We start from the raw sequence: 56,088 nt of genomic DNA, 5'->3' as shown, positions 1-56,088 counted from the left end.
GCAGGAGAACCTGCTCTATTTCATCGAGAAGAATGCCCCGTTGCTGGAGCCCTGGCAGCGCGAGCTGGTACGTATCGTGCGCAAGCTGGCGCAGTACTTCTACCCGCAGCGCCAGACGCAGGTGATGAACGAGGGCTGGGCGTGTTTCTGGCACTACACCATCATGAATCAGCTCTACGATGAGGGGTTGATCGGCGAGGGCGTGATCCTCGAGTTCCTGCAGTCGCATACCTCGGTGGTGCAGCAGCCCGGCTTCGATCACCCGCATTACAACGGCATCAATCCCTATGCGCTGGGCTTCGCGATGTTCACCGATATCAAGCGTATCTGTGAGCACCCCGACGATGAGGATCGTGAGTGGTTCCCGGATATCGCCGGCAGCGACTGGCTGGAAACGGTGCACTTCGCGATGCGCAACTTCAAGGATGAGTCCTTCATCCAGCAATTCCTGTCGCCCAAGGTGATCCGGGATCTCAAGCTGTTCTCGCTGGTCGATGATGACAGCGATGAGCATCTCGTCATTGACGCCATTCACGACAGTCGTGGTTACAAGCGCATTCGTGAGGCGCTGTGCGTGCAGTACGCGCTGAGCCACCGTGAGCCGAATATCCAGGTGTGGGCCGCCAACATTCGCGGGGATCGCTCGCTGACCCTGCGCCATGTGCAGGATGATCGGCGCCCGCTGGCGCGCAGCGTCTACCCCGTGATGCGCTATCTGCATCAGCTGTGGGGCTTTCCTGTCCATCTGGAGTCGATGGAGAACGATGAGGTGGCAAGGCGCTACCAGTGGCCACTGCCGGAGGACGCCAATCCCGGCTGACAGGGCTTCAGGTGATGCTCATGGCGGGTCGAGTAGGTGTCGAGGGATGCCAGCCCTGATCGGCGCGCAATCGGCATAAGGCAGGCATGAAAAAACCGCCGTGAGGACACCCTCGCGGCGGTTTTCTTGTTTCAGTGGGCTCTAGTGCTCACAGCCAGAGGGTTCCGGTTGAGCATCTCAGGCCGGGCGCTTGGTCCAGGACTGACACCAGCCCTTCGGCTCGACGCTATGGCTTGGGAAAAGCTGGCAGCCTTCGTTCTCGGGCTTGTAGAACATGCAGTTGGCGCAGTCCGAGCCCGGCTTGAAGGCAGGGTGGTCCTCGGCTTCACTGGCGACTTCCACGTAGTTGAGCGCCTTGGCTTGTGGGTTGGAGGTATCCAGTCGCGGCAGGTCGGCGGCAAGGGCGCGGGGGGAGAGCATGGTGGCGCCCAGCGGCAGGGCAGCAAGCCCCAGCAGGCTGTTGCGCATGAAGTTACGGCGGCTCTGATTGGCCATGGTCGGATTCCTTCTCATCAATGGAGCACAACCGTCGGGATGTGCTGCGGTCACGGCTCGCCTGTCAGGAGGCGCTTGCATGTCAATCGTTGCAGTGTCGCGGGTGCCACCGGTGCCTTGAGGGGCACTCTGTGTGGCATTGCTGGCTGCTTGCTGACATTCATGGATGCAGGTGGCATGCCAGATGCTGAACGTGTGGTCAGGTTCTGCGCCATCAGTGTTCGGGCAGACTTGTCAGGAGGTCTCTGCTTGCCGATGGTGCATCAAGCGGGTGCTACCTGCTTATTGTGGCTTGAGTTGGGGCAACCGTCAGCCTCGCTGGCATAACTCTGGCATGATGGAAGCCACGCAGTAGCGTGAATGACATCGCTGTGGCCCGCGAGCCATGGCGAAATGATGAATGCATGCCTTGCCGAGGTAACTGCAACGACAAGAAGGAAATGGCGGGATGCTGGATGTGATGGATGATATTCGCTCGGCCGGCCGCAAGCTGTGGCGAGGCTTCGGGGTCAGCGTGGTGTTTGCTTTGGTGGGAGGTGGGCTCTGGTGGTGGCAGGAGCGCGACTACCAGCAGTTCTACGTCTGGCAGGGCGTGCCGCAGGCGCGTGCACTGGATTGGAAGACGCTGGCGCGCGGCTTGCGCAGCGACGCCTATCTGGTGGGCTGGTCTGATCTGCGTGCCAACCCGTTATGGGTGACATGGCGACTCGAGAATACCCAGGGGTCGCGGCTGGGGGAGCGTCCTGACGAGTTCGAGCGCGACTGGCGCTCACTGTGGCCCGTCACGCCGGATAGCTATCGCAACAGTGGCTATGACCGCGGGCACCTGGCGCCCAACTACGCCATCGGCAAGATCTACGGCGTCAAGGCGCAGCATCAGACCTTCCGCATGACGAATATCTCGCCACAGACACCGGCACTCAATCGCAAGCTCTGGCAACGGCTGGAAGCCGCCATCATGGACAGCATCCTGCCGCGTGAAGGCGCGCTGTGGATCACGGCAGGACCGGTCTTCAGCGGCAGTATCGAGCGGTTGCCTAATCTGATCGAGATTCCCGATGCCTTCTACAAGATCATCATCTCGCCCGGTTCGGGCCGGCAGGCACCGCGTGCGTTGGCATTTCTCCTTCCGCAGCAGGTGAGGGGAGATGAGCCGCTGGATCGCTTTCTGGTCAGCATCGACCGCATCGAGTCTCTGACAGGGCTGGACTTCTTCCATGAGCTTCCCGATGACGTCGAGCAGCGCCTCGAGGCGCAAGTCGTGCGCGATGGCTGGCAGGTGTACAGTTTCAGTCGTACGCCATCACGTTATTGAGCGCACAGGGAGAGGCAGGTGACATAGGAGCCTATCAGCGCCAAGCCAAGGTCCGACAGAACCAGGTCTGACGAGAAGAGGGCGGCTGAAAAGAGTTATCCACAACGCCAGGCATGGCAACGGGTGTGGACAAGTTGCGCATGAGGAGGGCGGTATTATCGTCGGGGCATGCGAAAGACAACGCAGGGCGCTGTGGGGCTGGGCAAAACAAGAGGGTGAGTCAGTCAGGATATTGCGAGGGGGAGTATCGCGATGTGAGCAGCAGGCGCTGCGAGGATGCATCGGATATCAACTTGATGGTGCCCAGAAGAGGACTTGAACCTCCACGTCCATAAGGACACTAGCACCTGAAGCTAGCGCGTCTACCAATTCCGCCATCTGGGCATCAAGTTGTGTGCTGAAGCCTCAAGAGCTGAGTCTTGCAGCTGAACGAGCATGAGATCCTTGGTAGTGGATGCCATGTTCCCTGTTCGAGTGCGCATCGTGGTGCCCAGAAGAGGACTTGAACCTCCACATCCTTACGGATACTAGCACCTGAAGCTAGCGCGTCTACCAATTCCGCCATCTGGGCGAAGCGCGATACAGGGGTCGTTCGTTGTGAGTCTGACGTCCGTGGTGCCCAGGAGAGGACTTGAACCTCCACGTCCATAAGGACACTAGCACCTGAAGCTAGCGCGTCTACCAATTCCGCCACCTGGGCAGACATCAGAACTCGTTTCGGTCCGCAGACCCGGATCAGCAGTCAAGTTATTGAAACTTAAATGCTTTACCCGTTTTCTGGTATCCATCTTAACGTGTGTCACGCCAACATGAAACCTGAAATTGGTGCCCAGAAGAGGACTTGAACCTCCACGTCCATACGGACACTAGCACCTGAAGCTAGCGCGTCTACCAATTCCGCCATCTGGGCAAGTGGTGCCGAATAATACGGATGTACTGAGGGAATGCAAGCTTTTTCTTTCATGCCTGCTGATCTAGCCGCAGAAAGCCTCTCTCGCTTCATGAGGATAGACAGAGGGCAGAGAGAGGACAGACAGATGAAGCTCATCGATTGGCGAGCTTTCAGACTTGAGAGTCAGGCCTCGGGGCGCCATTGACAGCACTGAATGGCCCCTCCGCCGTGATGAGTGGCGGGGAATGGTTGGGTCGGCCCAAGGGTAGAGGCTATAATGCGCGGATGAGAGACAACCTGTCATTCCGTGCCGCGATCGCTGCCCGTCTCGAATTCATCGTCAAGGAATCCTGATTAATGACCCAATGGACGCTCAGCGACGACCCGCACGCGGAACGCGAAGCCCATAAGTACGACAAGCCCATCCCCAGCCGAGAGTTCTTGCTCGACAAGCTGGAAGAGTATGGCAAGCCCATTACCCACGAGAACATGAGCCGCATGCTCGGTTTCGAGGACGAGGAGCAGCAGGAAGCTGTGCGTCGTCGTCTCAATGCCATGGAGCGTGACGGTCAGGTGCTGCGCAATCGTCGCGGCGCCTATGCCCTGATCGACAAGCTGGACCTGATCCGTGGCCGCATCGTCGGTCACCGTGACGGCTTCGGCTTCTTGGCGCGCGAAGATGGCGTCAAGCCGGACCTCGCCGTGCCGCCGCGCCAGATGCGTCGCGTCTTCCATGGCGATCAGGTGCTGGCGCGCGTCAGCGGCCGTGACCGTCGTGGCCGTGACGAGATCACCATCGTCGAGGTATTGGCGCGCAACACCCAGACCCTGGTCGGCATCTATCGTCAGTCCGAGCCGGACTTCGGTGTGCTGATTCCCGAGAACTCGCGCATCGCGCAGGAAGTCATCATCCCCAACCGCGTGGCCAATGGAGCCAAGGACGGCCAGGTGGTGTCCGTGCGCATCACTCAGCAGCCCGCTACACGCGTTCAGCCGGTGGGTGAAGTGGTCGAGGTGCTCGGTGAGCGCATGGACCCGGGCATGGAAATCGATATCGCGATCCGCTCCCACGATATCCCCAGTGAATTCCCGCCGGAAGTCGAAGACCAGATCTCGACCATCTCCGCCGAGGTGCTGGAAGAAGACAAGAAGGGTCGCATCGACCTGCGCGAGACACCGCTGGTCACCATCGATGGCGAAGACGCAAAGGACTTCGATGACGCCGTCTGTGCCTGGCAGGACGACAGCGGCAACTGGAAGCTGCTGGTCGCCATCGCCGATGTCTCCCACTATGTGCGTGGCGGCAGTCCGCTGGATCAGGAAGCCTACGTGCGCGGCAACTCGGTGTATTTCCCGGGGCAGGTCGTGCCGATGCTGCCGGAACTGCTCTCCAACGGTCTGTGCTCGCTCAACCCGCATGTCGATCGTCTGACACTGGTCTGTGAGCTGACCATCTCCGCCGGCAGTGGCGAGATGCTCGACTACCGCTTCTTCGAAGCCGTGATTCGCTCGCATGCACGCCTGACCTACGAGAAGGTCGGCACCATGCTGACCGACCCGGAAAGTGAGGAAGGTCAGGCACTGTGCCAGCAGTACAATGAGCTGCTGCCGTCGCTGCACAACCTGCATGCGCTGTACGGTGTGCTGCGCAAGGCGCGTGACAAGCGTGGTGCCATCGACTTCGAGACCACCGAGACGCAGATCCTGTTCAACGATGAGCGCAAGATCGAGCAGATCGTGCCGCGTACCCGCAACGATGCGCACAAGCTGATCGAGGAGTGCATGCTGGCGGCCAACGTCGCCACGGCACGCTTCCTGGATGAGCACGATCTCCCGGCCCTCTATCGTGTCCACAAGCAGCCGGCACCGGAGCGTCTGAACAACCTGCGTGCCTTCCTGGGCGAGCTGGGTCTGACGCTGGAAGGTGGTGACGAGCCGGCACCCAAGGACTTCCAGGCACTGCGTGCCTCGATCGCCGAGCGTCCGGACCTCGACATCATCCAGACCGTGATGCTGCGCAGCATGACCCAGGCGGTCTACTCGCCGCAGAACGAAGGTCACTTCGGTCTGGCCTACGATGCCTATGCGCACTTCACCTCGCCGATCCGTCGTTATCCGGATCTGCTGGTGCACCGTGCGATTCGCTCCGTCATCCGTGGCCCGCGCAAGACCGACACCGTGCTGCGCGCTGAAGACGCCGTGACCGAGCGCCCGACCAAGTGGTGCCCGTACACCTTCGAGCAGATGCTCGAGCTGGGTGAGCACTGCTCGATGACCGAGCGCCGCGCCGATGAGGCGACGCGTGACGTCAACGACTGGCTCAAGTGCGAGTTCATGAAGGACAAGGTCGGCGAAGTGCTGGAAGGCACCGTCGCGGCGGTCACCCAGTTCGGCCTGTTCGTGCGTCTGGATGCCTACTACGTCGAGGGCCTGCTGCACATCTCCTCGCTGCCGTCCGACTACTATCACTACGAGGCCGAGAAGCACCGCCTCAAGGGTGAGCGTGCCGGCGTCAGCTATGGTCTCGGCGATGGCGTCACCGTCCAGGTGGCCCGTGTCGACATGGATGAGCGCAAGATCGACTTCATGCTCAGCGACCCGACGCCGCGTCCCAAGCGCAAGCCGCGCAAGTCGCGCAGCAGCGAGCGAGAGGGTGACAAGTCATCTGCGGCCAAGAGCAGCTCACCTACCGGCAAGGAGTCCTCTTCCAAGGGACGCCCCGGCAAGCGTGAACGCGAGCGTCTCAAGTCCCTGACTGAAGAAGTCAGCCAGGAGGGCAATGGCAGCGCGGCGGCGGCCGAAAAACCGTCAGGTGAGCGTCCGCCGCGCAAACCGCGCGGTGAGCGCAATGACCGCTCAGGCCGTGGAGAGCGCAAGCCGTCTGCTGGCAATGAGCGTGAGTCTGCGCCTGAAGCGCCGGCGGCAGCGCGTCCGGCCGTGCCGAGTGGCCCGGAAGCAGCCGACAGTCCGTTCGCGCCGGTGGCACCGATGGGTGCCGCAGGCAAGGACGATCCGTCGCGCAAGCGGGGTTCGCGCTCGCGCGGGCGTCGCGGTAACGGCCGTAGCTGATCTCGGCTCGGCTCCTCGCGCGTCATTGCAATTGCATCAGCCCCGGCTCCGGTCGGGGCTGATGCGTTGGGCAGTCGTCAGACTGCACGATTTCAAGGCTGTCGCGTCGGCGGCAGCTCAGTTTCCGTCAATGTGACAGGGCCCGTCGGGTCATCAGTCAGGAAGGCACAATGAGTCAGGACAAGGGGCGCAAGCCCGGCCGCGGCAAGCCCGCCGGCGAGCGTGCTAGCCACGCCAGAAGTGAGCATTCCCGAGGCGAGCGCAGCGGCGCTCAGCGTCATGAGCGTGGCGGGGCGCGCAAGGGTGGTGTTCGCGCCGCCGCGCCGAAGATTCCCGGTGGGCTGGAAGCCGTCTATGGCGTGCACGCCGTGGAAGCCTTGCTGGCACGAGATCGTGCACCCAGCGAGCTATGGGTGCAGGCGGGCGAGGCCGAGCTGCGCCTGAGCGAGATCATCGAGCAGGCGCGTGCCGCCGGCTCGCGCGTCACCCTCAAGGGGCGCGAGGAGCTGGATGCACTGGCCGTCGGCGGTGGTGCCCATCAGGGGCTGGTCGCGCTGTGCGCGCCACTGGCCACCGAGAACGAGACCGGCCTCAAGCTGCGTCTTGATGGTTGGTCCCACGAAGAAGCTCCGCTGTTTCTGGTGCTGGACTCCGTCACGGATCCGCACAACCTCGGTGCCTGCCTGCGCAGCGCCGATGCCGCGGGCGCCCATGGCGTCATCGTGCCCAAGGACAAGTCGGCTTCCCTGAACGCGACCGTACGCAAGGTGGCCTGTGGGGCTGCGGAAGTGGTGCCGGTCTATCAGGTCACCAATCTGGCCCGCACGCTGGACGCCATGAAGGAAGCCGGTGTCTGGGTGCTGGGTACGGCGGGGGAAGCCGAATCCATGGCCTTCGAAGCCGACTTCACCGGCCCGGTCGCCATCGTGATGGGGGCCGAGGGCAAGGGTATGCGCCGTCTGACCCGCGAGCACTGCGACAGCCTGATCAAGCTGCCGATGGCGGGCAGCGTCTCCAGCCTCAATGTCTCGGTTGCCGCGGGCATCTGCCTGTTCGAGGCCGTGCGTCAGCGCCGCGGCTGAGGCAATTGTCGGCAGGGGATAGTCAGACAGGCAGGGCAGAGGCAAGAGAGAGGCAAGAGAAAGACGGCCGGCGGAACGGGGCTGGCTGTCTTTTACGGGCCGCTTGCCAAGCCCTTGACTCCTCTCTACAATACTGCGGTTCTGTGAAGTGCAGTCTGCAGTGAATGCGCGGCATGGGGGCACCTGTCCTCGCCCGCGCGCGTCTTTCGTGGCCTTCGGGTCTGAATGGCACAACCGTAGTAATCACTCCACTCCTTGCTTCCCGGCCCGAGACGCGCCGTGGGGGCTGTCAAACCGAAAGGAGCCAAGCCATGCGTCACTACGAGATCGTGTTCATGGTCCACCCGGACCAGAGCGAACAGGTTCCGGCCATGATCGAGCGTTACACCTCCATCGTGACCGAAGCCGGCGGTACTGTGCATCGTCTGGAAGATTGGGGTCGCCGTCACCTGGCCTACCCGATCAACAAGATCCACAAGGCCCACTACGTGCTGATGAACGTCGAAACTACCGGTGAGGTGGTTGAAGAACTCGAAACCATCTTCCGTTTCAACGACGCCGTCATCCGTAACCTGGTTGTGCGTTCAAAGGAAGCGGCCATCGAGCCGTCTCCGATGATGAAGCCGGCTGAAGAGAAGCGTCCGCGTCGCGAAGACAAGCGTGACGAATCCGAAGCTCAAGACGCTAACTGATACCGCACCCCCAGGAGGTCATTGCAATGGCACGTTTTTTCCGTCGTCGCAAGTTCTGCCGCTTCACCGCTGAAGGCGTGAAGCAGATCGACTACAAGGACATCGAAGTCCTGAAGTCTTACATCACCGAGACCGGCAAGATCGTCCCGAGCCGTATCACTGGCACCAAGGCACGCTACCAGCGTCAGCTGGCGACTGCCATCAAGCGTGCTCGCTACCTGGCTCTGCTGCCGTACAGCGACAGCCACCAGTAAGGCGACACCATGATGCTGGCACTGGCACGCTGGGCCATGCGCGGCCCCCTGCAATGCATCGCGATTGCATTGCTGACGGGAATCGTGCCCTGGTTCTTCTGGTTCAGTGCCGCCATCAGTGCGCTGGTCACGCTTCGGCGTGGCCTTGCGCCTGCCGCACCCGTAGTCATCGCCGCCGCCGTTCCGGCCGGTTGGTGGTGGGTACAAGGCGATCCGGTGCCTCTGGCAACCGTATTGCTGGTCACCCTGATGGCAACCCTGTTGCGCGCTCGCGTGCGATGGGGTGAGGCGCTGATAGGCGCCAGCCTGACGGCGGCACTGATGGTGCAGTCAGGGATATTCCTGCCACCAGGCGGAGCCGGTCCACTGCTTGAGAGCATTCGCGAGAATGCCCCTGAGCTCGACGCACGCTTGAACGACTTTGCCGCTCAAGGTGTACCGACTGAACAGCTCGCAGGGCTGGTCATCGGTGGTATTACCGGGTTGGTAGTCCTGCTGGCCGCCACGGGCTGTCTGGCCCTGGCGCGTAGTTGGCAGTCCGGGCTCTACAATCCGGGTGGGTTTCGCCGCGAATTCCATGCCTTTCGGCTGAGTTTGCCCGAAATCCTGATACTGGCAGCCTGCGGGATCATTGGCGTACTGCTCAATGTGCCTGCAGTGCTCCTGCTGATCTGGATACCGCTGCTGGTGGCGGGCATTGCCCTGGTACATGGTTACATCGGGTTAAAGGGGATGAGCGGGTTATGGCTCGTCGGCGTCTATTTCATGATGCTGACCACCTGGCCCACGATTCTGATTTTGCTGCTGTTGGCGCTTGTGGACGTCTTTGCGGATTTTCGCGCACGTCTCGCCGGCAGTCATCGATAAGAGGTTTACGAGATGCAAGTCATTCTGCTCGACAAGATTGGCAAGCTGGGTAACCTGGGTGACCAGGTTTCCGTCAAGGCTGGCTTCGGTCGCAACTACCTGCTGCCGTACGGCCTGGCAGTTCCGGCCACTGCTGAAAACCAGGCAGCTTTCGAAGCTCAGCGCGCTGAGCTGGAAGCACAGGTAGCAGAGCGCAAGGCCGAAGCTGAAGCGCGTGCCGCTCAGCTGAACGAAATCGAACTGTCCCTGGTCGCCAAGGCTGGCGATGAAGGCAAGCTGTTCGGTTCCATCGGTCCGCGTGATCTGGCCGAAGCTATCGCCCAGTCTGGCATCGACGTCGCCAAGAGCGAAGTCCGCATGCCGGAAGGCCCGCTGCGCAACACTGGCGAATACGACATCGTGCTGCAGCTGCACGCTGAAGTGACTGCCACTGTCCGTGTGGTCGTGGTCGGCGAGTAATCGCTGATTTGCAGTGGCTGGCCGGTGATCCGGTGTAGCGACTGCTGCGGTACCCAAGCCGCCTTTGCATCCTTGATGCGAAGGCGGTTTTTTCATGGGCACGATTTGTCATCGGCATGGCATTTGCCTTGTCGTCGGCGAGGCGATGACGCACAAAATCCGGTAGAATGCCTGCCCTCGTCAGGAAGAGGCTTCGGCGTGGGCGCGGCGGTTGGCAGGCTTGCGTCAATGCGTGAAACTAGAAGCCCCCGCGGGCATGTCAGTCATCAGCAGGAGTCAGTCAGGCATGAGCGAGATTCAGGATCAGGATCGCGAGACGGCAGCGCTCAAGGTGCCGCCCAATTCGCTGGAAGCCGAGCAATCGGTGCTTGGCGGCTTGATGCTGGACAACAGCGCCTGGGATACGGTTTCCGAGCGTCTGGTGGCCGACGACTTCTATCGCTATGAGCATCGTCTCATCTACAACGCCATGTCTCAGCTGGTCGGCGGCAGCCGCCCGTTGGATGTGGTGACGCTGTCCGAGCTGCTGGAAAGTCGTGATCAACTCGAGTCGGTCGGCGGGCTGGCGACCCTCGCCGAGCTCGCGCGCAATACGCCTTCGGCCAGCAACATCAAGGCCTATGCCGACATCGTTCGCGAGCGCGCCACGCTGCGCAAGCTCATCCAGGCGGCCAACCAGATCGCCGAGAGCTCCTTCAGTCCGCAGGGCCGTGATGCCGATGAGCTGGTCAACGAGGCCGAGCGCCTGGTGTTCCAGATCAGCGAGTCGCGGCCCAAGAGCGGCGGCCCCAAGGGCATGAGCCAGCTGCTGACCGGCGCGGTGGACCGCATCGATGAGCTGTTCAACCTCAAGGGCCAGATGACGGGCCTGTCGACGGGTTTCCGTGATCTCGATGACATGACCTCCGGTCTGCAGCCGTCGGATCTGGTGATCATTGCCGGGCGTCCCTCGATGGGCAAGACCACCTTCGCCATGAATCTGGTCGAACATGCCGTGGTCTCCGGCGACAAGCCGGTCGCCGTGTTTTCGATGGAGATGCCCGCCGAATCGCTGATGTTGCGCATGATCTCCTCGTTGGGCCGCATCGATCAGACCAAGGTGCGTACCGGTCAGCTGGAAGACGAGGATTGGCCGCGTCTGACCTCGGCGGTCAACCTGCTCAAGGACAAGCAGCTGTTCGTCGATGACACCGCAGCGCTATCGCCCAACGAGATGCGCTCGCGCTGTCGACGCATGGCGCGTGAGCACGGCGGTATCGGTCTGATCATGATCGATTACCTTCAGCTGATGCAGGTACCGGGGCTTTCCGAGAACCGTACCGCCGAGATCTCCGAGATCTCGCGCTCGCTGAAGGGCCTGGCCAAGGAATTCGACTGCCCGGTGGTGGCGCTCTCACAGCTGAACCGCTCGCTTGAGCAGCGCCCCAACAAGCGCCCGGTGATGTCGGATCTGCGTGAATCCGGCGCCATCGAGCAGGATGCCGATGTCATCGCCTTCGTCTACCGTGATGAGGTTTACAACAAGGACAATCCCGACAACAAGGGGCTGGCCGAGCTGATCATCGGCAAGCAGCGTAACGGCCCCATCGGTACCGTTCACATGGCCTTCATCGGCAAGTACACCCGTTTCGAGGACCTGGCACCCGACAGTTATGGCCAGGCCTTCGCTGAATAACGTGATGCGTACGCGCGTCAATCATGTACCCGGGCGGCGGCATCGCCGTTGCCTCGCAAGACCCGCACTGACGGGGAGGAGATAGCATGGCAGGTGGATTTGGGCGCGGACGCGCACGTACCCCCAAGCTGCAGGGCCGCGGTACGCTGGAGAGCCTGGAGCGTGAAGGGCCCTTCAAGGAATGGCTGGGCATGCCGGATCTCTACCGCTTCACGCTGGTCGTGGAGGGTGAGAGCTACAGCTACCAGACCGAAGACAGCGAAGTGCCGGTAGTGGCTGGCGACATGGTCGTCTTCCGTTACAAGGAGACCAAGGCGGGCAAGTGGATCGACCGCAACTCCCTCGGCAAGGCCATCGACCCCAACTCGCTGTAAGCGTCACCCTGGCACTTTAGAATCACGCCATGCCGGCTGCCAGGCCGGCATGGCGTGATCCTGTTTTGATCGAGATAGTCGGTACATCGAGATAGTCGACACATCGAGTGAGTCTATCTGGCGTCTGGCTTCCCCTCTGGCGGATGAGGCGTCTCATGCGCCGCGCGGCACCTTTGTCACCCCTCTGTCATATCAGCATGTTCAGATTCTGACATGCTCCCATCCCCGCCCCTGCAAGCCGCTCATGGCCAGCCAGCCGTCGAATCCTGTCATGCACTGGAGACGTTGCTGCGTCTGCGCCAGGTGAGCATGCATTTCCAGCCCATCGTGTCGTCCAATGGCCGAGAGGTCTTCGCCTATGAGGCGTTGGCGCGCGGAAGTGCGGCAGGGCCACTGGCCTCACCGCTGGCAATGTTTTCGGTGGCGCGCGAACACGGCCGACTGGTGGAACTCGACAGCCTGTGTCGCGAACGTGCGCTCGAGCAGTGGTCGACGCTGGGTTTGACGGAGCGGCTGTTCATCAACGTGTCTCCCGATGTGCTGCTGGATGGCGCTCACTCGTCCGGCCTGACGAGACGCCTGCTGCGGCGCTTCGGCCTGCGTCCGCATCAGGTGGTGATCGAGTTGACCGAGCAGACGCCGGGGCTGGATTCGGCGCTGATGCGGGAAGCCGTCAGCCATTACCAATCGATGGGCTTCGCCATTGCGCTCGATGATCTCGGGGAGGGCTATGCCAGCCTCAAGCTGTGGTCGTCGGTGCAGCCGGATTTCGTCAAGATCGACCGTCACTTCATCAGTGGCATCCATGCCGACCCGCTCAAGCGGCGCTTCGTGCGCTCGATCATCGATATCGCCCACGGCAGTGGCAGTCAGGTGATCGCCGAGGGCGTCGAGCATGAGGCGGAAATGGAGTGCGTGCGACAGCTGGGGGCCGACTACCTGCAAGGCTGGTTGTTCGCGCCGGCCGAGGCCGACCCACGCGGCCAGCGCGCCGCGCTCGACCGGCATCTGCGCCGACTGAGTCGCAGGCTGCATCACCGCCCGCCGCCTGGCCGCAGCATCGGCAGTCTGGCGCGCGCCGTGGCGCCTGTGCAGCAGGATGTCACCGTCAATGAGGTCGCCCAGCGTCTACATGCCGAGCAGGAGGTGATGTCACTGGCCGTGGTGGACGAGCAGCAACGTCCAGTGGGTCTGATCATTCGCCATCGCCTGCTGGGGCTGCTGAGCCAGCGCTTCGGGCCGGAACTGCATGCGCGTCGCTTGATCCACGAGGTCATGCAGACCAGCCCACTGCGCGTCGAGGCGGATGAGATGCTGGAGCGCGTCTCGGCCAAGGTGACCGGCCGCGAAGGCAGCGATCGCGATGAGGACTTCATCATCACGCGAGGCGGGCGTTATCAGGGGTTGGGGCGCACCCTGGATCTGCTGCGCATCATCACGGAGCTGCAGGTGGCCAGCGCCGAGGAGGCCAACCCACTGACGCGCCTGCCGGGCAACGGGCCGATCGAGCGTCAGTTGCTCGAGTGCGTGGCTGGCGAGGCTGCGGGAATAGGTGAGGGGGCGGGTGTGGACAGCGGTGCGCGCAGTGCCGAGTGGGCGGCGATCTATCTGGATCTCGACAACTTCAAGCCCTTCAATGACCGCTTCGGCCACGCGCAGGGTGACCGCATGTTGCTGGCACTGGCGACGGTATTGCGCGATGCGCTGCAGGAGGGGGACTTTCTCGGCCATGTCGGCGGCGATGATTTCGTGATGACGCTGTGCATGACCGAATCTCACCGGGCACTGCGCCTGACAGCGCTCGAGCAACGCCTGGCCGGCCTGCAGTCGGCATTTCAGCATGCGGTCGCCAGCCTGTATCCGGCCGATGTGCTGGCAGCGGGGGGCTTTCAGGGGCACGACCGCTTCGGTACCACGCGCTTCTTCCCGCTGACGCGACTGTCACTGGTGGCGCTGCATGGTCTTGCCGGGTGCGAGACGACCCGGGTCTCCGCGCGCTGGAGCGAGCTCAAGAGCGAGGCCAAGGCGCGGGACTCCGGGCGGGTCATCGAGGCGTGTGCATCGCCGGTGCATTGATCTCTGCCTGCGAGTCACTCAATCGTCATCCGCCTGCCCCATGACTGTCATCGCTGGCCATCAGTCTGGCGTGAAGTCTTGAAGTTTTCCCTGAAGCGTCTGTCGGGCTGCTGTGGCATCTGATTCGCTCAGCACCTGTTTTCACGGGCTATCCTTGTACCACGTCGTCGTCTTGCGGCCTTGCCATGCGCAGCCCCCTGGATGCGCAGGAGTCCTTACATGTCCAGAACCACCAGCATCTTTACGCCGTCCGCCATCTTTACCAGTAATCTACAGTCACTGATGGCCGAATATCCGGCGTTGGAGGCGCGCGTGATCAGTCATGCCGCCAGTCGTTTCTATCAGGTTCAGCTGGTGCTGGAAGCCGCCGGCGAGGAAGGGGAGGAGCGCAGTGAGCTGCTGATGAAGCGCGGCAAGCCGATGCTGTTCCGCTCGCTGGAGGATGTCTACAGCGAGCTCAAGCGGGGCGGGATGTCACGGGCGTGGCTGGTCTCGCAGGTTGCCAATGACGAGATGATCGGACGCCCGCCGCAGTACCATCAACCCTTGAGCTCGCGTATCCCGCTGAGCTTCTGAGCCCGCGCCTCCTGGCTCAGGTGTGCTTTTGAGGCACCCAGCGGCCAATGCGCTCGCGATGGCGGGCGAAGAAGCGGTAACTCAAGTCCATCAGCGGGCGCAGGCCCGGCAGCAGCGACAGACGCACCAGGCGCCGATAGCCGAGTACCGCATAGAGTGCTCGGCTGGCATCCATGCCGACATACCACTCCCCGCGTGCGTCCTGCACATGCAGGCGGCCCATCATCGTCTCGAAGCTCAAGCCCAGCGCCTGAGGCGAGAAATCTGGTGCACGGATATCCACCGTTCTGACCCGCTCCCGCCCGGGATGCCTGGCCAGCCAGGCGACCTCGCGCTGGCACAGGGGACACTTGCCATCGTGATAGAGCGTGACCGGTGCGCTGGCTTGCCAGATGCGACTCATGGGGATTCCTTGTCGGTCGTGAGACTGGAGGGCGCTGCGTAGTAACCGGCGCGATGGGCATCACTGCCATAGTCCACTGCGCTGTCGAGGCGAGCCAGAAAGGCGTCGGCCTGTTGCAGCAGGGCTTCGCGCTTGTCGTCCTTCATGCGTCGCCAGCTGCCGTAGACCAGTGACATGCGCGGATTGCGTGACAATGCCTCGCGATGGCGCTCGATGAAGTGCCAGTAGAGGCTGTTGAACGGGCAGGCATGCGTGCCGGTGACCTTCTTCGGCGAGTACTGGCACCTGTCGCAGTGATTGGACATGCGGTCGATGTACTTGCCCGAGGCACAGTAAGGCTTGGAGCCCATCAGGCCACCATCGGCATGCAGCACCATGCCCAGCGTATTGGGCAGCTCGACCCACTCACAGGCGTCCACATAGACTGCCAGATACCAGTCGCATAGCGCCTCGGGCTTCACGCCGCACAGCAGCGCGAAGTTGCCCGTGACCATCAGGCGGCGAATATGGTGGGCGTAGGCATGCTCGCGGGTGCTGGCGATGGCCTGATCCAGACAGCGCATGCCGCTATCCCCCGTCCAGAAGAATTCCGGCAGGTTGCGGCTGGCTTCCAGCCGGTTCTCGCGCTTGTAGCCGGGCATGCGTGTCCAGTAGATGCCGCGCACATATTCACGCCAGCCGAGTATCTGACGAATGAATCCTTCCGCCGAGTTGATCGGTACATCGCCGCGCCGCCAGGCAGCGTCCACGGCGTTGCAGACCTCCTGCGGGCTCAAGAGTCCGATATTGAGCGCGGCGGACAGACGTGAATGGAACAGGAAGGGGTCGCTGTCCTCGATGGCATCCTGATAGCGGCCGAAGTCTGCCAGGCAGTGATCGAGAAAATGCGTGAGGTCAGAGCGGGCCTGGGCGCGGGTGACGGCCCAATTGAAGTTCTCGAGGCTGCCGAAGTGGCGATCCTTGTCACTGGCCTGTTCCCCGAAGCGCGCCGCGACCAGCGCCAGCACCTCGCGAGTGGTCGCATCTTCGTGATGGGCATGCACCGGTGGTGGCGGGGCATGGAAGTCGTCTGGAATCGGTTCGCGGTTGTCGTGGTCGTGATTGAACTCGCCGCCGGCGGGTTCGTTGCCTTCCATCAGCAGGTCGGTGTCACGGCGTTGTTCGCGATAGAAGTATTCCATGCGCAGTTGCTTGCGGCCCTCGGCCCAGTCGGCGAATGCTGCCGGCGTGGTGAAGAAGCGCGTGTCCTCGAGGACTTCCCAGCGCACGCTGCCGGCTTCGCGTCGCGCCATGAAGTCGTCCAGCAGACGCCACTCACCGGGGCGGGTCACCAGCACGCCATCACACTGATACAGGGCGGCCAGACGCTCTGCCTCGCTGGTTAGACGCTGGAGGTTATCCGGGTCCTCCAGTCGGCTTTCATGTACCTGCCAGCCACATTCCCTTAGTTCCTGGGCGTGATGGCGCATCGCGGCCAGCATCATCGCGATCTTGTGCGGGTGGTGCGGTACGTAGCGGCCTTCCTCCTCGACCTCGCAGAAGGCGATCACGCTGTCGTCTGGCGCCTGCTTGAGGCTTGCCAGCTCATGGCTGAGCTGGTCGCCGAGAATCAGCACCAGTGGCCGCGCAAAGTCATGACGCGTCGCCAGACGCAGAATAGCGGGGTTGGGATCGGGCACGAGGCCTCCGGAGGGGTTGTGACAATAATTGTCTTAAAACTATACAAATCGTGATGATAGTATAACTTCATCCCTCACGCACAGGGCGAGCTGGTAATATGGCTGCGCTGTCGGTGAAGTTTGCTGCGTTGTCGGTGAAAGTGGATACGCTGCCGCTTTACCTCTCTTCTTGCCCTTAGTCAGGAGTCCATCATCCATGAGTACCCCGCGTTTTGGCGTCATGCTGGTCAATCTCGGCACCCCCGATGCCCCGACCCCCAAGGCGGTGCGCCGTTACCTCGCGGAGTTTCTCGGTGATGTGCGCGTGATCGACCTGCCGCGTCTGCTCTGGCTGCCGATTCTGCATGGCCTGGTGTTGACGACGCGTCCCAAGAAGGTGGCCGAGGCCTACGCCTCGGTGTGGACGGAAGACGGCTCACCATTGATGGCGATCGGCAAGCGTCAGCGCGCCGCGCTGGAAGCACGCCTGGCCGAGTCACTGGGCGAGGATATTCCCGTCGAGCTGGCGATGACCTACGGCAAGCCGACCATGGAAGAGGTGGGGCGCAAGCTCGCCAGCCGCGGTGCCGACCGCATGCTGATCCTGCCGCTCTATCCGCAGTTCTCGCGCACGACCACCGCCGCGGTCTTCGATCGCCTGGCGCGTGCGCTCAAGCCGTGCCCGCATCTGCCGGAGCTGCGTTTCGTGCGCGACTATCACGATCATCCGGATTACATCGCGGCGCTGGCCACCAGCGTGCGTGAGCACTGGGAGAAGGAAGGCCGGCGGGGCAAGCGCCTGCTGATGAGCTATCACGGCATTCCCAAGCGCTATGCCACCGCAGGTGACCCCTACCCGACGCAATGCGAGCGAACCAGCCAGTTGCTGGCCGAGGCGCTGGGGCTTGGTGACGATGAATGGGCGATGACCTATCAGTCACGTTTCGGCAAGGCCGAGTGGCTCAAACCGTACACCGATGAAACGCTCAAGGCGTGGGGCGGTGAAGGGCTGGAAAGCGTCGATGTCATCTCGCCGGCCTTCGCGGCTGACTGTCTCGAGACGCTGGAAGAGCTGGAGGAAGAGAACCGCGGCTACTTCACCGAATCCGGTGGTGGCGACTTCCGCTACATTCCGGCGCTCAATGATCGCAGTGATCATATCGATCTGCTCGAGGCGCTGTGTCGCCAGCATACTCAGGGCTGGTAACCAGCAGGCCCGTCAGACTTCCATAGCCTGAGAAATGAAAACGCCCCACCAGTCATCACTGGTGGGGCGTTTTCATGTTGCTTGTCTGTTGTTCGTGAATCTGCTCCTGCGAATCAGCGCTCGTGGCTCAGAGCCAGGAGGGTGATAGCCTGTCTGGCGAGACCCGAGACCCGAGACCCGAGACCCGATCACGGCAGGCGGGATTCGCTGGCCTCGGCGTTGACCTCGTCCGGCTCCTCGGCGACTTCAAGTCGCTCCGGCACGTTGCGTGTGCGCTTGTCCGCCACCAGCTTCTGGTGCAGCGCCGCCTTGGACAGCAGATGAGCAGTCACGGGGGCGGTGATGAACAGGAAGATGGACACCAGCATTTCCTGGAAGCTGAAGTGGCCGGTGGTGGCGCGGAAATAGATCATCGACGCCATCAGCACGCAGCCGACCCCCAGCGTGGTGGTCTTGCTGGGGCCGTGCAGGCGCATGTAGAAGTCCTTCAGGTGCGTCAGTCCCAGAGAGCCGATGAAGGCAAACAGGCCGCCGGCAACCAGGAAGAAGGCGATCACGCCTTCGAGGACAGGATAGAACCAGGTGGGCATGGGGAATCTCCGCTCAGGTCATTCGATGATGTCGCCGCGCAGCAGGTACTTGCAGACTGCCACGGTGCTGACGAAACCGAGCATGGCGATCAACAGCGCCGCCTCGAAGTAGGACTTGCTGTTGAGCTGGATGCCGAACAGCACGATCAGGGCGATGGAGTTCACGTACATGGTGTCCACCGCCAGAATGCGGTCCGGCAGGTCCGGCCCGATGGCGAGCCGGAAGACGTTGAGCATCAGCGAGGCGGCGAACAGCGCGATGCTGATCCACAGGGCGATGTCTAGCATTCGAAGATCTCCTTGAGCGGACGCTCGTAGCGCTGGCGGATCTCGTCGATCAACTCCTGCTCATCCTCGACATCCAGTGCGTGGATGATCAGGTGGCGACCATCCAGCGTCAGATAGGCCGAGACCGTCCCCGGCGTCAGCGTGATGGTGCTCGACAGCAGGGTGATCGGGAATTTCTCCTCAAGCTCCAGCGGATAGCGTACGAAGGCCGGACGAAACTTGGCGCGCGGATTGAGGATCAGGTAGGACACCTGCAGGTTGGCGATGATGATGTCCATGATCACGCGCAGGAAATAGCTGATCAGCCGCCAGGGCTTCTGGAGGTCGGGCTGCGGCTCCCAGAAGCGGTAGGTCAGGATGGGAATCGCGATGGCCAGCACTGCTCCGAGCAGAATCTGTCCGGGCGCGACGCTGTTCTGCAGCATCAGCCAGACGATCAGCAGCAGCACCGACAGCATCGGCGTGGGCAAGAGACGGGAACGAGGCTTGATCATGAGACATCTCCCTTCAGCGGCGGTGCGGTTTCAGGGGCCGCGTCCTTGCCGAGCAAGGATTCAAGATAGGGGGCCGGGTTGGACAGCTGCTCGGCGGTGGCCTTGGTCCAGTTCGACAGAGGCCCCGCGAGGATGACCAGCATCAGTGCGGCCGAGATCAGCCCGCCAGTGGCGATGCCGCGGGCCGCGCCGACCCGCTCGCCGCTGGGTTCGGCCTTGCTGGTGCGCCAGAACACGCTGGAGCCGGCGCGTGAGCAGGCGACCAGTGAGCACAGACCGGCCAGCAGCAGCAGCGGCCACAGCCAGATCTGTTGCTCCGGCGTCGCCGAGGCGAGAATCAGCGCCTTGCCGATGGCGCCCGAGAACGGCGGCAGCCCCGCGGCAGCGGCGGTACCGATCAGGAAGAGGCCGCCCAGCAGTCCTGCCTGCAGCAGCGGGCGCGAGCGCACGATGCGTGCCCCGGCCTTGCCGCGCTGAGCGGCGACCACGTCGACCAGCAGGAAGAGCCCGCCGGTGACCAGCGTCGAGTGGATCAGGTAGAACAGCAGGGCGCTGTCTGCCTCGATCGTGTTCATGCCCAGCGCCGTCAGCAGCGTGCCCACCGACACCATCACCAGATAGGCCACCAGGGTGCGCAGATCACGCGCCGAGAGCACGCCCAGCATCGCCACCACCAGGGTGGCGAGACCCGCCCACCACAGCCAGTCACGACCGAGGTCCGCCAGTGGGCCAGCATTGTCGGTGAAGATCAGCGAGTAGACGCGCAGGATGGAGTAGATGCCGACCTTGGTCATGATCGCGAACAGCGCCGCCACAGGTGCCGAAGCCGCGGCATAGGCGCGTGGCAGCCAGAAATACAGCGGCAGCATTGCCGCCTTGAGGCCGAACACCACCAGCAACAGCAGGCCACCGGCTTCCATCAGACCGGCCCGGCCCGGGTCCAGCGTGGTGACGATGACTGCCATGTCGGCCATGTTCAGGGTGCCGGTCACGCCGTACAGGATACCCAGCGCGATCAGGAAGAACGCCGAACCCATCAGGTTCAGCACCACATAGTGCAGCGCTGACAGCGTGCGTGCCTTGCTGCCGCCATGCAGCAGCAGGGCGTAGGAGGCGATCAACAGCACCTCGAAGAACACGAACAGGTTGAACAGGTCGCCGGTCAGGAAGGCGCCGTTGATGCCCATCAGCTGCAACAGGAACAGACCATGGAAATTGGAGCCGGTCTCATCGATGCCCGCCGTGGCGTACAGACAGGCCAGCAGTCCCAGCAGCGAGCTGAGCAGCACCATGGTCGCCGACAGGCGGTCCAGCACCAGCACGATCCCGAACGGCGGCTGCCAGTCGCCCAGCGCGTAGTAGCGGATGGTGCCATCACCGGCCTGCACCACCAGCGCGATGGCGATGGCCACCATCAATGCCTGGACCACCAGGCTGACCGTGCGGCGCAGGGTCGGTGAAGTGGCACGACTCAGCAGCAGGCCCGCCCCCACCAGAAGCGGCAGGACAATCGGAAGGACAATCAGGTGTTGCAGCATCACTTGGTGTCCTCTTTCTCTTTCGAATCATCCAGGCGATTGCCGTTGACGTGGTCACTGCCCAGGTCGCCGCGCGCGCGCATCGCCAGAATGACCACGAAGGCCGTCATGGCGAAGCCGATCACGATGGCGGTCAGCACCAGCGCCTGGGGCAGGGGGTCTGCCGTGGGTGAACCTGAGCCGACCACGGCCGGTGTGCCGTGCATGGCCAGGCCGCCCATGGAGAACAGGAACAGGTTGACGGCGTAGGACAGCAGCGTCAGACCGACCACGACGGGGAAGGTGCGGCCGCGCAGGGTGAGGTAGACACCGCAGGCGGCCAGCAGGCCGGTGGTAGTGGCGTAGAGGGCTTCCATCACATCTTCTCCTTGGTCGGGCGATGCGGAGTCGTCAGCTTGCCCAGATTGGCGAGAATCATCAGGGTCGCGCCGACCACGGTCAGGTAGACGCCGAGGTCGAACAGCAGCGCGGTAGCCAGCTCGATTTCCCCGATGACGGGCAGGGTGAAGTGGCCGAAGGAGGATGTCAGGAACGGATAGCCGAACACCCAGCTGCCGGCGCCGGTCAGGCCGGCGATCAACACCCCGGCCGCCGCGACGGGCTGATAGGGGAAGCGCAGCCAGCGCTGCGTCCAGTCCACGCCACGCGCGATGTAGAGCAGGATGATGGCGACTGCCGTCACCAGACCGGCGATGAAGCCGCCGCCCGGCGCATTGTGGCCACGCAGGAAGATGTAGACCGAGACCAGCAGTGCCAGCGGCAGCAGCGTCTGGGAGACGGTGGCCAGGATCATCGGATGGCGATCCGGCGACCAGCCACGGCCATCCAGGTCACTGGACGGCATGAACAGGCGCAGGCGGTTGAGCAGCTTGAAGATCGCCAGGCCCGCGATGCCCAGTACGGTGATCTCACCCAGCGTATCGAAGCCACGGAAGTCGACCAGAATCACGTTGACCACGTTATGGCCACCGCCACCGGAGACTGCATTGGCCATGAAGAAGTCGGAGATCGACTCCACCGGGCGGGTCAGGATGGCGAAGTTGAGGCTTGCCACCACCACCCCGAAGGCACTGGCCAGCAGCACGTCGCGCATGATGCGGCGTGCACTGGATTCCTTTGGCGTGCGCTGGGGCAGGAAGAACAGCGCCAGCATCAGCAGGATCATCGTCACCACCTCGACCGCCAGCTGGGTCAGTGCCAGGTCCGGCGCGGCGAAGCGGGCGAAGGCCAGCGAGGTCATCAGACCGACCACCGAGAGCATCAGCAACGAGATCAGACGCTTGCGGTGGGTGATCGCGGTGCCGAGACCGGCCAGGCCGGTGATCACGGCGCCAGTCAGCAGCATGCCGTCGAAGGGCTGTTGCTCAAGCTCCCCGCCCAGTCGCGGCACGGCCAGCAGGCCGATGCCGACGAACAGCAGCGCGGTCAGCAACAGCCACAGCATGTAGCGCTGCAGCGAGCCATTCTCGAAGCTGTCCATACTGCGCTCGGAAAGACTGACGAGGCGTTGCACGTTGGCCTCGAACACCAGCAGGGCGTTGCGCGCGCGGAACTGACGCTGGAAGGAATAGAGGTGGTGGCGCAGGGCATAGATGGCGACACCGCCCGCCAGCGCGATACCACTCATCAACAGCGGCAGATTGAAGCCGTGCCAGATGGCGAGACTGAAGTCCGGTACCGGCCCGGCCAGCACGCTGGCGGAGGCACTGACCAGCAGGTCCTTGATCACCAGCGACGGCAGGATACCGACCAGCAGACAGATCAGTACCAGCACTTCGATGGGCAGCTTCATGTAGCGCGGCGGCTCATGCGGGGTCTTGGGCAGGTCCTTCGGCTCGCCATTGAAGAAGACGTCGTGGATGAAGCGCAGCGAGTAGGCCACCGACAGGATGCCACCGAGGGTCGCCAGTGCCGGAATCAGCCACGACAGGCCACCCAGCAGCTGGGCATCGAGACTCTCGGCGAAGAACATCTCCTTGGACAGGAAGCCATTGAGCAGCGGCACACCGGCCATCGAGGCCGAGGCAACCATCGCCAGCACCGTGGTATGCGGCATGTAGCGATACAGGCCGTTGAGCTTGCGGATGTCACGCGTGCCGCACTCGTGATCGACGATGCCGGCAGCCATGAACAGCGAGGCCTTGAAGGTGGCGTGATTGATGATGTGCAGCAGACCCGCGACGGCGGCCATCTGGCTGTTGAAGCCGAACAGCAGCGTGATCAGGCCCAGGTGACTGATGGTCGAGAAGGCCAGCACGCCCTTGAGGTCCTGCTTCATCAGCGCGAACCAGGCGCCATACAGCAGGGTGGCCAGGCCGGTCAGGCTGACGATGTAGAACCACAGGTCGGAGCCCGCGAGCACCGGATGCATGCGCGCCAGCAGGAAGACACCGGCCTTGACCATGGTGGCGGAGTGCAGGAAGGCGGACACCGGTGTCGGTGCCGACATCGCGTGGGGCAGCCAGAACTGGAACGGGAACTGGGCCGACTTGGTGAAGGCGCCCAGCAGTACCAGCACCAGCGCGACCGGATAGAGCTCGTGGGAGCGGATCTGGTCCGCCGCGGCCAGCACGTCATCGAACTGGTAGCTGCCGACGATATGCCCGATGACCAGGATACCGGCCAGCAGTGCCAGGCCCCCGGCGCCGGTGACGGTCAGGGCCATGCGGGCGCCCTTGCGCGCCTCGCTCAGCTGGTACCAGTAGCCGATCAGCAGGAAGGAGCTCAGGCTGGTCAGCTCCCAGAACACCCACATCAGCAGCAGGTTGTCTGCCATCACGATGCCGAGCATCGCGGTCATGAACAGCATCAGGAAGCTGTAGAGGCGTGCCAGTGAATCCTCGCCCGACAGGTAATAGCGGGAATAGAGGATGATCAGCAGGCCAATGCCGAGAATCAGCAGCACGAACAGCCCCGACAGACCATCGAAGCGCAGCGACAGATTGAGTCCCAGCTCCGTGATCCAGGGCAGATGGAACTGGGGCACCATGCCCGAGAAGACGTCCCCGAGGTGGAAGACGGCGATACCGAGTGCTAGGGCAGGTGCCACCGCGGTCAGCCAGGCAAGGCGTGCACGGGGCAGATTTCTGGCCATCAAGGGCACCAGGGCACCGAGTAACGGCAATAGCACGATCAACAGCAGGGTCATGGAAGACTCGCTCCAGTCGTTGTTGTAGTACGTAGTCCGTCATTCGTGGGCAGCGCAGACACAGGCTCAGGGCCGGACTGCCAGCTTCGAGATCGGGAGGCGGAGTTTCGGCCACTGGGTGCCGACAGAATAGGCGAGCGCACTGCAGGTTGCCGCGATGAAGTGCCGGACACACGAGACTCTGTCAGGAAGACGTTCTCATGGGGCCATGCGAGACACGACATGCGTCACGCGGCAGCAAGGTCTGACAGTGGCTGGCTCAGGCTGCACGGAGGATCTGGCGCGGGTTCAGTGCGTCAATCGCTCCGGGCATGACGTTACCGTCGCAAGGGGCGGATCCGTCAGGAAGGGGAGTCGCACGGCACGGGGTGCCAGCATCCAGGATGGGATGAGGTCCGCAGCGCGTCCCCGGCTGCCCGCAACGGGCAGACGGCGAATATGCCGGGTTGGTGCGGTCATGTCATGTCTTGCGAGCATGGCCGTATTCCTCCTGAAGCCCCTGGATGACAAGTGTGTGTTCGAGTGGAGACACTTGCGCGATCTTGTTGAAAACATTGATGGAACGTGACCTAACCTCTCGAATGTATCACGCACTTGCACCCCTCGCCAGCGCATGCCCGACGCGCCGGAACGCGACATGCACCGTGTGAAGTGTTGTACAAGATGTCGTTTTTCTTGTACAAACATTGCACGCCATACGTTCCACGGAGTCACCATGCACGAGGTCGCCAGCATGAATTCGGGCAACGCACCGGAAACCTCTCTGGTGTGGTTGCGTCACGACCTGCGGCTGGAAGACAACCCGCTGTTCGCGCTGCCCCTGTCACGTCGCCCGCATCAGATGATGGTGATGTATGTCTTCGACCGTCGCTGGCTGAGACCGAGCGACGGCTTGCCACGCCTGGGGCCAGCGCGTCTGCGCCTGCTGTGGCAGAGTCTGATGAACCTGCGCGGCATGCTGCTGCGCCGTGGCAGTGACCTGCTGGTGCGCGTCGGGGACCCTGTCGAGGAAGTGCTGACGCAGGTCGCCCAGCATGATGTCCAGTGTCTGGAGGTCAGTCTCGCCGCAGCGCCGGAAGACAGCCGCGCCCTGCAGCAGCTCTCACGGCGTCTACCGGCCTCGACCCGGCTCCACTGTCACCCGCCTGACCAGATAGCCTTCGACAGCCAGTTGCTGGATGGCCCAGTGCTTGATCGCCAGCTGCCGGGCAGACTCCCTCGAGAAGAGACGGCTCGCCTGCGCATGGCGCATGAAGCGTCCTGCGAAGTTGACGAGTGTGCGGCTCCCTCCAGTGACCTCACTCTGCGTGACACGGCCCCTGCTGACACAGGCGCCTCAGGCGATCATGACGCCCTGACGACCTGCGCCGCGCTTGCCTCGCAGGTGCTGCACGCCAGTGGTGGCGTTGATTCTGGCGTGGCTGACCTGATGCTGCCTCCTACCGCTGTGCTCACGCCGGTACCCGGTGCCATGCAGGTATGCCCTCAGCGCGAGGCTCTGTCTCAGTGCGAGGCTTTGCCGACGGGGCTGAACGATGAGCAGTGGCGCGCGCTGTGCGAGGCGCAGCCACCCTTGCAGGGGCTGCCCTATTCCCTGCCGCCGTGGCCTGATTCTGCCTCGCGTGGCCTACCGCCGCTGGATGCCATCTGTGGCTCGGCGCAAGCCTGGCAGCCGGCGACTGCCAGGCTTGCGGAGCTACAGGGCGGCGAGGAACCAGCCCGCGCATACCTGTCGAGCTTGCTGTGGGGCAAGGCCTGGGTGAAGGGAGATGCCGGCAACGGCGATGGCGACTCGATCGAAGGGGCGTCCTATCAGCGATCGCACTCTGTCGATGGCGAAGGCGCTGGTGTGCCGACGGGACTGGCACCCCAGCGGGAGGCGGGGAAGACGCTGGACGATATGCAATTGATGACGCGCCCGGCGGATGCATGGCCATTGGCAGCATGGTTGGCGCTGGGTTGCATCAGTCCGCGCCGCATCCTGCAGATGCTGGATGCCCGCCGCCGTGAGGCGGGTGATGAGGCGATCAATCGGCAGCTACTGGCCATCGTGCTGCAGCGTGAATGCTGGCAGCGCATGCTGCGTGACAAGAATGAGGAGGCTCGCGCGGCCTGGTATGGCGCCGCGTTGCGGGAAGATGCCGCAAATGATGCCGCCTTTGCGCGCTGGAGCGGAGGGCGAACAGGCGATGCCCGGGCCGACAAGGCCATGCAGGTGCTGGTACGTGAAGGCTGGTTGCCTTGGTCAGAGCGCAAGTATCTGGCCGGCGTCTGGCTGGACGGCGGCGGCGACTGGCGGTTGGGTGCGCGCTGGTTCGAGCGTTGTCTGCTCGATTACGACGCCGCCACCCACTGGGGAGAATGGCGGCATCTGGCGGGCTTCGATGTGTAAGGAGGTGTCGATATCACGCGAGTCGTGCGAGCAGAGCCAGCCCCGGGCGGCTCTTCTTTACAACCTGTCGCTCTTCAGCCCAGGCGCGCCAATAGCGCCGTCACGGCTGTCTCGACGCGCAGGATGCGCTCGCCCAGATGCACCCCTTCAAAGCCTGCCGTCATGAATTTCTCGACCTCATAGTCCACGAAGCCGCCTTCCGGGCCGATGGCCAGAACCACCGGCTCGCTGACGGCGCGTGGGCACTCATCCGGCATGCCCGGATGGGCGATGATGCCACGCGGAGTCGTGCCTGATGATGGCGTCATCAGTGCCGGCAGGCGGTCTTCCACGAAGGGTTTGAATAGCTTCTCGTGGGTCACCGTCGGCATGATGGTGTCACGCGCCTGCTCCAGTCCCAGCACCAGATGCTGGCGAATCTTGTCTTCCTTGAGCTCCGGCGATTGCCAATAACTCTTCTCGACCCGCCGTGTATGCAGCAGGGTGATGTGTTTCACGCCCAATGCCGTGACGTGTTCCAGCGAGCGTGCCAGCATGCGCGGGCGCGGCAACGCCAGCAGCAGATGCACGTCGAGCGGTGCCGGCGGCTGCCGGTCCAGCGTCAGGCTGAATTCAGCGACGTCCGCGTCCAGCCGCTCCAGGCGGCCACGGCCGATCAGGCCGCCCTCCACCCCCAGCGTCATCTCGTCGCCGATGTTGGCACGATGCACCTCACGCAGATGGCGCAGGCGGCGTGGGTCCGTGACACGTGCGTGGTCCTGAGCGGTCAGGTCGTCAGCGCCGAGCAAAATCAGATTCATGGCAATACCGGGGCAGTGGGGAGCGGGGTACATCGCTTACAGACAGCGGGAAGCGGGCGTTATTCTAGCATGTCGTGCATGCTGACCCGACGGGGACAGCGCTGGCTTGGCGCCAATGGCTGACGCGTGGAGACGCCTTTTCTTGCAGTCCCCCCCCTTGAGTGCACAATGAAGAAAAATCGACAGGAGCCTGACACGTGCGAGTGATCCGCAAATATGCCAATCGGCGCCTATACGATACCGAGCAGAGCCGCTACGTCACCCTGGAGGACCTGCGCAGCCTGGTGCTGGCGGAAGAGGCCTTCAAGGTCGAGGACGCCAAGAGCGGTGAGGACCTCACGCGCACCATCCTGCTGACCATCATCATCGAGCAGGAGCAGGAGCAGGGCGAGGGCGAAGCCGAGGTCTTCTCCAACGAGCTGCTGGAGCAGTTCATTCGTATCTACGCGATGGCCAAGCCGTTGCCGCTGGCCGGTTATCTGGAGCAGGGCACGCGTCTGATGATGGAACAGCAGCAGCGCATGCAGGAGCAGTGGTCCCAGGCCATGCGTCACTCGCCGATGGAGATGATGCGCGAGGTCGCCGAAGAGAATCTGCGCTTCTGGCAGCAGGCCATGGGCGGCGGCATGGGCGCTGGCAAGAGCGCCTCACGCTCACAGCCGAGCGATGCGGATGCGGCGCCTGATGAGTCGGATACACCGCCGGACGATGAGCGTCGCTGAGTGTGACATCGTGTCAGATCCAGCTTTCACATGAATTCATCGTGATGTGAAATGGGCGCCCCGAGCAGGGCGCCTTTCTGCCATAATGCGCAGCCTGATATTTCCTCGGTAGCTCGCGCCCTGCGGGTCGCCCTGATCCTCACTGGCTCATGAAGGTTGAAAAGATGAAGGTCCTGATCATCGGCGGCGGTGGCCGCGAACATGCGCTGGCCTGGAAGGCCGCCCAGTCATCCCGTGTCGAGGAGGTCTTCGTGGCGCCCGGCAATGCGGGCACGGCGCGCGAGTCCAAGCTGACCAATCTGGCGATTGCCGCTGACGATCTCGATGCGCTGGTCGCCTTCGCGCGTGACAATGCCATCGAGCTGACCATCGTCGGCCCGGAAGCGCCGCTGGTGATCGGCGTGGTCGATCGCTTCCGCGAAGCGGGTCTCAAGTGCTTCGGCCCGACGGCCGGTGCCGCCCAGCTGGAAGGCTCCAAGGCCTTCACCAAGGACTTCCTGGCGCGTCATGCCATCCCGACCGGCGACTACGCGACCTTCGCGGAGGTCGATGCGGCGCTTGAGTACCTGGCGGCACATCCGGCACCCATCGTCATCAAGGCCGATGGCCTGGCGGCGGGCAAGGGGGTCGTGGTCGCGATGAGCGACGAGGAAGCCCGCGCCGCCGTGCGTGACATGCTCGAGGACAACGCCTTCGGCGATGCCGGTGCACGTGTGGTGATCGAGGAATTCCTCGACGGTGAGGAAGCCAGTTTCATCGTGATGGTCGATGGCGAGAACGTGCTGCCGATGGCCACCAGTCAGGATCACAAGCGCGTCGGTGAAGGCGATACCGGCCCCAACACCGGCGGCATGGGAGCCTATTCTCCGGCGCCGGTGGTGACGGCTGACGTTCACCAGCGCGTGATGGACGAGATCATCCTGCCCACCGTGCGTGGCATGGCGGCCGAAGGCCATCCCTACACCGGCTTCCTGTATGCCGGTCTGATGATCGATGCCCAGGGCGCGCCGAAGATCATCGAATACAACTGCCGCTTCGGTGACCCGGAAACCCAGCCGATCATGGTGCGCCTGAAGTCCGATCTGGTCGCGCTGTGTCTGGCCGCTGAAGACGGGCGTCTCGACACCCAGACCTGCGAGTGGGATTCCCGCGCGGCGGTCGGCGTGGTGCTGGCAGCTGGCGGCTATCCGGCCAGCTACCGCAAGGGCGATGTCATCAGTGGCTTCGATGCTGCCGAAGCGACCGGTTGCAAGGTCTTCCATGCCGGCACCGCCGAGCAGGACGGCCAGGTCGTCACCAGCGGCGGTCGCGTACTGTGCGTCACCGCACTGGGCGACAGCGTCGCGGCGGCCACCGAGCGTGCTTATGAAGGCGTTGATGCCATCAGTTGGCAGGACATGCTGGTGCGTCGCGACATCGCCTGGCGCGCCATCGCTCGCGAGCGCGGCGATAGCTGAAAGCGCTGAGTCGCATGGGCCATCACCCCACGACATGCCTGCTTCACGACAAGACCCGGCCTCAGGCCGGGTCTTGTCGTTGGGGTGACTCTCGACGTTCTGCGCGCCTACGACCATCGTGTCGGGGTCTGGTCATGTCGGTGCCGGGCATGCGATAACCCTAGTCATCCTCTATTCCTTCTTGAGGCTGAGCGGCGTCGAAAGATGGCGTCGCCGTCCGCCCTGAACCTTTTTCCTGTCTCGCCGACAAGGAGTCTGCATGGACCGCATCCGGCTTGAATTTCCGGTTTCCCGTCTGGTACATCGCCACCCGATGACGATTCGGGTCAGCGACATCAACTATGGCCAGCACCTGGGCCACGACAGCGTGGTCAGCCTGGCGCACGAGGCGCGGGGCCAGGCCTGGCAGGCGCTGGGCTTCCCCGAATGGAACATCGATGGGCTGATGAGCATCGTCGCGGATCTCGCCGTGCAGTATCAGGGCGAGGGCCGGCTGGGTGACGCCCTCGTGGTGGAAACGGCCATCGACAGCGTGTCCGGCAAGGGGCTTGGTGTCCATCACCGTCTGCTGCGTGTCAGCGATGACGCGGTACTGGCGACGCTGCGCGTCGGGCTGGTGTTCGCTGGCGAGCAGGGGCTGGCGGAACCGAGCGCGCGCGCCAGTGCCGCCATCGAGCAGGCCGTCTCTGCCATGTCTTCCCGAGAAGCCAACTGATGTCGCGGGAATATCCGATCATCGCCGTGACGGGGTCTTCCGGCGCGGGCACCACCACTGTCATGCGAACCTTCGAGCGCATGTTCTCGCGTGAGGCGATTCATGCCGCCTACGTGGATGGGGATGCCTTTCACCGTTATACCCGTGATGAGCTGGTGCGCATGTTCCAGGAGGCGCCGGAGCGCAAGCGCGAGCTGTCTCACTTCGCGGTCGAGGCCAACCAGCTGGATCGTCTGGAAGCGCTGTTCGTCGAATATGGCGAGCAGGGCTCCGGTACGCATCGTCATTACATCCATGCCGAAGACAAGCGCATGATCGAGGCCGGCTACAAGGTCGGCACCTTCACCGAATGGCAGTCGCTGCCGGATTGTACGGACCTGCTGTTCTACGAGGGGCTGCATGGTGGGCTGGTGACGCCGGAGCATGACATCGCGCGTCATGTCGATCTGCTGATCGGGGTGGCACCGACCATGAATCTGGAGTGGATCCAGAAGATCGATCGCGACACCAAGCTGCGCGGACATTCCCAGGAGGCGGTGGTGGACACCATCCTGAGCCGCATGGATGACTACGTGCGCTACATCCAGCCGCAGTTCTCACGCACGCACATCAATTTCCAGCGCGTGCCGACGGTGGATACTTCCAACCCTTTCGAGCCGCAGGATATCCCGACGGATGCCGAGTCGATGGTCGTGATCCACTTCCGTGACCCCGGCAGTGTCGACTTCCCGTTCCTGCTGGCGATGATCCAGGGCTCGTTCATGTCGCGCCCGCATACGCTGGTGGTGCCCGGCGCGTTGATGGCACTGGCCATCGAATTGATCATCACGCCGCTGGTCAAGAGCCTGCTGGCGCAGCGGCGGTTCCGCTAGCGGGAGACATGAAGGGGTCTGGGCTCGGGCTGGCTCAGTGCCTGCGGCCCTTGAGGCGTGGCAGGATACCTTTCTTCCAGACGCGCAGGGTGCGATTCAGGCGGCCGCTGCGGATCAGCAGGCGTGCCTCGCGGGTGCTCAGCGGCAGGCCGAGGGTGCGTTGCTTGAGCTTCAGCGAGTGACGCAGATCGAAGCGGCGCATCATGCGCGCGAGGCTGGCTGTGCCCGGCAGGCGTGGCAGGCGCACGGCAGAGGTGAAGTCGATCAGGACCGGCACGCCATCGCGCAGCACGACGTTGGAACCACGGATGTCGTTATGGGCCATCTGGCGCTGATGGAGTTGCTGCACGACGAGAATCAGCTGCTGACTGAGGCGGGCGTCCGTCACGTCATCCAGGGCGGCGTCACTCAGCAGCGGCCCGGGGATGTACTCCATCGCCAGCGACAGCGGTGACAGGCGTGCCACGGCGCGAGGGGCGTGTGCCCAGTCGCCCAGACGCTCTAGCATCTTCAGTTCGTGGCGTACCAGCCAGCGTGCCACCAATGCCGCCGGCGTGCCGGCATAGCGGCGGTAATCCTTGCAGACCACCGGCTGGCCATTGAGGTGCGTGATATAGACCTCGGCCTTGAGAAAGCCCTTGGCACGCTGCAGGAACTCGCCCGGGGCCTGCTCGCCGTCAACACGCGTGACCCTGGGCGCGGCACGCAGCGCCGCCCGAGCCTTCTCGGCGCGCGTGGGGGCTGCGCGTTCAGTGGCGGGGGCGCCGACAGTGGCCGTTCGTGTCTCGCCGTGAGCGCCAAGGCCGGCCTCCAGTTCGTGGTTGGCCTTGCGCAGGGAGGAATCTTGGCGAGTGAACACGGGCATGACAGGTGACTTCTCGTTAGCGGGATAACAATGATTATCCTACTGTTTTCCTCATTCGCCCACTGGCAGCAGTGAATCAGTCTGTTTCCCTGAAGGCGACATTGTCCTGTCCGCCAGCTGGCCCGCATATTCCTGTCTCTGCCCTTGGCCTGCTGCCCGACTGGCGCTACGCTGGCAGGCCACGCTGCCGTGGGCAGCCCCACTTCAAGGGAGAAGGTGTCATGGACTGTCTGTTCTGCAAGATCATCAACCGCGAGATTCCCGCCGATATCGTCTATGAGGATGATGAGGTGCTGGCCTTCAATGACATCAATCCGCAGGCGCCGACCCATGTGTTGATCATCCCCAAGCAGCACATCGCCACGCTCAACGATATCGAGGAGCATCAGCTGGCCACGGTAGGGCGCCTGCAGTACATCGCCGCCAGACTGGCGAAGGACTACGGTTTTGCCGAGGGCGGTTATCGCGTGGTGATGAACTGCAATGAAGATGGCGGCCAGACGGTCTATCATATTCATATGCACCTGATGGGTGGTCGCCGCTTCACATGGCCGGCTGGCTGAGCCGGCATAGAGCAGGCGCCTGTACCGGCGGTTCGAGGGCAGGTAGCGGCTAGCGATAACAAGCGCGCGGCACACAGGCGCATACCGGCAATGTCGTGAAAACGGCGTTGCCGGTTTTCATTGGGGAGGGCGCAGCGCAAGGGTGCCGGTCAGGCCTCGCCCGGCGACACTCTGCCCCTTACCGTCGCGGGCTGGCTTGCGTAAGATGGCCTCATTGCTCACGCCGTGCAGGAGTCTTCCCATGCCGCATTCCGATGCCATTTCGGCGCAACGTCATCACAGCCGCGCCGATCAGTTGATCCATCAGTTCGACACCGTACTGCGTACCTTGGTGCCACATGCCGCCCAGCCGTCGCGTCCCTCTCCGGCGGGCGACATCCATGATGAAGCGATCAGCGATGAAGAGCGCCAGCACGCCGCTGGCCTGATGCGCATCAATCACACCGGCGAGGTGTGTGCCCAGGCGCTCTATCAGGGGCAGGGGTTCACGGCGCGTCTGCCCGAAACGCGCACGCAGATGGAGCTGGCCGCCCAGGAAGAGATCGACCACCTGGCCTGGTGCGATGCACGACTCGTCGAGCTGGATGCCAATACCAGCCTGCTCAATCCGTTGTTCTACATGACGAGCTTCGCGCTCGGGGCGGCGGCGGGCGCCATCAACGACAAGGTCAGCCTCGGGTTCGTGGCCGCGACCGAAGAGCTGGTCGGCGAGCACCTGTCGAAGCACCAGCAGACGCTGCCCGAGGGCGATCAGCGCTCACGCGCCGTATTGCGCCAGATGGAAATCGACGAAGCCCATCATGAGCAGTGGGCGCTGGAAGCCGGTGGCCATCGCTTCCCGGGGCCGCTGAAGAGCGCCATGCGCCTGATGTCCAAGGTGATGACGGCCAGCGTCTATCGGGTGTGATGATCAGATGCCTGAGCCTGCCTTTGCAGCTTCAGGACGGTGCAAAACACAAAGGCCGCCCCATGGGGCGGCCTTTGTGTTTTGGGCGAACGTCGTGATGATCAATGCGAGACGTTCAGTGTGAGACGTTCAGTGTGAGAGGTTCAGCTGTCTCTGGCGTCAGGGCTTATTCCTTGACCTGGTATTCACCGTCCAGCGTCTCGGTGCTGCTGCCGTCTTCACGCGTGGCATCACGCGAGTAGTTCTGGCGGCCATTGGCCCTGTCCTGAGCCTCCTGCATGCGCTGCTGCATCTCGCTCATGCGCTTTTTCATGCGACGGCGGATGAAGGGCAGCATGATGATGCCGAGTACCATCATCACCAGCGCTGCGAACAGGCTGAAGATCATGACCACACCACCGATCAGCCAGGCGGCGACCAGCTTGAGGCCGGACAGGCCATTGGGGGGGCGTTGGTTGCCTGCATTGGCCTGCCATTGGCGAGCCTGATTCCACAGTGTGTTGTGCTGTTGGCCTTGCATGTGTCTTCTCCACGATAGAGCCGGGCCGTCAGGCCGGGCGAGGATGACCCGATAGGTAAAAGTGGGTGGTCGGGGATATCGGGTCAGGAAACGGGGGTATTGCCCTCCCGGCGCAATTGTCATTCGTGCTCTGGGCCGGGGGATGGGGAAATGGGACTCGATGCGACGCACTTTTGCATGAGGCGTTTGATGGCATCGGGCGGCCGGTTGACTCGTTCAGCATCGAAGTTGGCATCGTTGCCGTCAAGCGGCTTCGGCGTTGATCCAGCGCTGGGAGTCGGTTCAATCCTTGAACCACTTCAAGGCACGGCGGCTGGTCAATCGGGTCGATCAGTTCATTGCCGATAATCCGGATTCATGGACACGCTGGCGGCGAGGTTGAAAGCGTTGTCCGGCAGCGGCATGTTCAGTGTCATCCGTTGCGGCCTGCCTTGCGCATCGCGCCCGTGAATCTGGATGGTGTGCGCAGCGACGTCGACGCTCTGTACACTCTTGATGCCGTCGACAGCAGCAAAATTCAAGGTCTGGCGCATGCTGTCGCCATCGATGGCCTTGTCGCCGGGCACCGAATCACTCTGGCGCAGCGCTTCGCTGATGAATTCTCCATCGGCGAGATTGATGGCCAGTTCCATCTGCCACCCATTATGCCCCCAGCCCGTGAACTGAACATGATCGTCACGGATATCCAGCGTGCTGAATTCCATCATGCCCTTGCGACTGGCGTGGATCATCATCTGCGTGAGCAGCTCTGGCGCGAGTCCCTGAGTCGACGCGGCGTCAGAGATATCCGTCGACGGCTTGCCGGCCGTGCGGGTGGCGGCCGTGTCCAGCGCGCTATCCCCGGCATCATCGCCGAGCGTGGCTTGCGCCTTGCCGTCATTCGAGTGCTCGGTGGCCGAGGGGCCATTTGCGGAGAGTCCGGAGGTCGAGAGCTCTGCCGCCGACAGCTGGTGGCGCACCGGCAGGTCCTCGATGCCATTGGCATAGGCGGGTGCCGAGCCCAGCATCAGGCCGAGTGCACTGACGCCCAGGCCGTGTCGCCAGTGCTGGACCGCCCGGCTGGCGAGCCAGAAGCGAGACGGGCCGGTACCTGCGCCTGCGGACGGCGGCTGTCGGGATGCGGAGTCTGATTCACGCGCGGGAGCAATACGGGACGCGTCTGATGGGGACATGACACCCTCCTCAAGGATGGCTGGGCATGGCACTCACTGTGGGCCAGGCGACCTTGCGCGATGCTGAGACGTGAATTCATCTGAGGTTCATTGCCTCCTGTCAGTCTCTGCATCACAGGGTCAGTGGTTGCTCTCGGGATGGTCCGCGTTGTTCCAACGCAGGTTTGATTGCACATTCCGTTGCTAGATTGCTCGCCACGCGCAGACGCCCGCCTTGGGCGTACACCAGCCCCGCCGTCATTCACGAGGTTCCCCTTCATGCAGACTTCCCACAAGGCTCAGCCAGACGCCGATGCAGCGCGTGGCAGTCAAAGGCGGCAACGTTATGTCTGGCTGTGCCTCGGGCTCGGGAGCCTGCTGGTCGGCGCGCTGGCACTGCCGCCGCATGCGCTGTGTGACAGCGAGCGCTGGCGCAGCCTGCACGATGAAGTCGCTGCCGGACGTGTCATCTCGTTGTCCGAGCTGCTGGATAGCCTCGAGCGCGATTGGCTGGGCCAGGTGGTCGAGGTGGAGCTCGAAGAGACGCACGGCGAGCTGATCTATGAGGTCGAGATGCTCGGGCCGCAGGGCCAGATGGCCAGATTCACCGTGCGCGCCTCGGATGGCAGTCTGCGTGAGGTGCGCGGGGTCAATCTCGATGCCATGCGTCGCGCTGGCAGCGGTTCCTTGTCCGAGCCCCTGACCAAGCCCCCGACCAAGCCCGAGACCGACGACACGCCGCTCGTGACTGACGGCGGCAATGCTGAGGCCGAGCGTCAGTAGGATGAGGCAGGCAGTGGCCAGGCCAGGCAGTGCCAGCGCAGGCTGTGACAAGGGCGTCGAGGGTGCCTGGCGGCCCTGAGGAACGGTATGCTAGTGCCATTGTCCATTGCGCCACCGGTAGAACGCCGCTTGCGTCAGGAGCCCGAGAACCGATGAAGATATTGCTGGTTGAAGATGACATGCCGTTGGCCGAAGCGCTGATGGCGCGCCTGGGGGAAGCCGATGTACTGGTCGAGCATGCCACCACCGGGGGAGACGCCGACTTTTTGATCCAGACCGAGAGCTACGATGCCGTCGTGCTGGACCTCGGCCTGCCGGACGGCGATGGCACCCGCTGGCTGTCCCAGTGGCGGGAAGCTGGCATCGAGGTGCCGGTGCTGGTGCTGACCGCGCGCGAGCGCTGGTCTGACAAGGCCGCCGGCTTCTCTGCTGGCGCCGATGATTACGTCACCAAGCCCTTCGAGACCGCCGAGGTCATCTTCCGTCTGCGGGCGCTGGTGCGTCGCTCACGCGGCCATGCCCACCCCGTGCTCAAGCTGGGCGATCTGGCCTGTGACACCCACGGCGGTACCGTCAGTCTGGCGGGGCGCCCCGTGTCGCTGACCGCCCAGGAAACGCGTCTGCTGATGCACCTGATGCACGCCGTGCCCGGTGTGGTCAGCCGTTCTGAACTGGTCGAGCATGTCTATGACCGCGACCATGAACCCGATTCCAATGTCATCGATGTGCAGATCAGCCGTCTGCGTCGCAAGCTGGGTGCCGAGCGCATCGAGACGCTGCGCGGGCGTGGCTATCGTCTGCGTGATCCGGATGCCGAGACACAGACGCCGACGGATGGCCGCGACGCATGAAGCCACTGTCCGTCGGCCGCCGCTTGCTGGGCGGCTCGCTGGTCATTGCCTTGATCGTCATGCCGCTGACCGGACTCGGTCTGGCCTGGAGCTTCCGTGATGCCGTGACCACCGCCTTCGACCAGCGCCTGCTGTCGCTGTCGAAGGTGCTGATCGCCGCCATCCAGTTCGACCGCGAGAAGGGCCGCCCCGGTCTGACGCGCTCGCTGGGTGACCCGCGCTTCGATCAGGCCTATTCGGGCTGGTACTGGCAGATTTCCGATCGCAACGGCAATGTGCTGACGTCGCGCTCGCTGTGGGATCAGCGCCTGCCGCCGCTGGAAGACATGGACAAGGGCGTCATCATCAGCCGTGACCTCAAGGGCCCGCGCCATCAGGTGCTGCGCTCCCTCGAGCGTGATATTCGCCTGCCCGGCCGCAACCAGCCACTGCACGTGATGGTAGCGGCCAGTCGTAGTGAGGTCGACGCCGAGGTCGCGCGCTTCGAGTGGCTGCTGGCGGGCGCGCTGGTGGCCTTGGCATCGCTTTTGGTGTGCGGCTCTGCCGCGCAGATCAGCTGGGGGCTGGCGCCACTGCGGCGCCTGCGGGCTCGCCTCAAGAAAGTCGCCGACGGCGAGGCGGAGCGGCTGGAAGAGACCCGGCTGCCGCCGGAGCTGACCGAGCTGACCCGCGCCATCAATGCCGTGCTCGAGCGTGATCAGCGCTTGATCGAGCGCGGTCGTGCGGCTGCCGGCAATCTGGCGCATGCCCTCAAGACGCCGGTCAGCGTGCTCAAGGCGCAGTCCGAGCGCTTCGACGGTGAGGACCGGGCGCGAATCGACGCCGAGCTCAAGCGCATCGATGAAGCCGTGCGTCACCACCTGGCGCGTGCCAGTGCCGCCGGTGGCGCGCATCTCAGCGGGCGCATCAGCCTGCGTGAGGCGGCGGGGCCGGTCTTCGAAGGGCTCGGGCGCTTGGCGAGCCGGCGTGGCATCACGCTCAGTCTGGCGCTGGAGGACGACGCCAGCGTGCGGGTCGACCCGCAGGATCTGCAGGAAATGGTCGGCAACCTGCTCGAGAACGCCTTGCAATGGGCTCGCCAGCAGGTCCGCGTCAGCAGCGAGACCCGCGATGGCGGCGTGCTGTTGATCATCGAGGACGATGGCCCAGGCATGAACGAAGAAGAGGGTGCCGCCGCGCTGGGGCGTGGGGCACGTCTTGATGAGGGGCGCTCAGGCTCCGGTCTGGGGCTGGCGATCGTCGACGATCTGATGGCGCTCTATGGGGGCGAGCTGGCGCTTGAGCGCTCCAGACTGGGCGGCCTGGCGGCGCGCGTCTGGCTGCCGAGTTCCCCGCTGGTCGGGGCGCAGCCGACGGAATGACAGAGTGCCGCCTCGTTTATCGGCGGTATTGTCTTGATAGTGCAGCACTATCACGGCCATCCCGAGAGATGATTGGGCGCGGCCAGGACGACACCGTATTCTGACGGTGTCCGGCTGGCAGCTGGACGGGCTTCGTTTCTGAGTCTCGTCTGCCGCGCCCTGCGGTGATGACGAACTGGCGCTCCTTCGGGAGCGCTTTTTTTTGCCTGTCATTCGTCGCGCCATGCCAGATCGGTGAGGCTCAAGGCGCCGATTGAACGCTGGCGGGGCTAACGGTCACGCTCAGGATCGCATAGGCTGTCTGAGAGTAAGCATCCGTTACGCCGGGCGTCAGGAGGTGGTGATGAAGGACATGACAATGTGTGCTCAGCATGGCGATCTGGAGGGCCTGGCACAGGCATTGGCCGCCCACGATGCGCACGAGCGCGTCAATGACGTGGATTATCGCGGGCGCTCGCCATTGCTGGTCGCGGTGCAGGCCAATCAGCCGGAGGCGGTGGAGGCCCTGCTGGCCGCCGGCGCCGATTGCGAGCAGACCGATGCCCTGCACGATACGCCCCTGCTGGCCGCCGCTGCGCTCGGCTATGGCCGTTGTCTGAGCCGGCTGCTGGCGCATGGTGCCTCGGCGACGGTGCTCAATCGCTTCTCTTCCACTGCACTGATGTCGGCCAGTGAGCGTGGTCATGCCGATATCTGCCGTCAGTTGCTCGAGGAGACCGATGTCGACGTCAATCACCAGAATACGCTCGGCTGGACGGCGCTGATCGAGGCCGTGTTGCTGGGGGATGGCGGCGTTGACTATCAGCAGATCGTCGAGCAGCTGCTGGCCCACGGTGCCGACGTCAATCTGGCGGACGCCGAAGGTGTCACGCCACTGGCGCATGCGCGCTGGCGCCAGTTCGATGCGCTGAGCGCCAGGCTGGAAGCGGCCGGCGGACACGAGCAGGGCGTGGCCCATGATGTGAGCGACCACGTCCAGGCCCGCACCTCGACACCGCGTCGTGCATGATGGCACCGACCACAAGGAGGCATCGCATGGCGTTGACCTGGGGATTGATCATCATCGGCATCGCCTTGGTGCTGCTCGGCGGCTATCGCTGGCAGCAGGCGCAGTCCTTCGCCCGCAACAGCGCACAGGTGATGGGCGAGGTCATCAACCACGACCGCACGCTGCACGTCGAAGGGCGTGGCCCTATCCATCTGCCCAAGGGCGGCAGGCTCAGTGAGGATGAGGCCCTGGCGATGGCGGGGCTGCCGCCGGGCGGGCGCTTCAATATCGAGTCGATCCAGTATGCGCCCGTGGTGCGTTATCAGGATCAGCGTGGTGGCTGGCACGAGATCATCTCGCCGCTGGCGGCGCCCTCGCCGACGCCCGCCGTGGGGGAGAGCATGGCGCTGGTCTATCGCCTCGATGCCCCGCATGAGGCCAGCCTGCCGGGGACGCGCGGCTGGTTGATCGGGGCGCCGTTGGTTCTCGGCTTCGCACTGTGCGCCGTCGGCCTGCGTCTGCTGTTGCGGGGTGGTGGTGGATGAGTGATTCAGGAGGTCGCGCGACCCGCCGTTATGGTGTCGGCATGCTGGTGCTGTGCTGGGCGCTGATTCTCGCCATGCTGGTGTGGTGGTTCCAGGGTCAGCTTGATGAGCGTACCCGGCCCAATGCCTCGCTGGCCGGTCAGTCGCTGTCCTCCGGAGAGCCGCTGACGCTGTCGCGCAATCGCTCCGGGCACTTCGTGGCCCCCGGCGCGATCAATGGTCAACCGGTGACCTTCCTGCTCGATACCGGCGCTACCTATGTCTCGGTGTCCGAGGCGCTGGCCGAGCGCCTGCAGCTGCCACGCGGGCGGGATGCGCGCTTCACCACTGCCAATGGCATCAGTCACGGCGCCTTGACCACACTGGACGCCGTCAGTCTGGCGGGGCTCAGCCAGCGCGAGGTGCGCGGGGCCATCGTGCCGGGCATGCACGATGAGGTGGTGCTGCTGGGCATGAGTTTCCTCGGGGAGTTTGATATCAACATGCGCGGTCAACAGATGACGTTGACGCCGGTGGATGGCGATGACCGATCACGCCAGTGACTACCATGGATGGCTGACAGGGCTGGCAGAAAGAGCGGCTGACACTCCACCGCGCTGGCAGCAGGCCCCGCAAACGACAACGCCCCGCTCATGATCTCCATGAGTGGGGCGTTTCACGTCTGGCGTGTCAGAGCAGGCGCTCAGTCTTTTCTGGGCGGCTCGACATGGCCACCGAAGCCGAAGCGCATCGCCGACAGCAGGCGGTTGGCGTAGGTGTTTTCCTTGCGCGAGCTGAAGCGCGAGAACAGCGCATTGGCCAGCACCGGCACGGCGACGCCCTGCTCGACGGCGGCATCGACGGTCCAGCGGCCTTCGCCACTGTCGGAGACGGCACCGCTGTAGTGGTCCAGACGCGCATCCCCGGCCAGTGCCTGGGCGGTCAGGTCGAGCAGCCAGGAAGACACCACGCTGCCACGACGCCATACCTCGGCGATATCAGCCAGATTGAGGTCGAAGCGCTGGTCTTCCGGAAGGTCTTCGGAGCCCTTGCTCTGCATCAGCTCGAAGCCCTCGGCGTAAGCCTGCATCAGGCCGTACTCGATGCCGTTGTGGACCATCTTCACATAGTGACCGGCACCGACCGGACCGGCGTGGATGTAGCCGCGCTCGGCGCGCTCATCCGGGGCGTTGCGGCCCTTGGTGCGCTCGAGGTCGCCATAGCCCGGGGCGAGGGTATCGAACAGCGGCTCGAGATGCTCGAACACGGCCTTCTCGGCGCCGATCATCATGCAGTAGCCGCGCTCCAGGCCCCACACGCCGCCGGAAGTGCCCACATCGACGTAGTTCAGGCCCTTCAGCTTGAGAGCCGCGGCGCGGCGGATGTCGTCCTTGTAGAAGGTGTTGCCGCCATCGATGATGGTGTCGCCGGTTTCCATCAGCTCGGCCAGCGTGGCGATGGTCTGCTCGGTGATCTCGCCAGCCGGCAGCATGACCCAGACAGCGCGCGGCGCCTCGAGCTGCTGAACCAGTTCCACGAGACTATCGACGTGCGTCGCACCGTCGGCGACCAGTGACTGGGCGATTGCCGCGTCACGGTCATGGGCGACCACTTCGTGGCCATTGCGCATCAAGCGACGAGCGATATTGCCGCCCATGCGGCCGAGTCCGATGATACCGAGTTGCATGTTCGTTCCTTTCACGTGAAGCCGGGGAGAGTCGGGACGGCGCGAAGCCTACCCTGTGCGGGCGCTGGACGCAAAAACGGGCCATATCAATGACATGGCCCGTTCGTTTTCTGCTGATCAGTTCGGAGTGGAGCGATAATGCTCAGGCACTTTCACTGTCTTTCCAGAAGGTGATGTCCGGGTGTGCGGTGGGACATGTACCTTCTTCTTGCCGCTTTGAGTTTTAGCCATGGCTAATCTCCTCAATCGGTGGGGCGGCCAACTTGATCTTGGCTAACCAGAAGGAGACAATGCCTCCGCATTTGGTAGCTAGCCTACCTGAGCATTTTGGGGTGACCACACGCCCTGACGCTCGAGACGCCCGAAGTTGCAGCTTCGGGCGTTTTTTTTGGCCTCCACAAAAGCAAGTGAAGGCCAATACTTCACATCAATCCCAGCTCAGGGCACCGCCGACCTGATATTCGGTGACGCGCGTCTCGAAGAAGTTCTTCTCCTTGCGCAGGTCGATGATCTCGGACATCCACGGGAACGGGTTCTTGGCGCCCGGGAACTGCTCCTTGAGGCCCAGCTGCGCGAGGCGACGGTTGCAGATGAAGTGGAGGTATTCCTCCATGATGGCCGCGTTCATGCCCAGCACGCCGCGCGGCATGGTGTCACGCGCGTATTCGATCTCGAGCTGGGTGCCTTCCAGAATCATCTGGGTGACTTCGTCCTGGAATTCGGCGGTCCACAGGTGCGGGTTCTCGACCTTGATCTGGTTGATCACGTCGATGCCGAAGTTCAGGTGCATGGACTCGTCACGCAGGATGTACTGGAACTGCTCGGCGACGCCGGTCATCTTGTTGCGACGTCCCATGGACAGGATCTGGGAGAAGCCGCAGTAGAAGAAGATGCCTTCGGTGACGGCGTAGAAGCCGATCAGGTTGCGCAGGAATTCCTGGTCCGCTTCCGGTGTACCGGTGTGGAAGTCGGCACGCGCCAGCGCCTGGGTGTGCTTGAGGCTCCAGGCGGACTTGCGCGCCACGGAGTCCACTTCACGGTACATGTTGAAGACTTCGCCTTCGTCCATGCCCAGTGACTCGATGCAGTACTGGTAGGCGTGGGTGTGGATCGCCTCTTCGAAGGCCTGACGCAGCAGGTACTGGCGGCACTCCGGGTTGGTGATGTTCTTGTAGACGGCCAGCACCAGATTGTTGGCGACCAGCGAGTCGGCAGTGGAGAAGTAACCCAGCGAGCGCATCACGATCAGACGCTCGTCCTCGGTCAGGCCGTCCTGGCTCTTCCAGAGCGCGATGTCCGCGTTCATGTTCACTTCCTGCGGCATCCAGTGGTTCGCGGAGCCGTCGAGGTACTTCTGCCATGCCCAGTCGTACTTGAAGGGCACCAGCTGGTTGACGTCGGCGCGGGCATTGATCATGCGCTTCTCGTCGACCTGAATGCGCTGGGCACCCATTTCCAGTTCTTCCAGACCCTTGGCCACGTCGAGATCGTCCAGCGCCTGCTGGGCGCGGGCGATGCGCTCGGCATCGCTGACCGCGTAGCCTTCGCTGTTCTCGCTCGCGACGACAGCGTCAGCCGCCGGGGCAGCAGCGGGAGCTTCGGGCTGCGGCGCCGGTTTGGCTGTCGCCGGCTTCTCGGCAGCGGGGGCGTCGTCTTCGTGGAAATCGTCCCAGTTCAACATGTTGCGTTCCTCGTGTTCGGTGATGGTCACGCGGGCAGTCAGCGTGACGAAAAGGCAGGGGCGGTGCGTTCTACGACGCGAGCGCCATCGAGTGGCGTGGCTCCCGGCGGGGAGTCAGGCCCGGGCTTGTTTCGAGGGAATGTCAGGAGGCAGTGTTTGTTGGTGGCGGCACAAGACCGAGCGAGGCTCGGTCTTGTGGATTTGCCGCAGTCCGCCTGCAAAGCATGTCTTGCAGGCGGTGAGCCAGCGTCAGCGGACTCGGATCTGGCGCAATCGCTTACTGACAGGCCTCACAGCCCAATTCATCGATGTTGCTGGCGGAGGGGGCGCGCTGGCCGCTCTTGCCCTGCAGGAAGTCTTCGATGCCGCGCGGTTCCGGCTTGGCTTCCGGTGCCGGAGTCGGCGCGGGAGCGGGTGTCGGAGTCGGGGCGTTGCCGACGGCGTTGTGCTTGCTGCGATCGACGGTGGACTTCTCCACGGCGGTCGCACCCAGAGCACGGAGGTAATAGGTGGTCTTGAGGCCACGGAACCAAGCCATGCGGTAGGTCACGTCCAGCTTCTTGCCGGACACGCCCTGGATGTACAGGTTCAGGGACTGGGCCTGATCGATCCACTTCTGACGACGCGAGGCGGCTTCGACGATCCACTTCGGCTCGACTTCGAAGGCGTTGGCGTACAGCGCCTTGAGGTCTTCCGGGATGCGCTCGATCGGCTGCACGCTGCCGTCGTAGTACTTGAGGTCGTTGATCATGACCTCGTCCCACAGGCCGCGCGCCTTGAGGTCGTTGACCATGTAGGCGTTGACCACGGTGAACTCGCCAGACAGGTTCGATTTGACGAACAGGTTCTGGTAGGTCGGCTCGATGGACTGCGAGACACCACAGATGTTGGAGATCGTCGCGGTCGGCGCGATCGCCATCACGTTGGAGTTGCGCATGCCCTGGGTGCGGACCTTCTCGCGGATGTAGTCCCAGTCCTGAGTCTGGCTTTCATCCATCTCGATGTAGTCGGCGCCACGCTCGGTCTTGAGCTTCTCGATGGAATCGATCGGCAGGATGCCCTGACTCCACAGCGAACCGTCGAAGCTTTCGTAACGACCACGCTCGGCGGCCAGATCACTGGAAGCTTCGATGGCGTGATAGCTGACGAGTTCCATGGATTCGTCGGCGAAGGTCACGGCTTCTTCGGAGGCATAGGCGATGGACTGCGCATAGAGCGCGTCCTGGAAGCCCATGATACCGAGGCCGACCGGGCGGTGACGCATGTTGGAGCGACGCGCCTGCGGGACAGCGTAGTAGTTGATGTCGATGACGTTGTCGAGCATGCGCACGGCGGTACGCACCGACTTCTTGAGCTTGTCGCCATCCAGCTTGCCGTCGATGACGTGCTGCGCCAGGTTGATCGAGCCCAGGTTGCAGACCGCGATCTCGTCCTCGGAGGTGTTGAGGGTGATCTCGGTGCACAGGTTGGACGAGTGCACGACTCCGGCGTGCTGCTGCGGGCTGCGCAGGTTGCACGGGTCCTTGAAGGTGATCCACGGGTGACCGGTCTCGAACAGCATGGAGAGCATCTTGCGCCACAGATCACGCGCCTTGACGCGCTTGTAAAGCTTCAGCTGGCCCTGACGGGTCATCTCCTCGTACTGCTCGTAACGCGCTTGGAAGGCCGCGCCGTACAGGTCGTGGAGGTCCGGGCAGTCGGACGGTGAGAACAGGGTCCACTCGGTGTCATCGAAGACACGCTTCATGAACAGGTCCGGCACCCAGTTGGCGGTGTTCATGTCGTGGGTACGGCGACGGTCATCACCGGTGTTCTTGCGCAGGTCGAGGAATTCCTCGACGTCCATGTGCCAGGTTTCCAGGTAGGCACAGACGGCGCCCTTGCGCTTGCCACCCTGGTTGACGGCAACGGCGGTGTCGTTGACGACCTTCAGGAAGGGCACGACGCCCTGGGACTTGCCGTTGGTGCCCTTGATGTACGACCCCAGCGCACGCACTGGCGTCCAGTCGTTGCCGAGACCACCCGCCCACTTGGAGAGCATGGCGTTGTCGCGGATGGCGCCGTAGATGCCGTCGAGGGCGTCCGGCACGGTGGTCAGGTAGCAGCTGGACAGCTGGCTGCGACGGGTACCCGCGTTGAACAGCGTCGGCGTGGAAGCCATGTAGTCGAAGCTGGACAGCAGCTCGTAGAACTCGATGGCACGGCCTTCGCGATCTTCCTCGTTCAGGGACAGGCCCATGGCGACACGCATGAACATGACCTGCGGCAGCTCGTAGCGCACGTCGTTCTGGTGCAGGAAGTAGCGGTCGTACAGGGTCTGCAGGCCGAGGTAGGTGAACTGGTTGTCACGCGTGTGATCGATGGCCGCGCCGAGACGCTCCAGATCGAAGGTGGCCAGTTGCTCGTCCAGCTGCTCGAAGGCGATACCGCTTTCGATGTAGGCCTTGAAGGCGACCGGGTAGTGGTCCTTCATCTCGCCGAAGGTGGCCTCGTCAGCGACCTTGAGGAAGCTCAAGGCTTCGCGGCGCAGGTTGTCCTGCAGCAGGCGGGCGGTGACGTAGGTGTAGTTCGGGTCCTTCTCGACCAGCGTACGCGCAGTCATCATCAGCGCGGTGGACACGCCATCGACCGGCACGCCGTCGTACAGATTCTTCAGGGAGTCATCGACGATCTTCTGGGCATCGACGTTGGACAGCTCGGCGCAGGCATCGAAGACGAGGGTCTCGATACGGCCCAGATCCAGCGGACGCACGCTGCCGTCCAGGTGCGTGACGTTGATGGTCGGGTGCGGCTTGGCGATGCCGTCGTTCTGCGCGCTGCGGGCACGGGCGTGCTCATCGCGGTACAGCACATAGGCACGGGCGACCTTGTGCTCGCCGGAGCGCATCAGCGCCAGCTCGACCTGATCCTGGATGTCTTCGATGTGCAAGGTGCCACCGTCAGGCATGCGACGCTGGAAGGCATCGGTGATCTGGCTGGTCAGCTGCTGGACCAGATCGCGGATACGCGAGCTGGACTCGACCTGGTCGCCTTCCACGGCGATGAACGCCTTGGACAGTGCGACGGAGATCTTGCTGGCATCGAAGGGCGCGACATCGCCAGTGCGCTTGATGACGCGCAGGCGCTGAGGTGCGGTCACGTCGACGGCCGCCTGATCGGTGCTGAAAGTGGAATCCATGACGCCTTCCTGAATCGTCTGAAGGTGAATCGTTGCCCGTTAGGGCTCGAGGGCAATTCGTGTCGGGGCGCAGACTGGAAATTCCTGCCTGCGCCCCGGGGACATTCTGTCGTCGTCAGCCTTGTCGTCGAGAAACTCGATCAGGCTCAGGCGGGGCAATCATCGCCCGGACTGAGCCTGATAGCGTTCATGAGACACGGATCCGGCAGCATTGCGTGACTGCCGTCCCATACGCTGATTCATGCTTTCGGGGCTTGACAATCGTCGCCATGATCTATGGGCGTCGACGTCGCCAAAACCCTACATATGGGGTGTAAGCTGATTTTGGACACAAGATAGTGTTGTTTGATGGGGCGTGCAAGTGGATAACTTGTGGGTAAGGTGTGGTTGAAAATCCGGCCTTGCCGCTGGGGGATGTCAAGCGTTCAGGTGTTAAATTTTCTGCGCTGCGTCAATGTAGATGGTGCCTGCGCTGCTGGCGCGTAAACGCCCAAATTGGCGTATCATTCGTGACAAATCACCCTGAAAAGGTTACGACGTGGCACAGGAAAGTAACTGCTTGTGAGCTGCTGGCCACGTTGACCCAACGATGCGGATGGAATGCCCTTGGATACCAATGCGCAAGAACATGTATTGATTGTTGAGGATGACGAGCGTCTGGCGACACTGACGCGCGAATACCTCGAAGCCAACAACTTCCGCGTGAGCGTCGAGAATGACGGCGCGCGGGCGGTGGACCTGATCATCAGTCTGCGCCCCGACATCGTGATTCTGGACCTGATGCTGCCGGGCGAGGATGGTCTGTCCATCTGTCGTCGCGTGCGGCCTCAGTTCGCCGGGCCGATCCTGATGCTGACGGCGCGTACCGATGACATGGATCAGGTGCTGGGCCTGGAGATGGGGGCCGACGATTACGTGCCCAAGCCGGTGCAGCCGCGTGTCCTGCTGGCACGCATGCGAGCCTTGCTGCGTCGCGCCGATGGCCCCGAAGTGGCCGCCGGTGAGACTCGCCTGGTGTTCAATGATCTCGAGATCGACAACGCCACCCGCGAGGCATGGCTGGCGCGCGAGCGCATCGAACTGACCAGTGCCGAGTTCGACCTGCTGTGGCTGCTGTCCTCGAATGCAGGGCGCGTGCTCACGCGTGAGGAAATCTTCTCTGCGCTGCGCGGTATCAAGTACGACGGCCAGGACCGTTCCATCGATGTGCGCGTCTCGCGCATCCGCCCCAAGATTGGCGATGATCCCAATCATCCTGAGCGGATCAAGACGGTGCGCAGCAAGGGATACCTGTTCGTCAAGGACCTCTAGACGATGCGCCGGGCTCTCTCCGACAGTATCTTCCTGCGTGTCTATGCCGTCTTGCTGGTGGCATTGGTGCTCACGCTGGGCATCGCGCTGGGCGGCTTTCAGCTGACCAACATGGTCCGACTGGAGGCCTACCAGACGCGCCTGGGCGCGGCGCCGATGCGCCTGCTGGTGAGTCAGATCGCGGCCACGCCGGAGGCTGAGCGCGGGGCTTTCCTCAATCGGAGCGCCCAACTGCTGGATGGGCGGTTGTTGCTGGCACCGGCAGCGGTCTTTGACCTCAGCTGGTGGGAGCAGCGCCGCCTTGAGGCAGGGCGGCCTCTGGTGCGGCCGCATGATGACGCCGGCTGGCAGCTGCTGATGGCGGTGCCGGGCGAAGAGAGGGTGCTGGAATTCCGGCTGCTGCATCTCGCGGAGCGCCAGTTGCGCGGATTGATGGTGTCGCTGCATGACACCCTGCAGCCCATGAATGCCGAGCAGCGCAGCGACTTGCTGGCCCAGCTGCAGCAGGCTTCCGGTCTGTCCTTCGCGCTGCTGCCTGACATTCCGCAGAATCTCGATGCGCAGCAGGCCAGTCGCCTGGAAGCCGGCCGGGTGGTGCTCAACGTGGCCAGTCATGGTCAGGCGATGGCGCTCTATACTCGCCTGGGTGACCGCGCCATGCTCAAGGTCGGCCCCATCCGCGGTTTCGAGACGACACCACCGGCCTTGATCATCGCCATGATACTGGCGGTCATCAGTCTGCTGGGCGGCGTCATCTATCTGGTGGTGCGTTCATTGGAGGCACGTTTGACGCGTCTGGAAAAGGCCGCGACACGCATTGCGGGCGGTTATCTCGATACGCGGGTGCGCATCGAGTCCAATGACTTTCTCGGGCGCCTCGGCATGGCCTTCAATGGCATGGCCGAGCGGGTGCAGGGGTTGCTGGGCGCGCAGCAGGACATGATTCGGGCGGTCTCGCATGAATTGCGTACCCCGGTGGCACGTATCCGCTTCGCGCTGCAGATGATCGAGGACATGGTCGATGATGATTTCGTCCAGCGTCAGATAAGGGGCGCGGACGGTGACATCGAGGAGCTCGACAAGCTGATCGACGAGATCCTGACCTACGCACGCCTCAACAATGCCGCCGGTATCCAGCTGGACCTCGGCATGGTGGATTGCCGCGAGATCGCGGAGCAGGTCTGCGAGACGCTGGCGCCGCTGCATCCTGAGTTGCTGCTGAGCATCGAAGGCGAGGCGCTGGAAGTCGAGGCCGAGGCACGCTATCTGCAGCGGGCGCTGCAGAATCTGGTCTCCAACGCCTGCCGGCACGCGGATTCCCGTGTGCTGGTGCGTATCACCAGTGACCCGCAGGTGGTCAGGCTCGATGTCGAGGACGATGGCCCCGGCATCAATGAGGAAGATCGCAAGAAGGTCTTCAAGCCCTTCGCGCGCCTGGATGATTCGCGGACGCGTGCCTCCGGCGGCTACGGGCTGGGGCTCTCGATCGTGCAGAAGATCCTGCACTCCCACGGTGGCAGTGTGGTGGTGGACAAGGGCAGATCGCTCAAGGGCGCGCGCTTCAGCCTGTTGCTGCCACTGACCTCCAGCCAGCTGGAACGCAAGGCTCCTGTGCCCTTGCCGCCGGTCAAGCCGCCGTCACTCCAGGACGAGCACGCCACCTGATCACGACCGTTTGAGGAATCGGCCATGCGGCAATCTTCCTTTTCACTGCATCCTGACTTGATCGGCGCATGGCGGCTGAAGCGCTTCTGGTATGCCTGGCCGGATGGGCGCGAGCTGGAGCCGCTGGGCGAGTGCAAGGGGCAGCTGCATTACATGGCCAATGGCTACATGAGCGTGCAGCTGGTGTCCTGTGAGCGTCAGCCTCTGGGGATGGCGCCGACGGATGATCAGCTGGTCGCCGCCTTTCGAGAGGGTTTTGCCTACTGTGGGCGCTGGCAGTGGGACAATGAGAGAGAGGAGGTCTGCCATCATCTGTCGCTGGCCACGATCGCCGACTGGGATGAGGTGACGCTCGTTCGGCGCGTCACGCTCGAGGGAGACCGCCTGCTGTTGGGGACCGATGCACCTAACCTTCAGCTGCCGGAAGGGGGATTTCTGACATGGCTGGAGTGGCATCGATTGACGACCGTGTGAAGTGATTGTCGAAAAGGCTTGACGTGATCATGGGTTAGCGTGCAATGTAGCCCCTGTTGGATAGCAAGACGCACCACTCAGTCGCCTGTGCTGCTCGGTAAATCGCCTTGAGCGCCCCGAGAAGCCTCGCTGATTTGATGCATGGTTTTGCTTTGCCCACGCTCTTCGGGTAATGCCCGTTATTTCAAACATGCTGATCAGAGAGGAATTTCTCATGGCTACAGGTACAGTTAAGTGGTTCAACGACGCTAAAGGTTTTGGTTTCATCGCTCCGGCTGACGGTGGTGACGATCTGTTCGTTCACTTCTCCGAAGTCCAGGCTGATGGCTTCAAGACCCTGCAGGACGGCCAGCAGGTCTCCTTCGATGTGACTCAGGGCCAGAAAGGCCTGCAGGCAGCCAACGTCAAGGCTATCGACTGATCATCACTCATTGCGGAATGCTTTCCGCTTGAGATGATAGATGTCAAGAACCGCCCCAGCTCATGCTGGGGCGGTTCTGTTTGTGCTGAAGAAAAAGTCTTGGACGCAAGCCGACGTGATATGGCGTGAACAAGCAGTGAGCAGTACTAACAAGAAGCCCCACCACTCGACAGGCCGCAAGGCATCGAGTGGTGGGGCTTTCGTGTATCCATTCCTCGTAAGCGCTGAGGTCCGGGGATCAGGCAGGCTTCACGCCACTCAGCACCTCGAATGAAGTCTCACGGGCGGTACGCAGGAAGTCGTCCATCCATGGCGTGCCGAGCAAGTCTTCTCTGACGGCGGCGTAGAGTGTGGCCCAGACACCGTCGCCCAGCGACAGGCCGCGCACGTAATCGCGCGTCAGATACTCGGCCAGTGCCCAGTTGGGGAGCGCCGTGACGCCGCGGCCGCTGGCGACCAGCTGCATCATCATCACCGTCATCTCCGCGCTGCGGATCTCGCGCGGGCTCACGTTGGCGGGTTCGAGGAACTGGGTGAAGACGTCCAGGCGATCATGCTCGACCGGATAGATGATCAAGGTCTCGTCACACAGGTCCTGCGGCTCCACATGGCCCTTGATGGCCAATGCATGCTGGCGTGCCACGGCCAGCATGACCTCATAGCGGAACAGTGGAATGTACTGGATACCGGTCAACTCCACCGGGTTGGCGGTGATGACCAGGTCCAGCTGCTCGCGGCCCAATGCCTGCAGGGGAGCGAAGCTGTGGCCCGAAGGGATATCGACTTCAATCTCCGGCCAGTGATCGCGGAAGCGGTCCACTGTCGGCATCAGCCACTGAAAACAGCTATGGCACTCGATGGCCATGTGCAGCCGACCCTGCTCGCTACCCGCCATGCGGGCAATGTCGCGCTCGGCCATGCGGAACTGCGGCAGTACCTGCTCTGCCAGCGACAACAGGCGCTGCCCGGCGCGGGTGAACTCCACGGGGCGCGTCTTGCGGATGAACAGCGGCGCGCCCAGGCGCTCCTCTAGGTCCTTCAGTTGATGGGACAGGGCGGACTGGGTGAGGTGGACACGCTCCGCGGCTTCGACCAGCGAGCCAGCATCACGCAAGGCCAGCAGGGTACGCAGATGGCGCAATTCAAGCATGATGAATGGTGCTCATGTTGAGAGGTTGAGTGAGAAAGGTGCGTTGCGAACGGCAAGTTGAGACAGGCCAGTTGGATAGGCGAGTCGAGAACGATAAGTTGAAAGTCTTGGCGCAAGCCGCGAGCGGGTCAAATACTCCCACGAGACTGGATCAGTGGGGGAGTGGCAGCGGGATCTCCCCCCCCTGCCAGGCAACCACCATGACACGCGGTTGACCGAGGGCGCTCATGATACTGTCTCATATTCATGGCGACTCGCGTATCACTCGGGGCAGCGGCATACGAAGGGTTCCGGAGTCAGGCGTCAAGAGGGGGGGCATGCAAGGCCTGCAGCGCACGCGTCTTGCGCTCTCAGGGCATTCCCATCCCCACAAGCTTCACTGCGCTTGATAGACTTCGGTAGGGTGCGCCAGGAAGGCCGCCGTCTCCGCCTTGAAGTCCAGCCATGCCGCAGTGTCTCATCGTGAGACTCCTGCGTTGCCTCTTGTCGTCCGACATGCCCAGGGAGGGTTCATCATGTCACGTCATTGCTGCCGTCTTTTTGCCATTTTCCGTGCGTTGCTCCATAGGTGGGCCGCGAGCCTCACGCCAGGGATGATCGCTGCCGGTCGAACGGGATGGCGCCTGTCGCCTCTGGCGGTGCCCCTGCTGCTGGCCGCATGTACCTCCCTGCCGTGGAGTCAGGACGCCACGACAGGGACGGATGCTGGCCAACCGCCGCTGAAGGTGCCAGCTCCCGCACAGGACCCGGGCCCCGTGGTGCATGAGGTGGCGAAGAAGCCTGCGCCGCCCAGTGCGGAATCGCTGGGCAAGGCCGCTGCCGTGACCTTGCCCGCCAGCTTTCTGCCACCGCCCCGGGCGAGTGAGTATCAGGTGTGGCGATGTACTCCGGCGCAGGATCTGCTGATGGCCTTCAGCGAAGGCGACGCCGAGGCGTCGCATGAGTGGTTGCGGCTGTGGTCACGACGGCATGCCTATACCCTGGAGCGGGTCGTCAGTGCCTCGGGCGAGCGCTATCAGGCCAATGTCGGTGCATCGCCGGCCGAGAAGGCGTCTGGTGATGCGAAGGCGCTGCCCGGTGAAGAGGGGTTGGAGGTGTGGTTCAAGGGTTCCGAGGCGATGCTGCAGAATGCCCGCGGCAACCTGGAGTGTGTGCAGGATGATCGGCGCGTGATTCATCCGACGACACAAAAGCCACTGCTGGTGGCACAGGGTAATGAGCCCGGTTGGCAGGTCAGTCTCGACAGCGAGCACAATCTGCTGACGCTGACGGTCATGCAGGGCTTGCTCGAGTCGCTACACGAGGCGCAGGAATCCGAGCGCTCTGCAAAGACGGAGGCTGGCGCTCGCTCGTCAGGCGTCCAGGTGGTCAAGCTGCCTTATCGGGTCGCCCGCGAGGCAAACGATAGCCGTGTGCTCAAGGCGCAACTCCCGGCTGACGGCAAGCAGGGCGAGCCGTTGCAGCTGGTGGTCGCGCCGGGTGCCTGCTTCGATTCGATGCAGGGCGCTCCCTACCCACTGACGGCGACCTTGACGGTTGCTGGGCAGGAATTGAAGGGTTGTGGCGAGGCGTTCCGTTATCCGTCAGCGGCCGAATAAGGGTGACGACTGGCCGTGATATTCGTCTTTTTCGAATGATATAGGCGATTCAAGTCGCTTTTCGTGTGGAATGGCTCATTTATCATGCGGTGCATGCGGATCGGGTCGAATACCGTTGACAGGATCACGCCTCACCTTCATGGAGACCTTCTACAGGTCAAAAGCCTCACTCAATGTCCTGCTGGTGTCTGCTTCCCTGTTCGCTGACAAGGGTAATTCACGCGCGCTGGCCTCATCCTTCGCCATCGCCGCCCGAGCAAGGGGGTAGCGATGGCGTTCGTGTTTGTGCACAGCAAAAGGGAGTCGCTGGCGTCGATCAGTCGCTGGTGAAGATCAGTCGCGGGAGTCGAGCACTTCCAGCGCTCCCTTGAGGCGCGCATGCAGTTCTTCCAGCGGCGGCTGGGCACCGCCCTGCGGCCAGCCCGCCGTCAACACCACGCCATCGGCACCATAGTCGCTGGCATCCACCGGCACATCGTAGCCGTTCAGCCAGTGGCGAACATCAGCCTCATGGGCGAAGCCGACCTTCAGGCGCCTGGGCGTGCGCGGTGTGAAGGTCGTGGTGGGCAGGTTCTCGAGCGCCTCGAGCACTGCGCGGCTGTATGCGCGCGCCAGTCCGCCGGTGCCCAGCTTGATACCGCCGAAGTAGCGGATCACCACACAGGCCACCTGACCGACGCCACTGCCTTCGAGCACCTGATACATCGGCCTGCCAGCAGTGCCGCCCGGCTCGCCATCATCGGAGAAGCCGATGGCATTCTGCTCATCGGGCGCCCCGGCGATGAACGCCGTGCAGTGGTGGCGTGCGTTGGGGTGGGCGAGATGCGCCTGAGCCAGCAGCCGCGTCATGCCTTCTGGCGTCGGGGTATGGGCCAGCCAGGCGATGAAGCGGCTCTTCTCGATCTCGATGCTGTGTTCATGGTGCGCCTCGGGCGCCAGTGCCGGTATCAGATAGGTCATGGCACCATCTTACCAAAGCGTCGTCCTCAGTGAGTGACGGCATTGCCGCGCACCACGCCCATCACCATGCCCAGCACTTCGATATCGGCATTCTTGAGATAGATGGGGGCCATGCTGTCGTTGGCCGGTTGCAGGCGCACGCCGGTCTTCTCGATATACAGCTTCTTCAGCGTCACTTCCTGCTGGTTGATCATCACCACGGCGGTCTCGCCGTTCTCGGCGCTTTCACTGCGTTCGATGATGATGATGTCGCCATCATGGATATTGCAGTTGATCATCGAATGGCCGCGCACGCGCAGGGCGTAGGTGTTGCGGCGCACCATGCGTGTCGGCACGGCAACCGTACCGCAGTCGGCGATGGCTTCGATGGGCATGCCGGCCGTGATGTTGCCGAGCAGCGGGATATCCATCATGTCGCTGGCGGTGATTTCCTGCCAGGCCTGGTCATTGAGCGGCAGGTTGTGAAGACGCTGAAGGTAGTGCGGAGCGTGAAGACGTGACATGAGCTATCCCCTGATGCCGTGCGGTCGGCGCGGATGGTGCGTCGGCCTGCGGTGCAGCGTGGAGGGTCGTCAGGCTGAGTTCATCTGTCGCCTGCTAGGCTCCGCGAACATGCTGATAACGCGTTGAGCCGACCCGATCAGTCTGTGCCTGCACTCGGCAGACGTGTGATGAAGGTACTGTATGGATACTGTTTTTGTATACAGTGCCTGCATCATAGCAAGCTCTCGCGAAGTGGCAAGAGGTCAGCGGATCGACCGGCGCCAAACCAGCGAAAGTGTGTCGTATGAATGTGCACCACATGTCGCTGATATATTTCTCGAGTGCTTGACTGCCCGTCATGGCGGGGCTGCGATGCCAGGCGATCAGCTGCTCGGTGGTCAGTGTCGAACTCAGCTCGTAGAATGGGCCGCAGTGACCCTTGGGTCTGCCTTTGATGTCGCACTCCGCGACGGCTCAGCCGCGAGAATCCGGGATGCCCAGCCAGCCTGCCAGCGATGAAGTCAGTAGCGCGCCGCCTCTGTTGGCGGTCGTGGCGCTCGGCTGTGAGCGTGATGAGCGTTGGCTGTTCGAGGGACTGGATCTCTCGCTGCATGCGGGAGAGATCCTGCAGGTCGAAGGGCCCAATGGCAGTGGCAAGACGACCCTGCTCAAGATTCTGTCCGGTCAGTTCCATGACTACGAGGGCGAGGTGCTCTGGCGCGGCCAGCCCACCTCGCGGGTGCGTGACGACTTTCTGGGCTCACTGCTCTATCTGGGCCACCAGCCCGGCATCAAGGGCACCCTGAGCGCACTGGAAAACCTTGCCTGGTATCAGGCGCTTGGCGGTCAACCGCAGGCGAAGGCAGAGACCCGCAGCGAACTCGCCTGGCAGGCGCTTAACGCCGTGGGACTGGCCGGTTTCGAGGATGTACCTGCCCAGCAGCTGTCCGCTGGGCAGCAGCGACGTATCGCGCTGGCGCGGCTTCATCTGACGCCACGCCGGCTGTGGGTGCTCGATGAGCCCTTCACCGCCATCGATCGCGACGGTGTTCAGGCGCTGGAATCATTGCTGCTCGCTCACGTCCAGCGCGGGGGTAGCGTGGTGATGACGACCCACCATCGCTTCTCGCAGGCCTCACGCTTGCGCCGCCTGTGCCTGGGGGCGAAGGAAGGGATGAAGGTCGAACAGGGACTGGCACAGGAATCAGAGCAGGACGTGGGCAAAGACACAGCCTCGACACAAGGTGCCTCGGCATGAACCATGAGCTGCTGACGGCACTACCCGAGGCCCCGCCCACCAGTTCGCTGGCCGGGGCCTTCAAGGCGACCCTCGCGCGCGACCTGCGTCAGGCGCTGTGCCGGCGCAGTGAGCTGATCAATCCGCTGGTGTTCTTCGCCCTGGTGATCACGCTGTTTCCGTTGGGCATCTCACCGGACAAGGCGCTTTTGGCCACACTGGCGCCGGGCTTATTGTGGGTGGCGGCGTTGCTGGCAACGCTGCTGTCACTGGACGGCCTGTTCCGGCAGGATCTGGAGGACGGCAGCCTCGAGCAACTGTTGCTGACGCCGCAACCATTGCCGTTGCTGGTGCTGGCCAAGGTAGCAGGCCACTGGCTGCTGACCGGCCTGCCGCTGGCGCTGATGGCACCCTTGCTGGGCGTGATGCTGGGGTTGCCGAGCGGCGCCTTTGGCGTCTTGATCGCCTCGCTGGCGCTGGGCAGCATGAGCCTGTCCTTGATCGGCGCGATCGGTGCGGCACTCACGGTGGGGCTGCGGCGCGGCGGGGTGCTGCTCTCGCTGATCATCCTGCCGTTGTACATCCCGGTGCTGATCTTCGGTGCGGGCGCCGTACAGAGCGCCGTCAATGGCATGCCCAGTCTGGCGCATCTGGCCATTCTGGGCGCGATGTTGGCGCTGGCCCTGTTGCTGGCGCCGCTCGCCATCGCCGCCGGACTCAGGCTGAGCATCAATGGCTAACCGGATCAAGAACTGCATGACGCTGCCCGAGCATGCTCGGGCATTCGCAAGGCTCTTCAT

52 protein-coding genes and 4 tRNA genes (1 of these 56 running past the window's edge) are annotated in these 56,088 nt (G+C 63.2%); 33 read left to right on the top strand and 23 right to left on the bottom strand.

All coding sequences use genetic code 11. From position 1 onward, the window contains the following. Window positions 1-820, top strand: the 3' portion of a protein-coding gene (locus QQF40_RS04295) for a SpoVR family protein (protein WP_254627129.1). It extends 746 nt beyond the left edge of the window; the window shows 820 of its 1,566 coding nt (coding positions 747-1,566); its start codon lies beyond the left edge, outside the window; the stop codon is at window positions 818-820. A 177-nt stretch (window positions 821-997) separates the two neighbouring features. On the opposite strand, the gene QQF40_RS04290 is transcribed toward QQF40_RS04295, so the two are convergent. After that, window positions 998-1,315, bottom strand: a complete 318-nt coding sequence (locus tag QQF40_RS04290; protein ID WP_175089995.1) for a high-potential iron-sulfur protein — start codon at window positions 1,313-1,315, stop codon at window positions 998-1,000. A gap of 448 nt (window positions 1,316-1,763) precedes the next feature. On the opposite strand from QQF40_RS04290, the gene QQF40_RS04285 reads away from it, so the two are divergent. After that, window positions 1,764-2,630: a DNA/RNA non-specific endonuclease gene (locus tag QQF40_RS04285; RefSeq protein ID WP_285460548.1), complete on the top strand. Its 867-nt coding sequence runs from the start codon at window positions 1,764-1,766 to the stop codon at window positions 2,628-2,630. 297 nt (window positions 2,631-2,927) lie between these two features. On the opposite strand, the gene QQF40_RS04280 is transcribed toward QQF40_RS04285, so the two are convergent. From QQF40_RS04280 to QQF40_RS04265, 4 genes are all read right to left on the bottom strand, one after another. Continuing rightward, window positions 2,928-3,014, bottom strand: a tRNA-Leu gene (locus QQF40_RS04280). A 100-nt stretch (window positions 3,015-3,114) separates the two neighbouring features. Next, window positions 3,115-3,201, bottom strand: a tRNA-Leu gene (locus QQF40_RS04275). Between the two features lie 42 nt (window positions 3,202-3,243). Next, a tRNA-Leu gene (locus QQF40_RS04270) sits at window positions 3,244-3,330 on the bottom strand. Between the two features lie 123 nt (window positions 3,331-3,453). Then, a tRNA-Leu gene (locus QQF40_RS04265) sits at window positions 3,454-3,540 on the bottom strand. Between the two features lie 339 nt (window positions 3,541-3,879). On the opposite strand from QQF40_RS04265, the gene rnr reads away from it, so the two are divergent. From rnr to QQF40_RS04215, 10 genes are all read left to right on the top strand, one after another. Continuing rightward, window positions 3,880-6,591 carry a ribonuclease R gene (gene rnr, locus QQF40_RS04260; RefSeq protein ID WP_285460547.1) on the top strand — a complete coding sequence of 904 codons (2,712 nt, stop codon included), beginning with the start codon at window positions 3,880-3,882 and terminating at the stop codon, window positions 6,589-6,591. Between the two features lie 170 nt (window positions 6,592-6,761). Further along, a complete protein-coding gene (rlmB, locus tag QQF40_RS04255; protein ID WP_352230715.1) occupies window positions 6,762-7,673 on the top strand; it encodes a 23S rRNA (guanosine(2251)-2'-O)-methyltransferase RlmB in 912 nt (303 codons plus the stop codon). Between the two features lie 311 nt (window positions 7,674-7,984). Then, complete coding sequence (gene rpsF, locus QQF40_RS04250; protein ID WP_043334756.1) at window positions 7,985-8,365, top strand: 30S ribosomal protein S6; 381 nt, start codon at window positions 7,985-7,987, stop codon at window positions 8,363-8,365. A gap of 26 nt (window positions 8,366-8,391) precedes the next feature. Further along, entirely contained in the window at window positions 8,392-8,619 is a 228-nt protein-coding gene (rpsR, locus tag QQF40_RS04245; RefSeq protein WP_024952281.1) for a 30S ribosomal protein S18, read from the top strand. A gap of 12 nt (window positions 8,620-8,631) precedes the next feature. Continuing rightward, the gene (locus QQF40_RS04240) at window positions 8,632-9,486 is read left to right on the top strand and encodes a hypothetical protein (RefSeq protein ID WP_285460619.1); all 855 of its coding nucleotides are present in this window, start codon (window positions 8,632-8,634) and stop codon (window positions 9,484-9,486) included. A 12-nt stretch (window positions 9,487-9,498) separates the two neighbouring features. Then, window positions 9,499-9,945, top strand: coding sequence for a 50S ribosomal protein L9 (gene rplI / locus QQF40_RS04235; protein ID WP_175089989.1), 447 nt, complete (start codon window positions 9,499-9,501; stop codon window positions 9,943-9,945). 286 nt (window positions 9,946-10,231) lie between these two features. Then, complete coding sequence (dnaB, locus tag QQF40_RS04230; RefSeq protein ID WP_175089987.1) at window positions 10,232-11,620, top strand: replicative DNA helicase; 1,389 nt, start codon at window positions 10,232-10,234, stop codon at window positions 11,618-11,620. Between the two features lie 86 nt (window positions 11,621-11,706). Then, complete coding sequence (locus QQF40_RS04225; RefSeq protein WP_043334752.1) at window positions 11,707-11,994, top strand: hypothetical protein; 288 nt, start codon at window positions 11,707-11,709, stop codon at window positions 11,992-11,994. Between the two features lie 213 nt (window positions 11,995-12,207). Next, entirely contained in the window at window positions 12,208-14,070 is a 1,863-nt protein-coding gene (locus tag QQF40_RS04220) for a bifunctional diguanylate cyclase/phosphodiesterase (RefSeq protein WP_285460546.1), read from the top strand. A gap of 219 nt (window positions 14,071-14,289) precedes the next feature. Next, the gene (locus tag QQF40_RS04215) at window positions 14,290-14,646 is read left to right on the top strand and encodes a DUF6482 family protein (RefSeq protein WP_254627111.1); all 357 of its coding nucleotides are present in this window, start codon (window positions 14,290-14,292) and stop codon (window positions 14,644-14,646) included. A gap of 16 nt (window positions 14,647-14,662) precedes the next feature. Here QQF40_RS04215 and QQF40_RS04210 read toward each other — a convergent pair whose 3' ends face one another. After that, entirely contained in the window at window positions 14,663-15,049 is a 387-nt protein-coding gene (locus QQF40_RS04210; RefSeq protein ID WP_054555274.1) for a thiol-disulfide oxidoreductase DCC family protein, read from the bottom strand. Next, window positions 15,046-16,728 carry a cryptochrome/photolyase family protein gene (locus QQF40_RS04205; RefSeq protein WP_285460545.1) on the bottom strand — a complete coding sequence of 561 codons (1,683 nt, stop codon included), beginning with the start codon at window positions 16,726-16,728 and terminating at the stop codon, window positions 15,046-15,048. The genes QQF40_RS04210 and QQF40_RS04205 overlap by 4 nt, the downstream gene beginning before the upstream one ends. 196 nt (window positions 16,729-16,924) lie before the next feature. On the opposite strand from QQF40_RS04205, the gene hemH reads away from it, so the two are divergent. Continuing rightward, window positions 16,925-17,914, top strand: a complete 990-nt coding sequence (gene hemH, locus QQF40_RS04200) for a ferrochelatase (protein WP_054555275.1) — start codon at window positions 16,925-16,927, stop codon at window positions 17,912-17,914. Between the two features lie 188 nt (window positions 17,915-18,102). On the opposite strand, the gene QQF40_RS04195 is transcribed toward hemH, so the two are convergent. From QQF40_RS04195 to QQF40_RS04170, 6 genes are read right to left on the bottom strand one after another with little or no spacing between them, the layout of a single operon-like run. After that, complete coding sequence (locus tag QQF40_RS04195) at window positions 18,103-18,504, bottom strand: Na+/H+ antiporter subunit G (protein ID WP_175089984.1); 402 nt, start codon at window positions 18,502-18,504, stop codon at window positions 18,103-18,105. Between the two features lie 18 nt (window positions 18,505-18,522). Next, window positions 18,523-18,792 (bottom strand): K+/H+ antiporter subunit F, encoded by a 270-nt coding sequence (locus QQF40_RS04190; protein ID WP_175089982.1) that lies wholly within the window; start codon window positions 18,790-18,792, stop codon window positions 18,523-18,525. Beyond that, on the bottom strand, window positions 18,786-19,286 hold the full coding sequence (locus QQF40_RS04185) for a Na+/H+ antiporter subunit E (RefSeq protein ID WP_043334742.1): 501 nt from the start codon (window positions 19,284-19,286) through the stop codon (window positions 18,786-18,788). Before QQF40_RS04185 ends, QQF40_RS04190 begins: the two co-directional genes overlap by 7 nt. After that, the gene (locus QQF40_RS04180) at window positions 19,283-20,824 is read right to left on the bottom strand and encodes a monovalent cation/H+ antiporter subunit D (RefSeq protein WP_175089980.1); all 1,542 of its coding nucleotides are present in this window, start codon (window positions 20,822-20,824) and stop codon (window positions 19,283-19,285) included. The genes QQF40_RS04185 and QQF40_RS04180 overlap by 4 nt, the downstream gene beginning before the upstream one ends. Next, a complete protein-coding gene (locus QQF40_RS04175; RefSeq protein ID WP_166019703.1) occupies window positions 20,824-21,180 on the bottom strand; it encodes a Na+/H+ antiporter subunit C in 357 nt (118 codons plus the stop codon). Before QQF40_RS04175 ends, QQF40_RS04180 begins: the two co-directional genes overlap by 1 nt. Continuing rightward, on the bottom strand, window positions 21,180-23,972 hold the full coding sequence (locus QQF40_RS04170) for a monovalent cation/H+ antiporter subunit A (RefSeq protein WP_175089978.1): 2,793 nt from the start codon (window positions 23,970-23,972) through the stop codon (window positions 21,180-21,182). Before QQF40_RS04170 ends, QQF40_RS04175 begins: the two co-directional genes overlap by 1 nt. Before the next feature lie 715 nt (window positions 23,973-24,687). On the opposite strand from QQF40_RS04170, the gene QQF40_RS04165 reads away from it, so the two are divergent. After that, window positions 24,688-26,364 carry a deoxyribodipyrimidine photo-lyase gene (locus QQF40_RS04165; RefSeq protein ID WP_285460544.1) on the top strand — a complete coding sequence of 559 codons (1,677 nt, stop codon included), beginning with the start codon at window positions 24,688-24,690 and terminating at the stop codon, window positions 26,362-26,364. Between the two features lie 74 nt (window positions 26,365-26,438). Here QQF40_RS04165 and QQF40_RS04160 read toward each other — a convergent pair whose 3' ends face one another. Then, window positions 26,439-27,164: a 16S rRNA (uracil(1498)-N(3))-methyltransferase gene (locus tag QQF40_RS04160; protein ID WP_175089974.1), complete on the bottom strand. Its 726-nt coding sequence runs from the start codon at window positions 27,162-27,164 to the stop codon at window positions 26,439-26,441. A 197-nt stretch (window positions 27,165-27,361) separates the two neighbouring features. On the opposite strand from QQF40_RS04160, the gene phaR reads away from it, so the two are divergent. From phaR to QQF40_RS04140, 4 genes are all read left to right on the top strand, one after another. Further along, window positions 27,362-27,886 carry a polyhydroxyalkanoate synthesis repressor PhaR gene (phaR, locus tag QQF40_RS04155; RefSeq protein ID WP_285460543.1) on the top strand — a complete coding sequence of 175 codons (525 nt, stop codon included), beginning with the start codon at window positions 27,362-27,364 and terminating at the stop codon, window positions 27,884-27,886. Between the two features lie 164 nt (window positions 27,887-28,050). Further along, window positions 28,051-29,343: a phosphoribosylamine--glycine ligase gene (gene purD / locus QQF40_RS04150; protein ID WP_043334731.1), complete on the top strand. Its 1,293-nt coding sequence runs from the start codon at window positions 28,051-28,053 to the stop codon at window positions 29,341-29,343. Window positions 29,344-29,602: 259 nt separating this feature from the next. Then, window positions 29,603-30,058 carry an acyl-CoA thioesterase gene (locus tag QQF40_RS04145; RefSeq protein WP_175089970.1) on the top strand — a complete coding sequence of 152 codons (456 nt, stop codon included), beginning with the start codon at window positions 29,603-29,605 and terminating at the stop codon, window positions 30,056-30,058. Continuing rightward, window positions 30,058-30,930: a phosphoribulokinase gene (locus QQF40_RS04140; RefSeq protein ID WP_043334728.1), complete on the top strand. Its 873-nt coding sequence runs from the start codon at window positions 30,058-30,060 to the stop codon at window positions 30,928-30,930. Before QQF40_RS04145 ends, QQF40_RS04140 begins: the two co-directional genes overlap by 1 nt. 34 nt (window positions 30,931-30,964) lie before the next feature. Here the strand turns inward: QQF40_RS04140 and QQF40_RS04135 are convergent, their stop codons facing one another. Further along, window positions 30,965-31,795, bottom strand: a complete 831-nt coding sequence (locus tag QQF40_RS04135) for an RIO1 family regulatory kinase/ATPase domain-containing protein (protein WP_285460542.1) — start codon at window positions 31,793-31,795, stop codon at window positions 30,965-30,967. A gap of 221 nt (window positions 31,796-32,016) precedes the next feature. Here QQF40_RS04135 and QQF40_RS04130 point away from each other — a divergent pair, with 221 nt between their 5' ends. Then, complete coding sequence (locus tag QQF40_RS04130; protein ID WP_285460541.1) at window positions 32,017-32,358, top strand: histidine triad nucleotide-binding protein; 342 nt, start codon at window positions 32,017-32,019, stop codon at window positions 32,356-32,358. A 241-nt stretch (window positions 32,359-32,599) separates the two neighbouring features. Beyond that, window positions 32,600-33,265, top strand: coding sequence for a 2-polyprenyl-3-methyl-6-methoxy-1,4-benzoquinone monooxygenase (gene coq7 / locus QQF40_RS04125; RefSeq protein WP_205700843.1), 666 nt, complete (start codon window positions 32,600-32,602; stop codon window positions 33,263-33,265). 166 nt (window positions 33,266-33,431) lie between these two features. On the opposite strand, the gene QQF40_RS04120 is transcribed toward coq7, so the two are convergent. Next, window positions 33,432-33,785 carry a hypothetical protein gene (locus QQF40_RS04120; RefSeq protein ID WP_285460540.1) on the bottom strand — a complete coding sequence of 118 codons (354 nt, stop codon included), beginning with the start codon at window positions 33,783-33,785 and terminating at the stop codon, window positions 33,432-33,434. A 335-nt stretch (window positions 33,786-34,120) separates the two neighbouring features. Continuing rightward, a complete protein-coding gene (locus QQF40_RS04115; protein WP_285460539.1) occupies window positions 34,121-34,957 on the bottom strand; it encodes a hypothetical protein in 837 nt (278 codons plus the stop codon). 258 nt (window positions 34,958-35,215) lie between these two features. Here QQF40_RS04115 and QQF40_RS04110 point away from each other — a divergent pair, with 258 nt between their 5' ends. The 6 genes from QQF40_RS04110 (at window position 35,216) to QQF40_RS04085 (ending at window position 40,006) form a co-directional block, all read left to right on the top strand. Continuing rightward, window positions 35,216-35,719, top strand: a complete 504-nt coding sequence (locus QQF40_RS04110; RefSeq protein ID WP_285460538.1) for a PepSY domain-containing protein — start codon at window positions 35,216-35,218, stop codon at window positions 35,717-35,719. 152 nt (window positions 35,720-35,871) lie between these two features. Further along, window positions 35,872-36,570, top strand: a complete 699-nt coding sequence (locus QQF40_RS04105; RefSeq protein ID WP_285460537.1) for a winged helix-turn-helix domain-containing protein — start codon at window positions 35,872-35,874, stop codon at window positions 36,568-36,570. Further along, window positions 36,567-37,931, top strand: coding sequence for a sensor histidine kinase (locus QQF40_RS04100; protein WP_285460536.1), 1,365 nt, complete (start codon window positions 36,567-36,569; stop codon window positions 37,929-37,931). The genes QQF40_RS04105 and QQF40_RS04100 overlap by 4 nt, the downstream gene beginning before the upstream one ends. A 343-nt stretch (window positions 37,932-38,274) precedes the next feature. Then, on the top strand, window positions 38,275-38,940 hold the full coding sequence (locus QQF40_RS04095) for an ankyrin repeat domain-containing protein (protein ID WP_285460535.1): 666 nt from the start codon (window positions 38,275-38,277) through the stop codon (window positions 38,938-38,940). Between the two features lie 26 nt (window positions 38,941-38,966). After that, window positions 38,967-39,464, top strand: a complete 498-nt coding sequence (locus QQF40_RS04090; protein WP_285460534.1) for a hypothetical protein — start codon at window positions 38,967-38,969, stop codon at window positions 39,462-39,464. Next, on the top strand, window positions 39,461-40,006 hold the full coding sequence (locus tag QQF40_RS04085) for a retropepsin-like aspartic protease family protein (protein WP_285460533.1): 546 nt from the start codon (window positions 39,461-39,463) through the stop codon (window positions 40,004-40,006). The genes QQF40_RS04090 and QQF40_RS04085 overlap by 4 nt, the downstream gene beginning before the upstream one ends. 140 nt (window positions 40,007-40,146) lie before the next feature. Here the strand turns inward: QQF40_RS04085 and gnd are convergent, their stop codons facing one another. From gnd to QQF40_RS04070, 3 genes are all read right to left on the bottom strand, one after another. Beyond that, window positions 40,147-41,130, bottom strand: a complete 984-nt coding sequence (gene gnd / locus QQF40_RS04080; protein ID WP_285460532.1) for a phosphogluconate dehydrogenase (NAD(+)-dependent, decarboxylating) — start codon at window positions 41,128-41,130, stop codon at window positions 40,147-40,149. Window positions 41,131-41,557: 427 nt separating this feature from the next. Beyond that, window positions 41,558-42,811 (bottom strand): ribonucleotide-diphosphate reductase subunit beta, encoded by a 1,254-nt coding sequence (locus tag QQF40_RS04075; RefSeq protein ID WP_285460531.1) that lies wholly within the window; start codon window positions 42,809-42,811, stop codon window positions 41,558-41,560. A 277-nt stretch (window positions 42,812-43,088) separates the two neighbouring features. Next, window positions 43,089-45,989, bottom strand: coding sequence for a ribonucleoside-diphosphate reductase subunit alpha (locus tag QQF40_RS04070; RefSeq protein ID WP_285460530.1), 2,901 nt, complete (start codon window positions 45,987-45,989; stop codon window positions 43,089-43,091). A 606-nt stretch (window positions 45,990-46,595) separates the two neighbouring features. On the opposite strand from QQF40_RS04070, the gene QQF40_RS04065 reads away from it, so the two are divergent. The 4 genes from QQF40_RS04065 to QQF40_RS04050 all read left to right on the top strand — a co-directional run bounded on the left by QQF40_RS04065 (window position 46,596) and on the right by QQF40_RS04050 (window position 49,860). Beyond that, window positions 46,596-47,300, top strand: a complete 705-nt coding sequence (locus tag QQF40_RS04065; RefSeq protein ID WP_394805763.1) for a winged helix-turn-helix domain-containing protein — start codon at window positions 46,596-46,598, stop codon at window positions 47,298-47,300. A gap of 3 nt (window positions 47,301-47,303) precedes the next feature. Further along, on the top strand, window positions 47,304-48,965 hold the full coding sequence (locus QQF40_RS04060) for an ATP-binding protein (RefSeq protein ID WP_285460529.1): 1,662 nt from the start codon (window positions 47,304-47,306) through the stop codon (window positions 48,963-48,965). A 24-nt stretch (window positions 48,966-48,989) separates the two neighbouring features. Further along, entirely contained in the window at window positions 48,990-49,439 is a 450-nt protein-coding gene (locus QQF40_RS04055; RefSeq protein ID WP_285460528.1) for a lipocalin-like domain-containing protein, read from the top strand. 214 nt (window positions 49,440-49,653) lie between these two features. After that, window positions 49,654-49,860: a cold-shock protein gene (locus tag QQF40_RS04050; protein WP_043333698.1), complete on the top strand. Its 207-nt coding sequence runs from the start codon at window positions 49,654-49,656 to the stop codon at window positions 49,858-49,860. 238 nt (window positions 49,861-50,098) lie between these two features. Here the strand turns inward: QQF40_RS04050 and QQF40_RS04045 are convergent, their stop codons facing one another. Further along, the gene (locus QQF40_RS04045) at window positions 50,099-51,010 is read right to left on the bottom strand and encodes a LysR family transcriptional regulator (protein ID WP_285460527.1); all 912 of its coding nucleotides are present in this window, start codon (window positions 51,008-51,010) and stop codon (window positions 50,099-50,101) included. A gap of 593 nt (window positions 51,011-51,603) precedes the next feature. On the opposite strand from QQF40_RS04045, the gene QQF40_RS04040 reads away from it, so the two are divergent. Further along, window positions 51,604-52,608, top strand: a complete 1,005-nt coding sequence (locus QQF40_RS04040) for an MliC family protein (protein ID WP_285460526.1) — start codon at window positions 51,604-51,606, stop codon at window positions 52,606-52,608. Between the two features lie 333 nt (window positions 52,609-52,941). Here the strand turns inward: QQF40_RS04040 and QQF40_RS04035 are convergent, their stop codons facing one another. Beyond that, window positions 52,942-53,568 carry an IMPACT family protein gene (locus tag QQF40_RS04035; protein ID WP_285460525.1) on the bottom strand — a complete coding sequence of 209 codons (627 nt, stop codon included), beginning with the start codon at window positions 53,566-53,568 and terminating at the stop codon, window positions 52,942-52,944. 26 nt (window positions 53,569-53,594) lie between these two features. Next, window positions 53,595-54,071, bottom strand: coding sequence for a LexA family protein (locus QQF40_RS04030; protein WP_043333703.1), 477 nt, complete (start codon window positions 54,069-54,071; stop codon window positions 53,595-53,597). 473 nt (window positions 54,072-54,544) lie between these two features. Between QQF40_RS04030 and ccmA the strand changes: the two genes are divergently transcribed. Both ccmA and ccmB read left to right on the top strand, forming a co-directional pair. Next, a complete protein-coding gene (ccmA, locus tag QQF40_RS04025) occupies window positions 54,545-55,309 on the top strand; it encodes a cytochrome c biogenesis heme-transporting ATPase CcmA (protein ID WP_285460524.1) in 765 nt (254 codons plus the stop codon). Further along, window positions 55,306-56,028, top strand: coding sequence for a heme exporter protein CcmB (gene ccmB / locus QQF40_RS04020; RefSeq protein WP_285460523.1), 723 nt, complete (start codon window positions 55,306-55,308; stop codon window positions 56,026-56,028). The genes ccmA and ccmB overlap by 4 nt, the downstream gene beginning before the upstream one ends. Window positions 56,029-56,088 lie beyond the last annotated feature (60 nt).

Source organism: Cobetia sp. LC6 (genome assembly GCF_030264805.1).
GTDB lineage: Bacteria > Pseudomonadota > Gammaproteobacteria > Pseudomonadales > Halomonadaceae > Cobetia.
This window is presented reverse-complemented; position numbering and strand designations above follow the sequence as displayed.

Bases quoted from the DNA above. Each gene is read 5' to 3' on its own strand.
- QQF40_RS04290 (WP_175089995.1), bottom strand. From the start codon at position 1,315: ATGGCCAATCAGAGCCGCCGTAACTTCATGCGCAACAGCCTGCTGGGG.
- QQF40_RS04285 (WP_285460548.1), top strand. From the start codon at position 1,764: ATGCTGGATGTGATGGATGATATTCGCTCGGCCGGCCGCAAGCTGTGG.
- rnr (WP_285460547.1), top strand. From the start codon at position 3,880: ATGACCCAATGGACGCTCAGCGACGACCCGCACGCGGAACGCGAAGCC.
- rlmB (WP_352230715.1), top strand. From the start codon at position 6,762: ATGAGTCAGGACAAGGGGCGCAAGCCCGGCCGCGGCAAGCCCGCCGGC.
- rpsF (WP_043334756.1), top strand. From the start codon at position 7,985: ATGCGTCACTACGAGATCGTGTTCATGGTCCACCCGGACCAGAGCGAA.
- rpsR (WP_024952281.1), top strand. From the start codon at position 8,392: ATGGCACGTTTTTTCCGTCGTCGCAAGTTCTGCCGCTTCACCGCTGAA.
- QQF40_RS04240 (WP_285460619.1), top strand. From the start codon at position 8,632: ATGCTGGCACTGGCACGCTGGGCCATGCGCGGCCCCCTGCAATGCATC.
- rplI (WP_175089989.1), top strand. From the start codon at position 9,499: ATGCAAGTCATTCTGCTCGACAAGATTGGCAAGCTGGGTAACCTGGGT.
- dnaB (WP_175089987.1), top strand. From the start codon at position 10,232: ATGAGCGAGATTCAGGATCAGGATCGCGAGACGGCAGCGCTCAAGGTG.
- QQF40_RS04225 (WP_043334752.1), top strand. From the start codon at position 11,707: ATGGCAGGTGGATTTGGGCGCGGACGCGCACGTACCCCCAAGCTGCAG.
- QQF40_RS04220 (WP_285460546.1), top strand. From the start codon at position 12,208: ATGCTCCCATCCCCGCCCCTGCAAGCCGCTCATGGCCAGCCAGCCGTC.
- QQF40_RS04215 (WP_254627111.1), top strand. From the start codon at position 14,290: ATGTCCAGAACCACCAGCATCTTTACGCCGTCCGCCATCTTTACCAGT.
- QQF40_RS04210 (WP_054555274.1), bottom strand. From the start codon at position 15,049: ATGAGTCGCATCTGGCAAGCCAGCGCACCGGTCACGCTCTATCACGAT.
- hemH (WP_054555275.1), top strand. From the start codon at position 16,925: ATGAGTACCCCGCGTTTTGGCGTCATGCTGGTCAATCTCGGCACCCCC.
- QQF40_RS04195 (WP_175089984.1), bottom strand. From the start codon at position 18,504: ATGCCCACCTGGTTCTATCCTGTCCTCGAAGGCGTGATCGCCTTCTTC.
- QQF40_RS04190 (WP_175089982.1), bottom strand. From the start codon at position 18,792: ATGCTAGACATCGCCCTGTGGATCAGCATCGCGCTGTTCGCCGCCTCG.
- QQF40_RS04185 (WP_043334742.1), bottom strand. From the start codon at position 19,286: ATGATCAAGCCTCGTTCCCGTCTCTTGCCCACGCCGATGCTGTCGGTG.
- QQF40_RS04180 (WP_175089980.1), bottom strand. From the start codon at position 20,824: ATGCTGCAACACCTGATTGTCCTTCCGATTGTCCTGCCGCTTCTGGTG.
- QQF40_RS04175 (WP_166019703.1), bottom strand. From the start codon at position 21,180: ATGGAAGCCCTCTACGCCACTACCACCGGCCTGCTGGCCGCCTGCGGT.
- QQF40_RS04170 (WP_175089978.1), bottom strand. From the start codon at position 23,972: ATGACCCTGCTGTTGATCGTGCTATTGCCGTTACTCGGTGCCCTGGTG.
- QQF40_RS04165 (WP_285460544.1), top strand. From the start codon at position 24,688: ATGCACGAGGTCGCCAGCATGAATTCGGGCAACGCACCGGAAACCTCT.
- QQF40_RS04160 (WP_175089974.1), bottom strand. From the start codon at position 27,164: ATGAATCTGATTTTGCTCGGCGCTGACGACCTGACCGCTCAGGACCAC.
- purD (WP_043334731.1), top strand. From the start codon at position 28,051: ATGAAGGTCCTGATCATCGGCGGCGGTGGCCGCGAACATGCGCTGGCC.
- QQF40_RS04145 (WP_175089970.1), top strand. From the start codon at position 29,603: ATGGACCGCATCCGGCTTGAATTTCCGGTTTCCCGTCTGGTACATCGC.
- QQF40_RS04140 (WP_043334728.1), top strand. From the start codon at position 30,058: ATGTCGCGGGAATATCCGATCATCGCCGTGACGGGGTCTTCCGGCGCG.
- QQF40_RS04135 (WP_285460542.1), bottom strand. From the start codon at position 31,795: ATGCCCGTGTTCACTCGCCAAGATTCCTCCCTGCGCAAGGCCAACCAC.
- QQF40_RS04130 (WP_285460541.1), top strand. From the start codon at position 32,017: ATGGACTGTCTGTTCTGCAAGATCATCAACCGCGAGATTCCCGCCGAT.
- coq7 (WP_205700843.1), top strand. From the start codon at position 32,600: ATGCCGCATTCCGATGCCATTTCGGCGCAACGTCATCACAGCCGCGCC.
- QQF40_RS04120 (WP_285460540.1), bottom strand. From the start codon at position 33,785: ATGCAAGGCCAACAGCACAACACACTGTGGAATCAGGCTCGCCAATGG.
- QQF40_RS04115 (WP_285460539.1), bottom strand. From the start codon at position 34,957: ATGTCCCCATCAGACGCGTCCCGTATTGCTCCCGCGCGTGAATCAGAC.
- QQF40_RS04110 (WP_285460538.1), top strand. From the start codon at position 35,216: ATGCAGACTTCCCACAAGGCTCAGCCAGACGCCGATGCAGCGCGTGGC.
- QQF40_RS04105 (WP_285460537.1), top strand. From the start codon at position 35,872: ATGAAGATATTGCTGGTTGAAGATGACATGCCGTTGGCCGAAGCGCTG.
- QQF40_RS04100 (WP_285460536.1), top strand. From the start codon at position 36,567: ATGAAGCCACTGTCCGTCGGCCGCCGCTTGCTGGGCGGCTCGCTGGTC.
- QQF40_RS04095 (WP_285460535.1), top strand. From the start codon at position 38,275: ATGAAGGACATGACAATGTGTGCTCAGCATGGCGATCTGGAGGGCCTG.
- QQF40_RS04090 (WP_285460534.1), top strand. From the start codon at position 38,967: ATGGCGTTGACCTGGGGATTGATCATCATCGGCATCGCCTTGGTGCTG.
- QQF40_RS04085 (WP_285460533.1), top strand. From the start codon at position 39,461: ATGAGTGATTCAGGAGGTCGCGCGACCCGCCGTTATGGTGTCGGCATG.
- gnd (WP_285460532.1), bottom strand. From the start codon at position 41,130: ATGCAACTCGGTATCATCGGACTCGGCCGCATGGGCGGCAATATCGCT.
- QQF40_RS04075 (WP_285460531.1), bottom strand. From the start codon at position 42,811: ATGTTGAACTGGGACGATTTCCACGAAGACGACGCCCCCGCTGCCGAG.
- QQF40_RS04070 (WP_285460530.1), bottom strand. From the start codon at position 45,989: ATGGATTCCACTTTCAGCACCGATCAGGCGGCCGTCGACGTGACCGCA.
- QQF40_RS04060 (WP_285460529.1), top strand. From the start codon at position 47,304: ATGCGCCGGGCTCTCTCCGACAGTATCTTCCTGCGTGTCTATGCCGTC.
- QQF40_RS04055 (WP_285460528.1), top strand. From the start codon at position 48,990: ATGCGGCAATCTTCCTTTTCACTGCATCCTGACTTGATCGGCGCATGG.
- QQF40_RS04050 (WP_043333698.1), top strand. From the start codon at position 49,654: ATGGCTACAGGTACAGTTAAGTGGTTCAACGACGCTAAAGGTTTTGGT.
- QQF40_RS04045 (WP_285460527.1), bottom strand. From the start codon at position 51,010: ATGCTTGAATTGCGCCATCTGCGTACCCTGCTGGCCTTGCGTGATGCT.
- QQF40_RS04040 (WP_285460526.1), top strand. From the start codon at position 51,604: ATGATCGCTGCCGGTCGAACGGGATGGCGCCTGTCGCCTCTGGCGGTG.
- QQF40_RS04035 (WP_285460525.1), bottom strand. From the start codon at position 53,568: ATGACCTATCTGATACCGGCACTGGCGCCCGAGGCGCACCATGAACAC.
- QQF40_RS04030 (WP_043333703.1), bottom strand. From the start codon at position 54,071: ATGTCACGTCTTCACGCTCCGCACTACCTTCAGCGTCTTCACAACCTG.
- ccmA (WP_285460524.1), top strand. From the start codon at position 54,545: ATGCCCAGCCAGCCTGCCAGCGATGAAGTCAGTAGCGCGCCGCCTCTG.
- ccmB (WP_285460523.1), top strand. From the start codon at position 55,306: ATGAACCATGAGCTGCTGACGGCACTACCCGAGGCCCCGCCCACCAGT.